The sequence below is a fragment of the Streptosporangium sp. NPDC049046 genome (assembly GCF_040649155.1).
In the GTDB taxonomy this organism is placed as follows: domain Bacteria; phylum Actinomycetota; class Actinomycetes; order Streptosporangiales; family Streptosporangiaceae; genus Streptosporangium.
The window spans coordinates 1-55,607 of record NZ_JBEZEZ010000038.1 but is presented as its reverse complement, the minus strand read 5'-3'; the positions used below and the strand labels follow the sequence as shown (position 1 = coordinate 55,607).

Sequence of the window (55,607 nt, the reverse complement as noted above, 5' to 3'; positions counted from 1 at the left end):
GATGGCCTCGGGGGAGCCGAGGCTGGGGACCGCGCCACCGCTCAGCGGCAGGTGTGCCGCCTTCGCGAGGGAGACCAGCTCCGCGGTGAGCCGGTTGGACAGGATCGCGCCGAAGGCCGCGACGCCCACCGCGCCACCGAGTGAGCGGAAGAACGCCACCCCGGAGGTCGCCGAGGCGAGGTTCGCGCGGCTCACCGCGTTCTGGGCGGCGAGGATCAGGATCTGCATGGAGGCACCGAGCCCGATGCCGAGCACCGCGTTGTCGATGCCGACGATCACCAGCGAGCTGTCGACGTGCAGGCGCGAGAGCAGGAACAGCCCGAGCGCGACCAGCAGCATGCCCACCACGGGGAAGATCTTCCAGCGGCCCGTCCTGCTGACGAGCCGGCCGGTGAGGATCGAGGCGGTGAGCAGGCCGAGCACCAGGGGGAGGGTCATCAGGCCCGAGCCCGTGGGGCTCATGCCCTTGACGATCTGCAGATACTGCGGCAGGAACATCAGCGCGCCGAACATCGCCGCGCCGACCAGCAGGGAGGCGACGGCGGTGAGCACGAAGGTGCGGTCGCGGAACAGGTGCGGGGGCAGGATCGGGTCGGCGGCCCTGCGCTCGGCGACGACGGCGAGAGCGAACATCACCAGGCTGAGCGCGCCCAGGCCGTAGGTCCACGCGGAGTTCCAGCCGAACTCCTTGCCCCCGAGGGAGAGCAGCAGCATCAGCGCGGTGGTGCCGCCGGTGATGAGGGTCGCGCCCCACCAGTCGACCTTCGTGTCGCGGCGGACGAGCGGCAGCCTCAGCACCCTCTGGATGACGACGAAGGCGACCACGGCGAGCGGTACGCAGATCCAGAAGGTCCAGCGCCAGGACATGTTGTCCACGATGAACCCGCCGAGCAGCGGGCCGGCCACGGTCGAGACACCGAAGACCGCGCCGATGTAGCCGGAGTAGCGTCCGCGCTCGCGGGGCTCGACCACGTCGCCGAGGATGATCTGCGGCAGCGCGGCGAGGCCGCCGGCGCCGATGCCCTGCAGCGCCCTGGCGGCGATGAGCTGGGCCATGTCCTGGGAGAACCCGGCGGCGATGGAGGCCACCACGAAGACGACCAGCGAGACCTGGAACATGAGCTTGCGGCCGTAGAGGTCGGAGAGCTTGCCCCAGATCGGGGTGGAGGCGGTCATGGTGAGCAGGGTCGCGCTGGCGACCCACGCGAGCTGGTCCTGGCCGCCGAGCGTGCCGACGATCGTCGGCAGCGCGGTGCCCACCACGGACGTCGAGATCATCGATGTCAGCATGGCGAGCATCAGTCCGGCCAGGATCTCCAGCACCTGCCTGTGGGTGAAGGACGGTGCGGCCTCGGCCTGGATCTGTTGTTCGGTCAGCATGAACCGCCCCCAATGTATGTACGGTACATGCGAAGTTAGTAGACGCTTGTTTACTCGTCAAATCTGGAAGGATCCCGTAAGTGGATGAGACACGGCATCGCGACAGGGAGGGCACCAGGCGGCGCATCCTCGACGCCGCCCGCCTGCTGTTCGCCGAGCTCGGGTACGACCAGGTGACGATGCGGATGATTGCCGCCGAGGCGGACGCCAACATCGCGCTGATCAACCGCTACTTCGGCAGCAAGCGGGACCTGTTCGCCGAGGTGCTCGCGATGCAGGGACGTTTCCCCGGCGTCCTGGAGGGCCCCGAGGAGGAGCTGCCCCGCCGGCTGGCCGAGTACGTCGCCGAACGGCTTCGCTCCGACCAGGGGAGCGTGGTGCTGGCCGCGCTCATCCGGTCGTCCAGCGCCCCGGAGATCCACGAGATCATCCGCGACCGGGTCAGGACGGCGATCCTGGAACCCCTCTCGGCGCGGCTTCCCGGCCCCGACGCGGCCTTCCGGGCGATGATCGCCACCGCGCTCGTCACCGGCACCGGCACGATGCGCCAGCTCTACGGCCCCGACGCGGCCGGCGCCCCCGACCGCGAGACCGTGATCGCCCGCCTCACCGCCGTCTTCGAGGTCTGCCTCAGGGCATGAGGTCCGTCGGAGGACATGAGCCCGCCCCGGGACACCGGGGCCTGCCGCAAGACATGAGGTCCGCCTCAGGGCATGAGGCGCCGGGCCCACGCCATGGGATCATGGTCACATGACCTGGTTGCGCTGTGCCTTTCCCCGCCCGGGGGCGACCACGCGGTTGTTCTGCCTCACGCACGCGGGCGGATCGGCCAACGCCTACCGCGCGTGGTCCGAGCTGCTGCCCCTGTCCGTCGAGCTGCACGCGACGCAGCTGCCCGGCAGGGCCGACCGGTTCGCCGAGCCGCTGCCCGGCGACATGGACGCGCTCGCCGACGAGGTGACCGGGTCGATGCTGCCGCTGCTCGACCGGCGTTTCGCGCTGTTCGGGCACAGCATGGGGGCGACGCTCGCCTACGAGGTCACGCGCCGCCTCGAGGCGAGGGGGATCGCCCCGGCGCGGTTGTTCGTCTCCGGCGCGAGAGCGCCGCACGATCCCCGCGACAGGCCCGCGATCTCGGGGTACGCCGACGACGACTTCGTGGCCGAGCTGGCGAAACTCGGCGGCACCGAGGCGGAGGTGCTGTCCCATCGGACGATGCGCGAGGTCGTCCTGCCCTACGTCCGCGCCGACTTCCGCCTGGCCGAGGCCTACCGGCACCGTCCCGGCCCCCCGCTGCACACCCCGATCTCCGTCCTCGTCGGCGACGCCGACCCGGTGGTCACCCCGGCCCAGGCCAAGGCGTGGGAGACCCGTACGAGCTCCGGCTTCTCCCTCACGGTCTTTCCCGGCGACCACTTCTACCTGCAGCCGCGGCGCGTGCCGGTGGTCGAGGAGATCACCCGTACGCTCATGGGGTGAGAGATTGGCCGGTTGTGCCGAAGGACGGGCGCCCCTTGGGCAATGAGTGCCCATGAGGCGAGACGGGCAGGCCGTTAACGTCGGCCAGGTGGGTGAACGAATACTGATCGCGCTCGGCGGCAACGCCATGACCGGGCCCGACGGAGGCGCCTCGCCAGGCGACCAGCACCGCGCGGTCGAGCAGGCGATGCGCCACGTCGTCGCGCTCATCCAGGAGGGTCACCAGGTGACCCTCACCCACGGCAACGGCCCCCAGGTCGGCAACCTGATCCTGAAGAACCAGCTCGCCGCCCACGTCGTGCCCCCGGTGCCGCTCGACTGGTGCGGGGCGCAGACCCAGGCCACCATCGGCACCCTCGTACTCAACGCGCTCGACGGCCGCGCCGCGGTCGTGGTCACCCGTACGCTCGTCGACCCCGACGACCCAGCCTTCGCCGACCCGGTCAAGCCGATCGGCCGCTACTTCAGCGAGGCCGAGGCACGCCGGTTCGAGGAACTCGGCCAGACCTGGCGCCACTTCGAGCGGGGCTGGCGCCGCGTGGTGGCCTCCCCCGAGCCGCTGGAGATCCTCGACGCGCCCGCGGTGGCCGCGCTGGTGGCCGCGGGCTTCACCGTCGTGGCCGCGGGGGGCGGCGGCGTGCCCGTGACCCGCGACGCGCAGGGGCGGCTCGCCGGGGTCGAGGCCGTGATCGACAAGGACCTCGCCGCCGCGGTGCTCGCCCGGGCCGTGCGGGCGACGGTCCTGATCATCGCGACCGACGTCCCCCAGGCCGTCGTCGGGTTCGGCACGCCCCGGGCCAGGCCCCTGGGTCACATCACCGCGGCCGAGCTGCGCGTACTGCACGCCGCGGGCCATTTCGCCGGGGGCAGTATGGGGCCGAAGGTCGAGGCCGCGCTGCGCTTCGTCGAGCAGGGCGGCGACCGGTCGGTGATCACCTCCCTGCAGGACATGGGAGCGGCGCTCACCGGGGAGACCGGCACCGTGGTGCGAAAGTGAACAGGACGCGATCGAAAGGCGGCAGAGATGCCCGAACCCATTGAAGTGCGCAAGGTGCCCATCGAGAGTGTGACCGACGCCTCCGGGCTGGCCAGGCTCATCGACGACGGGGTGATCGAGGCGCACCGGGTGCTCGCGGTGATCGGCAAGACCGAGGGCAACGGCGGCGTGAACGACTACACCCGCATCCTGGCCGACCGGGCGTTTCGCGAGGTGCTCCAGGCCAAGGGGCACCCGTCCCCGGAGAGCGTGCCCCTGGTGTGGTCGGGCGGCACCGACGGCGTGCTCAGCCCGCACGCCACCGTCTTCGCCACCACCGCGAACGCCGAGCCGAGCGACGAGCCGAGGGTGAGCGTCGGCATCGCGATGAGCGAGGTGATCCTGCCCGAGGACATCGGCCGCCCCGCGATGGTGGAGAAGGTCGCCGCCGGAGTCCGCGAGGCGATGAAGATCGCCGGGATCGACGACCCCGCCGACGTCCACTACGTCCAGACCAAGACCCCGCTGCTCACCCTGTCCACGATCAACGACGCCAAGTCGCGCGGCAAGGACGTGGTGATCGAGGACACCGGCCCGTCGATGGACATCTCCAACTCCACCACCGCCCTCGGCATCGCCGTCGCCCTCGGCGAGATCGAGATGCCCTCCGCCGACCAGATCCACCGCGACCTGTCGCTCTACTCCTCCGTCGCGTCGTGCTCCTCGGGCGTCGAGCTGGACCGCGCCCAGATCGTGGTCGTCGGCAACGTACGGGGGATCGGCGGCCGGTACCGGATCGGCCACTCGGTCATGAAGGACGCGCTGGACGCCGACGGCATCTGGGAGGCGATCCGCTCCAGCGGCATCGAGCTGCCCGAGCGCCCGCACCCGTCCGACCTCGGCGACCGGCTCGTCAACGTCTTCATGAAGTGCGAGGCCGACCCGTCGGGCAGCGTGCGGGGGCGCCGCAACATCATGCTCGACGACTCCGACGTGCACTGGCACCGCCAGATCAAGGCCACCGTCGGCGGTGTCGCGGCGAGCGTCACCGGAGACCCGGCCGTGTTCGTCTCGGTCGCGGCGGTCCACCAGGGGCCCAGCGGCGGTGGCCCGGTGGCCGCCATCGCCGACCTCGGCTGACAGACGGCACACGCCCCGGCGCACCGGGCCGGGACTCCATCCGTGGGACGGCTTAGCCGCCCCAACGAACACGCCCCCCGGCGCACCGGGCCGGGACACCCCGCCCCCGGTGCCGGGATGCCCCGGCCCGGTGCGCCGCTCCGGTGTACGCGTCACGTCCGAGCCGAGGTCGGGCCGGGGCGGGCCGGGTGGGGCGATCGTCCCCCCTGGCCCGGCCGAGGGTAGGCTCCCGGTTCGTGCCGAGCATTCCGCGACCCCTGGTCCCCGGCGACGACGGTGCCGCCGACGCCGCCGTGACATCCGCGCTCGCCGCCTTCGCCGAGGGAGAGGCGCAGGCCGGCGAGGTCGTCGCCGCGCTGAGCGGGGCCCGGCTGCTCGTGCCGGTGGTCGCCCTGCTCAAGGAGTCGGAGATCGGCGAGCACGGGCTGCGGCAGGAGAAGGAGAGCGAGATGGCCCTCCCGAAGCTCGTCGGAGCCGACGGCCGCGAGGCGGTGCTCGCCTTCACCGGGACGGAGGCGCTGCGGCGGTGGCGCCCCGACGCCAGGCCCATCCAGGCCACGATCCTTCAGGTCTGCCAGGCCGCGGTGCACGAGGGCAGCGCGGCGGCGGTGGTCGACGTCGCGGGCCCGGTGCCCTTCGTGATCGAGGGCGGCCTCCTGCGGGCGCTCGCCGCGGTCGAGTCGGGCACCCTGGACCGGCTGGCATCCGAGGCCCCCGACGTCACAGTGGCGCGGATGGAAGAGATCGCCGAGCCTCCCAGGCGTCGGCGGTTCGGTTGGCCGCCGCGTGGACGAGGTTGACCGTGAGGATCGCCGGGGCGATCACGGCGACAAACCCCCCGAAGTCGCGTTCGAAGACCAGGGCGAGGATCACCGCCGTCACCCCGTTCTGCTGGGCCAGCCCCAGATGCACCCGGTCGATCATCGGCAGGCCGTGGGTGAGGACCAGCGCGGCGACCATCTGCGCGGCGTACGCGGCCAGCCCGAGCAGCACGCCCATCCCCATGTTCGTCCCGCCGACGAGCAGCAGGCCCGTCAGGAAGGCCGACAGCGCGAACGCCGCGCTCACCGCTCGGCCCAGCCAGCGCGCGTCGGGCAGGCGCAGGTAGAGCCCGACGGTCGCGATGCCGAGCATGAGGGAGGTCCAGGCGGCCGAGGCGACCGCTCCGGCTGCCGTCACGTAGGTCAGCACCGGCGGGGCCTTCCTGATCAGCCGCCACAGCAGATAGACCACGACCGCGAACAGCACGTTCAACCCCAGGTCGGCGAAGTACGAGGCCGACTGCCCGCTGCCGCCGGAACCGCTCACCAGCGCCGCCGCGTAGACGGCGAGGATGATCGTCACGGGGTCGTCGAAGGAGGACCACGCCCCGAGGATCGTCTTCGCCCGGTTCGACAGACGGCTGTCCCGCATCACGCCGGCGACCGAGAGCGGGTCGATCTGGGCGACCACCACCGCCATGATCAGAGCCCGGGGGTCGCCGGAGACGAGGTAGACGACCCCGGCGATGAACGCGGTCTTGAGCAGCACCCCGACGGTGACCGCGAGCACGATCAGCCGCGAGTGCTCTCTGGCCTCGGCGCGGTCGATCCCGTGCGTGCTGCCGTACAGGCCGATCGCGAGCAACAGGCTGCTGAGCAGCACGTACGCACTGGAGTGTTCCAGATCACGCAGGCCGCCCAGGTCGGCGGCGAGCCAGCCGAAGCCGACGACGACGATCAAGAGCCCGATTCGGGCCAACGTTCGCTCCTTGGGATGGATCGCAGGTGCCCCTGGGTTTTCGGGGCGCGTTCTCGCTGGTTGATCGGGGGCAGGGTGAAGTGCCCGCGGATGGTGTCCACGAGCCGTGCCATCTTGTCGTCGGCGATGTCGACCTTGCGCTGGTCCAGGGTCACCCCGATGAGATAGCGGGTCTCGTCGACCCAGTAGAAGAACATGGCCCCGCGCTCCACGTCGAGGACCGTGCGGATGAGGATGCCGCCCTCCAGCCTGTGCAGCTGCTGGTTGAGCCGCTGGGTCAGCCAGTTGAGCTGGTTGCCCGCTCTGAGATAGATCTTCCTGCGCTCCTCCTGGTCGGTCTCGTGGAAGAAGTGGGCCAGGTCGCCGTCCTCCAGCACGTCGGTGTAGAAGCGGCACCTCTGGTCGCCGAAGTAGGCCACGAAGTGCAGGTCGTCCTGGTCGACCATGGCCACGCAGCTGGCCAGTGCCTTCTCCACCGAGGGGCCGATGTCCGGCATGGTGCGGATCAGGATCTCCGACTCGCCGATCACCCTGCGCTTGGTGGCCGTGGGCAGCGGGCCCATCCCGGCCTCCAGGTAGGGGAGGTAAAGGCCCCGGCGATACTGGACGAGCAGGTAGACGCCGGTGGCCACGGCGAACGCGCTCACCCCCGCGGTCACCAGGCCGTGCAGCTCGCCGGGCACCCCGCCCCGCCAGAGCACGGGGCCGAACGCGGCCACGAACCCCAGGACCGCCTCGCCCGCCGCGGTGACCGTGAGCGCGACCACCATCAGCACCGGCAGCCGCGCCCTGATCCGGCCGAGCACGGTGGCGATGAGGGCGAGCGCGACGATCACCGTGATCACGGTGGCCGCGCGGGCCACGTCGTACTCCTCGCCCTCGATGTACCACGCGAGGAGTTCGAGCAGCACGGGCAGGAGAACGAGTGACGCGATGACCGCGGGCAGCTTGCTGAAGCGATCCGTGTCCACGCGTTCCTGACCTCCGGGGGTAGGTAGGGATGCCTACAGCCTCCGTGATCATCGCCGTCATCGTCAATGACCTCCGAGGTCACTTCGATCCTTCGGTGTGGACGAGGCTCGGCGTGCGGGGTGACCACCGGATGCGCGCCGCTCGGGGCTCTTTCCGCGGAGCTGGAGACCGGTGCGGGGTGGCCACCGAATGCGGGTCTTCTCGGCCACTCCGGTGGGGGCGGGGCTCGGCGTGCGGGGTGACCACCGGGTCCCTCCGGCGGGGAGGGAGGTCGGTGCGCGGCGCGGTCGCCGGGCGCGGGCCGTTTCGGCACACCCGGCGTGGGAGAGGAGGAGTGCCCGGATTCCCGGCGCGGGCAGAGGAGCGCCGATTATGGTCGGCTTCATGAGCCCCCCGGTGACCCTTCTGCCCCTCTCCGCGACGGCGGTCCTGGCGGCTCTGGCCGGACTCGCGATCGGGCGCGGGACGCGGCGCCTGGTGGCCCGTTTCTCGGGGGCCGAGTTGTCAGGGGCCGAGTTGTCAGGGGTCGAGGGGGAGCGGCGGGGCGCCCGGCCCGTGGCCGGGGCGGTGGAGGGGGTCACCGCGGTGGTGCTGGCCGCCCTCGCGCTGCGGGCCCTGTGGCCGGACGCGGCGGCGGGAGCGGCCGCCTGGCCGGGAGTGCCGGAAGGGGCGGAGGTCACGCCGGTAGGGAGGGCGACGGAACTGCTCGCCTTCGGCTGGCTCGCGGTGGTCGCCGTCGTCCTGTCCTTCGTCGACGCCGCCGTCCACCGGCTGCCCGACAGGCTCACCCTCGCCGCCTACCTGGGGACCGCCGCCCCGCTCGTCGTCTCGGCCCTCGCCGACGGCCGCCTCGGGGACCTGCTCGGCGCCGGGCTGGGCGGCCTCGCTCTGGCGGGCTTCTACCTGCTGCTGTTCCTGGTCAACCCGGCGGGCATGGGGTTCGGCGATGTCAAGTTCGCGGCGAGCCTGGGCACGGCCCTCGGCTGGCTGGGCTGGAACACCCTGGTCACCGGGGCCTTCCTCGGTCTGCTGGCCGGAGGGCTCTACGGAGCCGCCCTGATGGCCGCGCGCCGCGCGGGCCGCAAGAGCGAGATCCCCTTCGGCCCCTTCATGGCCGTCGGCGCGCTCGCCGCCGTCCTCACCGCCCTGTGACCGGACCGTCCTGGTGACCGGCGGATGTCTCAACCGGTGAACAAAGGCCATTCCAGTGGGCGGCACGTGGAAGACTTGTCACCATGTTGCGCTGGTTGACCGCAGGGGAGTCCCACGGCCCCGAGCTCGTCGCGATCCTGGAAGGACTGCCCGCCGGGGTGGAGGTGACCACGGCACAGCTGGACGAGGCGCTGCGCCGTCGCCGCCTTGGCTACGGGCGCGGGGCGCGGATGAAGTTCGAGCAGGACGTCGTGACCATCGTGGGCGGAGTCCGCCACGGCCGGACGCTCGGCAGTCCCGTCGCCATCCGGGTGGGCAACACCGAGTGGCCCAAGTGGGAGACGGTGATGGCCGCCGACCCCGTCGACCCGGCCGTGCTGGAGGGCCAGGCGCGCAACGCGCCGCGTTCCCGCCCCCGTCCCGGCCACGCGGACCTCGCCGGGATGCAGAAGTACGGCTTCGACGACGCCCGCCCGGTGCTCGACCGGGCCAGCGCCCGCGAGACCGCCGCCCGTGTCGCGCTCGGCCAGGTGGCGCGGAGCTTCCTCAAGCAGGCGCTCGGCGTCGACATCGTCAGCCACGTCGTCTCGATCGGCGGGGCCGCCACCACCCCGGGCGTCGTCCCCGGCCCCGGCGACCTGGAGGCGATCGACGCCGACCCGGTGCGCTGCGCCGACCCTGCGGGCAGCGCGGCCATGGTCGCCGAGATCGACAAGGCGCACAAGGACGGCGACACCCTCGGCGGCGTCGTCGAGGTGATCGCCTACGGCCTGCCGCCGGGCCTGGGCAGCTACACCCACTGGGACCGCCGCCTCGACGCCCGCCTCGCCGCCGGTCTGATGGGCATCCAGGCGATCAAGGGCGTCGGTGTCGGCGACGGGTTCGAGACGGCCCGCCGCCCCGGCTCCCTGGCCCACGACGAGATCGAGAACACCGCCGACGGCGTACGCCGGATGACCAACCGGGCCGGTGGCGTCGAGGGCGGCATGACCAACGGCGAGCCGCTGCGCGTCAGCGCGGCGATGAAGCCGATCTCCACCGTCCCCCGGGCGCTCGCCACCGTCGACGTGCTGACCGGCGAGGCCGCCAAGGCCCACCACGAGCGCTCCGACGTGTGCGCGGTCCCGGCGGCCGCGATCGTCGCCGAGGCGATGGTCGCGCTGATCCTGGCCGACGCCGCGATCGAGAAGTTCGGTGGCGACTCCGTCGAGGAGGTCGCCCGCAACCTGTCCGGCTACCTCTCCTCGTTGGTGATCAAGTGAGCGGGCGTCCCGGCGAGGCCGCTCTCGGTTCCCCGACGGGCGGGCCGGCGTCGAAGGAGATCGCATGAGTCCCCGAGCAGTGCTGATCGGTCCTCCAGGATCGGGCAAGTCGACCGTCGGGCAGCTTCTCGCCGAACGGCTCGGAGTCGCCTTCCGCGACACCGACACCGACGTGGAGCAGGTGGCGGGCAAGCCGGTGAGCGACATCTTCGTCGAGGACGGCGAGGAGGTCTTCCGCGAGCTGGAGGCCGACGCCGTACGGCGGGCGCTGGCCGAGCACGAGGGGGTGCTCTCCCTGGGCGGCGGCGCGATCCTCGCCGAGGGCACCCGCGTGCTGCTGGCCGGGCAGCCGGTGGTCTACCTGGAGGTCGGTCTTTCCAACGCCGTCCAGCGGGTGGGCCTGGGCTCGGCGCGACCGCTGCTCGTGCTGAACCCGCGCAGTCAGCTGAAGAAGCTGATGGACGCCCGGCGTCCCGTCTACGAGGAGCTCGCCACGATCGTGGTGGCGACCGACGAGCGCGAACCCGGCCAGATCGTCGACCAGATCGTGGAGGACCTGAAGCCGTGACGATCTCCAGGATCGGTGTGCCCGGCGAGAGCCCGTACGAGGTGGTGGTCGGCACCGGGGTGCTCGGCGAGCTGCCCGGCCTGCTGGGGGCGGGGGTGAACACCGTCGCCGTGATCCATCCGGGGAGCCTGCCGGAGATCGCCCGTCCCGTCTGCGGCGCGATCGAGGCGGCCGGGTACGAGGTCGTCGCGCTGCCGGTGCCCGACGCCGAGCGCGCGAAGACGGTCGAGGTGGTCGCGGAGCTGTGGTCCGCCTTCGGCCGCGCGGGCGTCACCCGCTCGGACGCCGTGGTCGGCGTCGGCGGGGGAGCCACCACCGACCTGGCGGGGTTCGCCGCCGCCACCTGGCTGCGCGGTGTCAAGGTCGTGCAGGTGCCGACCACCCTGCTCGGCATGGTCGACGCGGCGGTGGGCGGCAAGACCGGCATCAACACCCCCGAGGGCAAGAACCTCGTCGGGTCCTTCCACACGCCCGCCGGGGTGCTGTGCGACCTGGCGACGCTGGTCTCGGTGCCCCGCGACGACTACGTGGGCGGTCTGGCGGAGATCATCAAGGGTGGTTTCATCGCCGACCCCCGGATCCTCGAGCTCATCGAGGACGACCCGGACGGCGCCAGGCGCCCCGAGGGACGCCACACCCGCGAGCTGATCGAGCGGAAGATCCGGATCAAGGCCGAGGTCGTCGGAGCCGACCTGCGCGAGAGCGGTCTGCGGGAGATCCTCAACTACGGCCACACACTGGCGCACGCGATCGAGCGCGTCGAGGAATACCGGATGCGCCACGGCGAGGCCGTCGCGATCGGCATGGTCTACGCGGCCGAGTTGTCCCGGCTGGACGGCAGGATCGGCGCCGACGTCGTGGAGCGGACCAGGTCCATCCTCACCTCGGTCGGGCTGCCCACCGCCTACCGCCGCGAGGCCTGGCCCGAGCTGCGCGACCACATGCGCCTCGACAAGAAGAGCCGCGGAGCCAAGTTGCGCTTCGTCCTCCTGGACGACCTGGCGAAGGTGTCTCCGCTGGTCGACCCGCCGGAGGAGCTCCTGGAGGCCGCCTACCACGAGGTCGCCCGGTAAGTCTGCTGAGTCACGTCGGCCGCCGCGGCAGGCGCGCGGCCATCAAGGAGCGGTGAGTGACCCGATGAGACCCGTCTACGTGCTCAACGGCCCCAACCTGGGGCGGCTCGGCACCCGCGAGCCGGATGTCTACGGCGCGGAGACCTTCGCCGACCTGGCCGCGCTCTGCCGGGACACCGGCAGGGAGCTCGGCCTGTCGGTCGACGTCCGGCAGACCGACGACGAGGCCGAGATGCTGGGCTGGCTGCACGAGGCGGCCGACGGCAGGATCCCCGTGGTGCTGAACCCCGCCGCGTTCACCCACTACTCCTACGCGCTGCGCGACGCCATCGCCCAGCGCACCGCGCCCCTGGTCGAGGTGCACATCAGCAACCCGGCCGCCCGCGAGGAGTTCCGGCACAACTCGGTGGTCGCCGCCGTGGCGACCGGCACCATCGCGGGCTTCGGCCTGCGGTCGTACGTGCTGGCGTTGCAGGCCATCGCCGAGACGGCCACCTGATCCCGGGCCGGTAAGGGGCCTCGGCCTGCCGCACCGGCCGTTTTCTGATCCGCGGATCCCTCGGCGACGAGGGACCCGCGAATCCGGCGGCCGATGGTCTCAGGAGGAGCTGAGGCGCTTGAGGGCGCTGCGGACCTTCGCCGGATCGTTGGTGGGCCAGAAGGGCGGCAGCGAGTCGCGCAGGAACCCCGCGTAGCGTGCCGTCGCGAGCCGGGGGTCGAGCACCGCGACCACACCCTTGTCGTGCTGGCTGCGCAGCAGACGGCCCGCGCCCTGGGCCAGCAGCAGCGCGGCGTGGGTGGCGGCGACGGACATGAACCCGTTGCCGCCCTTGGCCGCGACGTGGCGCTGGCGGGCGGAGCTGAGCGGGTCGTCGGGGCGGGGGAAGGGGATGCGGTCGATGATGACCAGGCGCAGCGAGGGGCCGGGGACGTCGACACCCTGCCAGAGCGACAGCGTGCCGAACAGGCAGGTCGGCTCGTCCTCCGCGAACTGCTTGACCAGCAGCATCGTGGAGTCGTCGCCCTGGCAGAGCAGCGGCACGCTCAGCCGGTCGCGCAGGGCCTCGGTGGCCGCCTTGGCGGCGCGCATCGAGGAGAACAGGCCGAGGGTGCGGCCTCCCGCCGCCTCGATCAGCTCGGTGATCTCCTCAAGGTATGCCTCGGGCAGACCGTCGCGCCCCGGCTGGGGCAGGTGCTTGGCGACGTAGAGGATGCCGCTGCGCGGGTGGTCGAAGGGGGAACCGACGTCGATGCCGGTCCAACCGGCTCCGCCCTTGTCGCGTTTCTTCCGCTTCCTGTCCCCGCCTTCCCCGCCTTCCCGCGTCTCCTCTTCCACGGTTTCCGCGGCGTCCTTCCCGCCGCCCAGGCCCCACTGGCGGGCCAGGCCGTCGAAGGCGCCGCCCAGGGCGAGCGTGGCGGAGGTCAGGATGACCGTACGGTCACCGAAGAGCTTGTCGCGCAGCATGCCCGCCACCGTGAGCGGCGCCACCCGCAGCAGGGGAGGACGCCGGTCGGTGCCCGCCTCCAGCCAGACCACCTCGGCCCGGTCGATCTCCTCGGCGTGGCCGAAGGCGTCGAGCATGCGCTGCGCGGTGTCGTGGACCTCGTCCAGCGAGGTGAAGGCCGCCCTGCGCAGCCCCGCGCCCTCCGGGTCGTCCTTGTCGCCACCTCGTGGGCCGAGGGCGGTGATGCACGCCCACGCCGCGTCGCGGATCAGGGCGAGGGTCATCCCGAGCACCTGGGGGAGCTCGTCGAGGCGCCCGGCGGGGGCCGCGGCGAGCAGGGCCTTGAGGTCCTCGCCGGCCTCCATGAGCCGGTCGGCGAGGTGCTGCTCGATGAGCTTGCCGACCCGCCGCGCGGCGACCGCGACCATGGTCTCCGACAGCTCGCCGCTCACCACCGAGGTGACGCGGTCGACGAGCTCGTGGGCCTCGTCGACCACGACCACCTCGTGCTCGGGCAGGAGAGGGAAGTCCTCCATCGCGTCGATCGCGAGCAGCGCGTGGTTGGTCACGACCACGTCGGACTCACCGGCGCGGGCGCGGGCCAGCTCGGCGAAGCACTCCATGCCGCTCGGGCAGCGGGTGGCCCCCAGGCACTCCCTGGCACTGACCGAGAACTGGCGCCAGGCCTGCTCGTTGACACCGGGGACGAGCTCGTCGCGGTCGCCGGTCTCCGTCTCGTTCGCCCACTCCTGGATGCGCTGGACCATCCGGCCCGTCGCGTTGACCTCCCGGGGGTCGAAGAGCTGGTCCTGCTCCTCGTCCGGCCATCCCGCGCTCGCCTTGTAGCGGCACAGGTAGTTGCGGCGGCCCTTGAGGATCGCGAACGCGGGCTCGTGCGGCAGCTTCGGGGCGAGGGCCTTGGCGAGGCGGGGCAGGTCGCGGTCGACGAGCTGGCGCTGGAGCGCGATGGTGGCGGTGGAGACCACCACGGCGCCCTTGGAGGTCATCGCGTGCCTGATCGAGGGGATCAGGTAGGCGAGTGACTTGCCGGTGCCCGTGCCGGCCTGGACGGCGAGGTGGTCGCCCGACTCGATCGCGTGCTGCACCGCCCTCGTCATCGTGATCTGCCCGGGGCGCTCGACCCCGCCGACCGCCTCGACGGCGGTGCTCAGCAAATCCTCAACCGGGGGAATATCCACCTTTGAGGAGACGTCTTCGGATGGGGCGATGGAGTCGGTCGGCACGACAGCCAACCGTACCCGTTCGCCCCGACAGTCGCGGCTGCTCCGGCGAGTCGCGGCGTGGACGCATACCCGTATTCCGGAACCCGAGGTTCACGTCACATGGCAAACTGGCTGGATCACCCGGCTCATCAATCCTCGTAAGGTCAAGGGAAGGGCTACCGTTTTGGTGCCGCTGAGGCGGAAGATAGGGACGTAAAGACCGGTTCGGTAGGGTTTCCCGAGGTCGAGTGGACGAATAAAGGCTGGTTAGAGAACTATGTCTTCCATGTCGGAAGTGGTCCCGTTGCCGTCGTTCGGCGAGGTGTTCTTTGACGAGCGTGGCCAGGAGCGGGTGCTCCGGGTCACCTGGCACGAAGGCACGCTGGTGCTGAGCCTGTGGCGCGGCGAGATGTGCACCGCGAGTTTCCGCATGCCCATGAGCGATGTGGGACGCCTGGTCGACACACTTGACGAGGGTTTCGTCGAGGCCGGTGGGCAGTACCCCGACGAGGTGGGCGAGCCCGTTCACGCCGAGCAGCCCTCCCAGGACCAGCCGCAGCCCTACGGCGAGTATCCCGGCACCGGTCAGTACGCCCGGCCCCGCCCGGAGGACTACGCCCAGGCGCAGCAGTACTCCGACCCGGCGGGTCACGTCCCCTCGCCGCTGGACGAACCCCGCCAGGCCGCCACCCTCGGTCCGAACGACGTGCTCGTCGCGCGAGGCGCGGTGCCGCCGCCCCCCCTCGACCGCCCCCAGGAGCGGATGCCCCAGGGGTACGGCTCCCCGGACGTCGTGCCGCGCGAGAACATGATCGTGAACGACTCCCTGCCCTACGGGCAGCCGCAGCCGGTCGAGCCGCTCGGCTCGGGGCCCGCCACCGGCGAGGCCGCCTACCAGTTGTCCGGCGACCGCTACCCGCCCGCGCCGCCCGCCCCGTACGGTGCCCAGCAGCCGGACCCCTACGGCGCCCCGCCCGCCCAGCCCGACCCGTACGGCGCCCCGCCCGCGCCGGACCCCTATGCCGCTCCGCCCGGCCGGCAGGCCGCCTACGGCGCCGCCCAGCCCGACCCCTACGGCGCTCAGCGGCCCGATCCGTACGGCGTGCCGCCCCAGTCCCCGTCCCAGTCCGCCCAGCCCGCCGACCCGTTCACGGCCCCGGCGGGCCGCAGGAAGCCGGCCACCTCGTTCACGCCGCGCCTCGACCAGTTCGCCGGACAGTTCGCCGAGTCCGCCCAGCGGCCGGAGCCCGACCCCTACGGGCAGGGACAGCAGAACTCGACCGACCCCTTCGGATTCGCCGCCCAGCAGCAGGCCGCCTACGACGTCTCCCAGGGCGACTCCTACGGCGGCTACCCGGCCCCCGCGCAGCCCGATCCCTACGCCTACGGCGCCCAGCAGCACCAGGCCGGTCATCCCGCCGACCTGCGCGACCTGTACGGCGCGCCGCCCTCGTACGCCCAGCAGGACGTCGACCCGTCCGATCCGCTGGGCCTGCGAGGTCAGGCCGCGCCCGACCAGAGACTGCCCCGCCCCTACGTCCAGGATCAGCCACCGCACTCCACCGGTGAGAGGCTCCGCCCCGAGCAGCGCTACGACGAGCGGTACGACGATCATCGCCGAGACGAGCGCCAGTACGACGACAGGCGCCGCGAGGGCCGGCGCCGCAGCGACCGGGACGAGCAGCGCGACTGGTGACCTCTCCCCGGGACACGGCGGGGCCATGCGAGCAGGGGGCCGCGTCCCGTCGTGAGGTCTGAGCCGTTCCGTCCGTCCACTCCGCCACGCCCTGTCGCGGAGCTCTTCGTCCGGACGGACGGCGTGTGGCGTCCGCCGGGGGCGCGACTCGCGTCATATGGTGGTCTCGGCCCGCCGGGGAGGGCGGTTCGCGAGGCGTGCCGGGGCACGTAGGCTGCTTCGGTGGCCGCTCAGCGGCCGTGCGGTGGCTGCCCGGTGACCGCCGGGTGACCGACCGATCCCTACCTGACGGGGTGGCGTGGAAGAGTCGACGGTACTGCAGATGCTGGCGGTGTCGGCCGTCGGGATCGCGGTGGCCGCGGTGGCCAGGCGCAGGGGATGGCCGGCGCCGCTGCTGCTCGTGCTCGCCGGTGTGGTGCTGTCGCCGTTCGTACCCGAGTACGACCTCGACCCCCAGCTGGTCCTGCTGGTCTTCCTGCCCCCGCTGCTCTACTCGGCGGCGATCGACAGCTCCTACCTGAGGCTGAAGGACCTGCGCAGGCCGATCGCGCTGCTCTCGGTCGGCCTGGTGCTGTTCACCACGCTGGTCGTCGGGTGGGTCACCCATCTGCTCCTGCCCCAGCTGCCGGTGGCCGCCGCGTTCGCGCTGGGCGCGATCGTGGCCCCGCCCGACGCGGTCGCCGCCGTCGCCGTGGCCCGCAGGCTCGGGCTGCCCCGCAAGGTGGTCACCATCCTGGTGGGGGAGAGCCTGTTCAACGACGCCACCGCGCTCACCGCCTACCGGGTGGCGATCGCGGCGGCGGTCGGGCACGGCATCACCTGGCAGGACGCCGCCCTGGACTTCGCGCGTTCCGCGGCGGGCGGCGTGGCGATGGGCCTCGCGCTCGCCTGGATCCTGACCCGGGTGCTGGTCCGGCTGCGTGACGCGCTCGTCGAGAACACCGTCATGCTGCTCATCCCGTTCGCCGTCTACCTCGCGGCCGAGATCCTGAACGTCTCCGGCGTGATCGTCGTGGTGATCGTCGGCCTCTACATCGGCCACCACATGCCCAGGGCGGGCTTCGGCACCCGGTTGCTCTCGGAAGCGGTCTGGCGGGTCTTCGGCTTCTTCCTGGAGACGATCGTCTTCGCGCTGATCGGCCTGCAGATGTGGCCGATCATGAGGGAGCTGGAGTGGGGCGACGGGTGGAGGCTCGCCGGGATGGCGCTCGCCGTCTTCGGCGCCGCGGTGGTCGCGAGGGTGGTCTGGGTCGTGCCCAGCATCTACCTGCCCCGGATGCTGTCCAAGAAGGTCCGGCAGGCCGAGACCCACGCGCCGACCTGGCAGAACGTGACGATCGTGAGCTGGGCGGGCATGCGCGGAGTGGTCTCCCTGGCCGCGGCCTTCGCCATACCCGCGACCTTTCCCGGCCGCGACCTGCTCCTGTTCCTCACCTTCTCGGTGGTGATCGGCACACTCCTGGTCCAGGGCCTGACGTTCCCGGCGCTGATCCGCAGGTTGAAGGTCTCCAACGAGCGGGAGATCTACGCCGACAACCTGGCCGAGGCGGCCGCGCAGCAGGCGGCCGCCACGGCCGCGCTGGCCCGGCTGGACGAACTGGTGGCCGAGGGCGTCGACGAACTCCACAGGGAGGTCGTCGACCAGCTGAGAACCCGCGCCGAGCGCCGTACCCTCACCGCCTGGGAGCGCCTGGGCGGCGGTACGGGACCCGAGGGGGAGGAGACGCCGAGCGGCGTCTACCGGCGGCTCCGCAGGGAGATGCTGATGGTCGAGCGCGAGGTGTTCGTCGGACTCCGCGACGAGCGGCGCATCGACGACGAGGTGCTCCGCAGGGTCCTCCACGAGATCGACTTCGAAGAGGCCACCCTGGAGCGTGACTAGCCGACCCCGAGCAGGTCGGCACCGGAGCGGATCGGGCCGCCACCACCGTGTTCCGCGGTCGGCGGCCCGGCCACCTCAGGGCCGTCGACCGGTGGCGGACTCCCTCCGGGCGGCGTAGCGCTCGGTGAGTTCCGAGCCGAGCCGGGCGAGTTCGGCACGGACGGGATCCGGTTCCTCGACCTCGACGGCGGCGCCCCAACCGGCGAGCTGCTGAGCGATCATCAGTGGCGTCGGGGCGCTGAGGCGGACACGGACACGCCCGTCGCCGGCGGGGCCGTCGACGACGCAGTGGCGCCCGAACTGGTCGCGCAGGACCGGCAGGTGGCGGGCGTCGGCGAGCACGGTCGCCGAGACGCGCGAGCGTCGCCTCTCCATCTCGTCGACGACCCGCTGCCACGCCTGTGACAGTTCGAAATCGTCGGGTCGCTGAGAGGGGAGGTCCGTCACGACCGCTTCGACGATCCGATCGACCCGGAAGGTTCGTTGCCCGTCGTCGGTTCCGGCCATGAGGTACCAGATGTCGTCCTTGTCGATCAAACCCCAGGGGGCGACGAGCCGTCGCCTCTGTTCACCGGCCCGGTTGGTGTAGGTGAGATCGACCTTGAGGTGGCGGACGGTGGCGTTCTGCAGGACTTCGACCAGTTGGGGACGCCGGCGTTCCCGCGCACCCCAGCCGGCAGGGTCGACCACGATGGCTCTCGCCGCGGCCTCGGCGTCGGCGCGGAATGTGCCGGGCAGGGCCCTCAGAAGCTTGCGCAGCGCGGATTTGGCCTCGGGGACGACGGACGTCGCCGGGCCGAGGAGCAGGAACAGGGCCTGGGCCTCGGTCGCCGACAGGCCGCTGAGGTCGGTGCGGGCGCCGCCGACGAGGGACCATCCGCCGCCGCGTCCCGGTTGAGGGTAGACCGGGACGCCGGCCGCCGACAGCGCCTCGAGGTCGCGGCGGGCGGTGGCCACGGACACCTCCAGCTCCTCGGCCAGCTCGGACGCGGTCACCCGGCCTCGGGCCTGCATGAGCAGGAGGACGGCGACAAGACGGTCGGCGCGCATGCTTCCGGTTCTCCAGAAAAGTGATCAGTTGGTGAGCACTTTAGAGCCGAAAATGGTTGGTACCACTGATCGAACGAAGGAAACACCCATGTTGCGAGGACCGGCCACCATCAACCTCTGGGCCGATGACATGGAGGCCGCCAAGAAGTGGTACGCCGACCTGCTGGACGTCGAACCGTACTTCGAGGCCCCCGGTGACGGGCAACCGGCCGCCTACTACGAGTTCCGGATCGGCGACCACCTGTCGGAACTCGGTCTCATCGACCGGCGGTACGCCCCGTCGGAGGCGGCCGCCACCCCGGGAGGCGCGGTCGTCCACTGGCACGTCGACGACGTGCGGGCCGCGTTGGACCGGTTGCTGGCGATGGGGGCCACGCCGTACATGCCGATCACCGAGCACGGCCCCGGTTTCGTCACCGCGTCCGTGGTCGATCCGTTCGGCAACGTGCTGGGGATCATGTACAACGAGCACTACCTGGAAATGCTGGACCGTTGACGCACGGCGTGACCGTCGCCGAGCCTTCGAAGTGGAGGGCTCGCTCGTGAGCCGGGACCGGAGGCCGCCGGACGGCCGCGAGGCGGTGTTCGTCCGGGCCGGGCCGTCATCCGCCGGCCCGGCCCGGTCGGTTGTGGGCGTGGGGCCGACGGGTCAGCCGATGATGTTGTCCACGTAGCACCAGCGCCAGTCCTCGCCCGGCTCGAACGAGGCCATGACCGGGTCGGAGGTCTCCCGGAAGTGGGCGCTGGCGTGCTTGTTGGGCGAGGAGTCGCAGCAGCCGATGTGCCCGCAGGACAGGCACTTGCGCAGGTGGACCCAGCGACTGCCCATCGCCAGACATTCCTCGCACCCCTGAGGCGTGCGCGGCGGCGGGTCCTGGGCTTTCAGGATGTGCTCACAGGTCGGCATGGTCTCCCCCTCGCTCGTGTGACTACCGATCGATCGTACGGCCAGCGCGGCGTCCCGGATCCGGAGCCTCCCCGCGTCCCGGCTCCGCGGTCTTCCCGCGCCTGGTTCCCGGGCCCTCCCGCGTCCCGCATCCCGCCTCCACGGGTGGATCCGGCGGGTAACGAGCCGGTACGGCGGCGCCTGTCGCGGCGGCCCGTTGGGTAGGGTCGGGGCATGCGACCCCTTCCGCGACGAATTCCCGTCCTCGCCGCCTCCGTGCTGGCCGCAGTCCTCGTCACCACCGGCTGTTCGGAGCTTCAGGAGGTGAGCCAGGGCATCGACAAGGCGCAGGAGTGCGTGCAGGCGACGGGCATCGTCACCGAGACCGTCGCCAAGGTCTCCGGGCTGCTCAACGACCCCGCCGCGATGGAGCAGGCGCTGAACGAGGGCGGCGCCAAGCTGGGCGACCTCGCCGACAAGGCGGCCAACACCTCGCTGAAGGAGGCCGCCGAGGGCGTCTCCAACACCCTGGAGGGCATCAACGTCACCGACGCCAACAGCGCCGTCGACGCCGCCCAGAAGGTGGCCACCGACTCGGCACGCTGGGTTCAGCAGCTGACGGAAGCCTGCGGATAGTCCTCGCCGCCTGAGTGCGGAGATCACCCGCCGCCGGAGCCTTCGTCCCGGCGGCCGGGCGGGTGAGACCCGGAGGTGTCGGAGCGCACCTCCGGAAATCCCGGGTTCTCTAGGGGGAATGTCGCTGAAATAGCGTCGTTCCTATGAAGACCCAGGAAAGTTCATGAACTCTCCGGACAACGAGCCGGACCCCCGGTTCACCCTCGCCAACGAACGCACGTACCTGACCTGGTTGAGTACGTCGCTCGCGCTGAGCGCGGGCGGCGTGGCGATGGCCGCCGTCTCCGCCGACGTCTTCGTCCCGTGGATGCGCACCCTGCTCGCCGTGATCCTGGTGTCGCTCTCGGCCCTGGCGGCCGCGATGGCCTACCCTCGCTGGCGCCGCGTCCAGAACGCCCTGCGCAGCTCCGCCCCGCTCCCGCCGCCGGCCCTCGCGCCCCTGTTCGGATACGGTGTGGCGGCGGTCGCCGTGCTCGCCCTCGTCCTCATCCTGCTGTCCAGGTGATCCCGCGGTGAACAGGCTCTGGGACGAAGGGCTGCAGAACGAACGGACCCGTCTCGCCTGGGTCCGCACCACCGCGGTGCTGGCCGTCACCAGCCTGGCCGGCGCGGGCGTCGCCCTGCGCGAGGGAACGCCCGTCCTCGCCGTCGTCCCCTTCGTCCCCGCGGTGTTCTGCGCCGTCCTGCTGCTGACCCACACGGGCGTCCGCTACCGGCGCACCCAGGAGGCCCTGCACGGGGGCCACCCCCTCGACAACCGGGCCGACGCCCTCATCGTCTGGATCGGCACCCTCGCGGCCGTGGCCGGGGCCGTCGTCTTCGTGCTGGGAAGGTTCGGAAGGTAAGGGGAGCGGGTCAGGAGGGCGACTCCCCGCCTTCGCCCCGGAGAGGCTCATCCAGGCGATGGCGGTGCGTCCCGACCGGTGAGCGGCCGCGCGTCCCGGCCGGCCGGTGACGATCGTGCGTCTCGGCCGTACCGCTCGGCAGGTGGCGAGGTCGCGCGGTGAGCCGGTGAAGCGGCCGCATGGCTCGAAAGACTCGAAAAGGGTGACGTCCGGGGCCTGGGGCCCCAGGCCCCGGACGTCAGGAGAGTTGTCCCTTCCCCTGGAAACTCTCCTGGGTCAGTACCAGTTGCTCGACCGGAAGTGACCCCACGCGCCGCACGGTGACCCGTAGCGGCTCTTGATGTATCGCAGACCCCAGTGGATCTGCGTGGCCGGGTTGTGGCGCCAGTCCTTGCCACTGCCGGCCATCTTGCCCGCGGGCAGCGCCTGCGGGATGCCGTACGCGCCCGACGAGCGGTTGTACGCGCGGTGGTTCCAGTTGCTCTCCCTGGTCCAGAGACTGTCCAGGCAGCGGAACTGGCTGTGCGGCCACGCTCGACGGGACACCAGACGATAGGCGATCGTCTTGTTCCTGCCCTTGGCGGTTCTCGCGACCGCTTTCACCCTCGGCTTCACCTGGGTGGCCCAGGTGAGCCTGTGCACCGTCCTCATCGTCCCTTTCCTGGACGTCTCGGAGGTGCTTTCAGCCTTCCCCGTCGCCGATGGGCCGACCATCGTCGATGCTGCCAGAACGGTCGCGACGGTGTTGCGCAGAACGCGGTAGCTGTTCACGTGGATCCTTGTCCTCGGGCCGCGTGCGGAAGGCGAGGGAGTGACACGGAGTGTCCTGCCTCGTCCGACGATCCGGCGTCCGTGGCTCGGACGGGGACGTCCGCGCGGTCTCTCCGGCCTGTTTCCGGCATGAGACGCCGCGGCGATCTCTCTAGGCGGCTTTCTATTACGTGAGAGAGCGCCGAACGGTGGATAGGGACACGCGAAGGGGAGGTTTTTGCCCGATCTTCGTGATTTACGGGTGGTTCGAGGAAGGGCCGGTTACGACCGGTGAATCACCCATACCGGGAGACGGGGTGAAAATCACCCTGTCATGGGGTTTCAAAGCACCGCTTCCTGATCAGTACCAGCCCCGCGCCACGGAGTGGTTCCATGCCTGGCACGGTGAGCCGTAGCGCTGCTTGATGTAGCCGAGTCCCCACTTGATCTGCGTCCTGGGGTTGGTGCGCCAGTCGCGCCCCGCGGTGGCCATCTTGCCCGCGGGCAGCGCCTGCGGGATGCCGTACGCACCCGACGAGCGGTTGAGTGCGCGGTGGTTCCAGTTGCTCTCCTTGCTCCAGAGCTTGCGAAGGCAGGTGAACTGGCTCTTGTTCCAGCCGTGCGCGGACACCAGCGGCTTGGCGACGGCCTGGTTGCCCGCTCGTGCCGAGGACGCCTGGGCGACCGTGGTGGTGCCGAGGGCGAGCACGGAGGTGATCACCAGCACACCGGTACGGCGTAGCGTCGACATGGGACTCCCTTGTGCGTTGAGTACGGGGGAACGGCCGACACGATGCCCCGCCGTTCGGCGGCGGGCCAGTCGACATCGCCTGTCAGGAGTCCTGTCAAAGATCGGTAAGAGAATGATCAAAGCCTTGGTGAGGGGGGCGTCGTCTCACCTGTGGCCTCAGTCACATTTCACTTTATGGACGGCATAACTCTCAAATGTGACAGGGAGATTAGGCTGCGACTCATGGGAATCCGTGATATCGCCATCGACACTCTCGCCGACACGCCGACCACTCTGGCCGAGCTGGCCGGAGACAAGACCGTTCTCGTGGTGAACGTCGCCTCCAGGTGCGGCCTCACCCCTCAGTACGCCGGTCTCGTCGACCTGCAGCGGACCTACGGCGAGCGGGGCTTCACCGTCGTCGGAGTGCCGTGCAACCAGTTCTACGGCCAGGAGCCGGGCACCGCCGAGGAGATCCAGGAGTTCTGCTCCACCACCTACGGCGTCGACTTCCCGCTGCTGGCCAAGACCGAGGTCAACGGTGACGGCAGGCACCCCCTCTACGACGTGCTGACCGCCACCCCCGACGCCGAGGGCAAGGCCGGTGACGTCGAGTGGAACTTCGAGAAGTTTCTCGTCGCCCGGGACGGGGAGGTGCTGGCGAGGTTCCGGCCCAAGGTCCAGCCCGACGACCCCGCCGTCATCGCGGCGATCGAGAAGTCCCTCTAGCCGCGCAGCTGCCCCTCACGATCAGCTCGGTGGGCAGCAGCACACCCCGCGGCCTCCTGGTGCCGCCGCGCAGCACCAGCTCGGCGGCGCGGTAGCCGATGTCCCTGGCGGGCTGGGCGATCACCGTCAGCGGCGGTGAGCACAGCTCCGCCCAGGGCACGTCATCGAACATGATCAGAGACAGGTCCCTGGGGATGCGCAGGTCCAGCTCCCGCGCCGCCAGCACCGCCGCCTCGCCCAGCAGGTTGCCCCCGGCCAGCACGGCGGTCAGGTCCGGCCGGTGCTGGAACAGCCCGGCCGCGGCGGCGTACGCGGAGTCGCGGCTGCCCCGGGCGACGACGATGAGGTCCTCGTCGACGAGAGGGCCCAGCGCCTGCCTGAAGGCCGACAGGCGCTGCTGCTGTCCCGGGCCGCCCAGATAGGCGATGCGCCGGTGCCCCAGCCCCGTCAGGTAGTCGACCGCGGTCCCGACTCCCGCGCGGTCGTCGGCCACCACCGCGGGGATGTCGTCACGCCCGGCCGAGAGCCGGTGCGCGAACACCGTGATCACCCCCGCCCGCAGGGTCGGCGCCCAGCCGTCGCCGTCGCCGGAGGGGATCGCGATCACCCGGTCCACCCCCTGCTCGAGCAGCATGCCGATCAGCTCGGCCTCGCGCTCCGGGTCGTCCCCGGTCGTGCCCACGATCACCGGCTCGCCCGCCGAGCGCGCGCAGGCGAGCACGCCGTCGGCCACGCGGCCGTAGAAGGTGTCGGTGATGTCGGGCAGCAGCAGCCCGATGCCGCCCGAGCGCCGCTGGCGCAGGTTGCGCCCGAGCGCGCTGGGCCGGTAGTCGAGCTGGGCGGCGACGGTCAGCACCCGCTCCCTGGTCTCCGGGCTGGCCGACCCGCCCGACAGCACCCGCGACACCGTGGCGACCCCCACGCCGGCCGCCCCGGCGACATCCTTGATCGTCGTACGACGCATGTTCATGGAAACGATTCCATCATGTTTTCCGTGTTCGTTCCAGTGCGGAGCGAGAACGACCGTCGTGCTGACAGGCCAGAACCGGGCAAACCCTTGACAGGGTTATCCGTTTCCGGTGAGATGCATGAAAACGTATCCAATATCGGGTGAACGCGGGGTTGGCCCGAGGCGACAAGGACATCCATGGCATCCATCGTTCTCAGCAAAGTCGACAAGATCTACGCGGGCGGCGTCAAAGCAGTGAACGGCCTTGATCTTGAGATCAAGGACGGGGAGTTCATGGTGCTGGTGGGGCCGTCCGGATGTGGCAAGTCCACCGCCCTGCGGATGATCGCCGGCCTTGAGGACATCAGCGGCGGCGAGATCGCGATCGGCGACCGGGTGGTCAACCACCTGCCCCCGAAGGACCGTGACATCGCCATGGTCTTCCAGAACTACGCGCTCTACCCGCACATGACCGTCGAGGAGAACCTCGCCTTCGGTCTGAAGCTCCGCAAGATGCCCAAGGCGGAGATCTCCAAGCGCGTCGGCGAGGCCGCCAAGATGCTCGGCCTCGACCAGTACCTCAAGCGCAAGCCCGCCGCCCTCTCCGGCGGTCAGCGTCAGCGTGTCGCCATGGGCCGCGCCATCGTGCGCGAGCCGCAGGCCTTCCTCATGGACGAGCCGCTGTCCAACCTGGACGCCAAGCTCCGCGTCTCCATGCGGGCCTCCCTCAACACCCTGCACGAGCGCCTGGGCGTGACGACCGTCTACGTCACCCACGACCAGGTCGAGGCGATGACCCTCGGTGACCGCGTCTGCGTGCTGCGCGACGGCCTGCTCCAGCAGGTCGACACCCCGCAGAACCTCTTCGACAAGCCGGTCAACCTGTTCGTCGCCGGCTTCATGGGCTCGCCGTCGATGAACTTCGTCAACGCCGAGCTGGTGCGCGGCGACGGCGGCCTCGCCGTCGCGTTCGCGGGCTTCAGGCTGCCGGTGCCGAACGAGACCGTCGCCGAGAAGCGCGGCCTTGAGCAGTACGTCGGCAAGAAGATCATCCTGGGCATCCGCCCCTCCGACTTCGACGACTCGGTCGCCGCCAACGCCTCCTCCTCCGGATGGGTGCGCCTGCCGGTCCGCGCCGAGGTCACCGAGGAGCTGGGCTCCGAGATCAACGTGCTCTTCCTCATCGACGCCCCGCCGGTCCAGCACCAGGACACCGTGGCCGCCGCCGCCGACGACGGCGACGAGGACGCGACGCTGCCGCTGGTGGGCGACAAGTCGCTGTGGACCGCCCGCGTCAACTCCCGCAGCCACGTCCGTCCCGGCCAGAACATCGAGCTGATCGTCGACACCCACAACCTGCACTTCTTCGACCCGGTCTCGGGTCTGGCGATCGGCCACGAGGCCGGCGTCCGCGTCTGATCCACCGAACGGGCCGCCTGTGAAGGAAGGCCCGTCCACGACCATCACCGCAGGCCGGAAGGGCCCGCGCCACGACCCCCTCCCGTGGCGCGGGCCCTTCCGTCGTGCCGGGGCTCGCTACCGGTGGCGGCCGAAGCCGCGCGAGAGCCTGTCGACCAGGGAGACGGGGAGCACCCTGCCGAGGCCGGCGATGACCTTGTAGCGCGGGTCGGGGACGCTCACCCACACGCCGCGGGCCAGATCACGCATGGCGTCGCGGACGACGTTGTCCGCCGACAGCCAGAGGAACCCGGGGATCCCCGACTTGTCGATCGCGGCACGCTCGTGGAACTCGGTGTGCACGAACCCCGGGCACAGCGCCATGACCCGCACGCGCCTCCCGGTCAGCTCGGCGGCCGTGGACTGGCTGAAACCGACCACCCACGCCTTGGACGCGCTGTAGGAACCCCGCACGAAGAACGCCGCCACCGACGCGACATTGATCACCGCACCCCGGTCGCGCTCCCTCATCCCCGGCAACGCCGCCAGTGTGAGCCGCAACACCGCCTCGCAGTGCAGCTTGAGCATCTTGCGCTCCTCCTCCACGGGCACGTCGAGAAAGTGCCCCTGGTGGCCGAAGCCGGCATTGTTGACCAGCAGATCGACCCCCTCGTGAAGCCGCCGCTCCACCGCCTCCAGCCCTTCTTCGGTCACCAGGTCGGCGGCGAGCACCTCACTGCTCACCCCGTACCGCAGGCGTAGCTCCTCTGCGGTGGAGACGAGACGTTTCTCGTCGCGGGCGACCAGGACGAGCGAGAATCCGTCGGCGGCGAGGCGGCGGGCGAAGGCGGCACCGATGCCGGCCGTCGCCCCCGTGATCAGTGCGGTTGGCATACCTGCAGTCTAGGGACGGGTGCGGACGACCCCGGCGAGGCGGCCAACGTGGATGGGGTTGTGCCCCCTGACCGCTTCCCACCCTCGCGGGGGTGAAGAGGGAAGGTGGTGTGGGGTCTCACCTTGCGGTCAGGGGGCTTTGCCCCCGGTAGGGCGCGGTCAGGGGGACTGACCAGGGAAGAATCGCGCCCTCCCGGGGGAGTTTCAGGAGGTGCGCCATGAGTCCCGTTGCCGTGGTCGCCACCCGTTGAGCCAGTCCTCCACAGAGAAGGCGGCGACGGTGATGGAGTCGGAGGCTTTCCTGACCGCTTCAGTGATCATGTTTTTCCGTAGCCGGCAGGGGGGGAGGGAATATCGCTCAGAAGCCCGTGGCGGAAGACGATCCGATGTGCGGCGCGGTCATGGCCGGCACCTCTTTGCGATGGGGTCGGCGGCACACTACCTGTTGTGCGCTCCTCTTCGTTGATCTCCGTGACCGTTCTCCTGCCGGTGGTCTTGGCCGCCCTCGTCGTGTTGGGTGCGTTGGTGACCTGGCTCGGCCGGCTCGGACATGGACGAGCGGTCCTTTCCGCCTGCCTGCGGGCGGCAGTCCAACTCGGCGCGGTCTCTGTGCTGATCGCCTGGGTGATCGCCTCCTCCGCGGCCACGGCGGGGTTCGTCCTGCTCATGTACGGTGTGGCCGCCTTCACCGCGGGCCGGCGCATCGCTCGCGGCCGAAAGGCATGGTGGGCGGCGGTGCCGATCGCGGCGGGCGCCGCGCCGGTGCTGGCGATGCTGGCCGTGAGCGGGACGATTTCCCTGGACGGGATCGTCGTGATCCCGATCGCGGGGATCCTGCTGGGTGGCTGCCTGACCGCTACCTCCCTGGCCGGACGGCGGGCCGTTGAGGAGTTGGTCCAGCGACGGGGAGAGGTGGAGGCGGCTCTGGCGTTGGGCTTCCTGCCCAGGGAGGCGGCGCTGGAGATCTGCCGCCCAGCGGCGGCCCAGGCTCTGGTCCCCGCGCTGGACCAGACCTGGACGGTAGGGCTCGTCACCCTACCTGGCGCCTTCGTCGGGATGCTGCTCGGCGGGGCGAGCCCGACCGAGGCCGGAGTCGTACAACTCGTCGTCCTGGTGGCTCTGCTGGCCGCCGAGGCGGTCGCGATCCTGGTGACGACCGAGATGGTCGCGCGTGGTTGCTTCACGTGAACCGCCTGGCCTGGCGCGTCCCAGCTCGGCGGGTCGGCGGGGGTTGGGAGATGCTTCACGCTCAGCCTTCGGCCAAGGCGGCAAAAGCGATCTGGGCCGGTTGAAGAGACCGTCGCGCCGGGCGAGCCGGTCGAAGTTCAAAGATCAAACCGCGCACCTGGCGTAGCTGGTCGACGATATGCGTCACCGAGACGGCGAGGGAGGGCTCATGACAGCGCCGCAGGCTGGGCGGGCGGCCGGGTTCCGAACACACTGGCGGCGAGCTTCTGCAGCAGGCTATAGGCCAGGATCGGCAGGAGGACCTGCGGACGGTGCGCGAACCAGCTTGCGGCCAGGACCGCCGCCGCGCTGGTGTTGTTCATGCCGGTGGCGAAGGTGAGCGAGATGCCGTCCGGAGTGTCGCATCGGGTCCATCGGGACATCCACCTGCCGACGAGGAAGGACAGGCAGCAGACCGCGGCGGCCATGCCGGTGGCCAGGACCAGGAAGTCGGGGTCGGGGTGTGACAGCGCCTGCCCGAGCGCGCCGGAGGCGTTGACATAGCACAGCAGGAGGATGTTCACGATGTTGACCAGCTTGATGACCGGGGCGCTGCGTGCTGCTCGCCGCTCCCCGAGCATGGCCCGCACGATGACTCCGGCCAGGCACGGCAGCACGATCAAGGCCAAGGCGAACGCGCCCGCGCCCGCCGTCCCGGCCAGCCCGTCGAGCCGCGCCGTGTCATCAAGGCTGCCTGCGCCCGCCGGGCCGACCAGGGCGGTGGACACGGCCAGCCCCAGCGGAACCGTGACAGGACTGAGCAGCGTCGAACCCACGACCATGGCGACCACCAATGCGACGTTGCCACCCGCGTGCTGCCCCCAAGATGCAGCTCCGCCGGCGATCGGCATCGCCAGCACCAGCAGCAATCCGACCGCGAGGCACTCCGCCTCCGCGGCGTCGGGCCAGGCCCGCAGGCATATCGCAGCGACCGGCAACAGCACCACCGGCAGGAGCGCGTTCACCGCCACGCCCGACGCCAGCCGCAGGGGCCTGCCCGCCACAGCGCACAGATCACGCACCCGCACCCCAAGACCTGCGGTCGACAACATCACAGCCAGCAAAACCATGGGCACCGTGACCGAACCACCCGATCCAAGCACCATCGCCCGCAAAGCCTCGCCCGGCCTTGGCACGACCGCAGCCAGCAGATAACAGGCGATCATCAATGCGAGCAGCCGCTGCTGCACCATGCCCACCACCCGGATAATCATCTATCGGAGGCGTCGCCCTTGCCCTCCTGCTCGTGCTGGTCACCCGGCTGGTCCTGCTTGCCCTCCTGGGCCTCGGAGTCGGCCTCCTGCCCCTTGTCGTCCTGGCCGTCCTCGGCTTTCTCACCGGCCGTGTCGTCCCGGCCGTCTTCGGCCTCTGCCTTCTGGTCCTGCTCGTCCTCCGTGGTGCCCTCGTTGGGCTCCGCGCTCTCCGCAGGCGTGGCGGCCTCGTTGTCGGGGGCCTGCTCGGAGGGGTCAGCGGAGGACTGGGAGGAGGAGGGGGCGGGGCTCTGGTCGAGGGAGGAGGCGTACGCGGCAGCTCCGCCGCCCGCCACGAGGACGGCCACGGTGGCGAGCCCGGGGATGATCATAGACCTGCGCATTGAAGTATCTCCGATGCATTGACGTCGTACTGATGCCCTCAGCCTGCGGAAACGCGGGATAGCGGCAGGTTCGGCCAACCGTAACGTGAGGTTAATACTGGCCCGAAACCCGGATACGCACGCTGTCACGCGCGCAAAGGTAAGCGCCGCGCCAACCGAGTACTGAGCGGGCGTCGCTGACGAGCAGCCTGCCGTCGCCCGGCCATGACCAGGGCGATGACGCTTCGCCGTACTTTCATGTCTCCCACGCTAGGAACAGACCGGCAAGCGCCCGCTCAGCGACGGGTTAGCGGGACATTTACCTTCCTTCTGTCACCCTGGAAGGGTGACAGCGCTGGGCGTGCCGCTGCGGCGGCGGGTGCTGGCGGTGATCGTCAGCGTGACCGCCGTGGCCGTCGCGCTCTTCCTGGCGCCCCTGGCGATCGCGGTGAACATCCTCTACCACGCCCAGACAGTGGCCGCCCTGCAACGCGACGCGGCCTGGGTCGCCGCCGCCGTCCCCGACGAACCGCGGGCGCCGTTGAAGCTGCCGACGGGCCTGCCGGGCGACTTGGCCATCGGCGGCTACACTCTGGCCGGCGCCCGCCTGTTCGGCAACGGCCCTGCCTACTCCCGCCTGGCCACCTCCAGCAAGGACGGCCGTGTCCACGACACGGTGGAGGGCGGCTTCCTGGCCGTGTCCACTCCCGTCCCCTCCGACGAGGGCCCCGCGCTGATCATCCGGGTGGCGACGCCGAACTCGCAGGTCGAGCAGCGCATCCACCAGGCGTGGCTGCTCATGGGCGGGCTGGCGCCGATCGTGGTCGCACTGGCCGCAGGTGCGGCCGTACGCCAGTCGGCCCGGCTCGCCGCCCCCCTGGAGCGGCTGACCGCCGCAGCGCAGGCACTCGGCGGCGGCGACTTCAGCGTCCGCGCCGCACCCTCCGGGCTACGCGAGGCCGACCAGGCCGCACAAGCGCTGGAGTCGACGGCGCGCCGCCTCGGTGACGTGCTCGCCCGCGAGCGGGCCTTCAGCGCCGACGTCTCCCACCAGTTGCGCACCGGACTGACCGGTCTGTTGCTCGGCCTGGAATCGGCGCTGTCCCGGCCCGGCGCAGATCCGGCCCCGGCGGTTCAGGCGGCACTGACCAGAGGGGAGCGGCTGCAGGAAATCCTCGACGATCTCGTACGGCTCAGCCGCGACAGCCGCGCGCCCGCCGAGCGCCTCGACGTGGACGCGCTTACGGAGGAGATCCGGCAAGAATGGCACGGTCCGCTGGCCCGCCAAGGCCGCCGCCTGACCATCACCGTGGAACCCGCACTGCCGCCGGTGGCCGCCCAGCCTGCCGCCGTCCGGCAGATCCTGCGTGTCCTGCTCGACAACGCCCTGCGCCACGGCCAGGGAGAGGTCGCCGTCACCGTCTCCGATGTGGGCCCTGGCATGGCCGTCGAGGTAAGCGATCATGGGCCCGGCGTGGCCCCCGAGAGCGACCCGTTCGTCAGGTCCAGCGGACACAGCCACGGCATCGGCCTGGCCCTGGCTCGGTCACTGGCCGAAGCGGAAGGCGGCAGGCTGGTACTCAGCCGCGCCAGGCCCCCGCTGTTCAGTCTGCTGCTCCCCGGACACGACACCTAGCAGCGGGACATGGGCGGCCGGGGGCGGGTCATGGCTCGTAGCGGTAGCCGCGCCCCCGCACCGTAACGATCCGCTCCATCGGTTCGCCGTGCTCGGCCAGCTTGCGGCGCAGCGCGAACACGTGCACATCCAGCGTCTTGGTGGGGCCGAACCAGTTCTTGTCCCACACCTCGTCCATCAGCTGCTCGCGCGTCACCACCTCGCCCGCCCGGCTGACCAGCGCCGCCAGTAGGTCGAATTCCTTGGGCCGCAACACCACCTCGGCCTGCCCGACATAGGCGCGCCGCGCGGGCAGATCGAGGCGCAACCGCCCAGCGGTCAGTATGCGCTCTCCCGGTACCGGGCCGCGCCGCCGCAGGTGTGCGCGGATCCTGGCCATCAGCTCCGTCAGCCGGAACGGCTTGGTCAGATAGTCATCAGCCCCTGCGTCCAGCGCCACCACGACCTCGAACTCCTGCGTACGGGCCGTCAACACGACGATCACCGTGTCCGGCGCCCTCATGCGCAACCGCCTGCACAGAGCCACCCCATCCACATCAGGCAGCCCCAGATCCAGCAGCACAAGATCTGGCTGATGCCGCTCGGCCGCCTGCACCGCCTCGGCCCCATCCGCAGCCGACTCCGCCTCATAGCCCTGGGCGGCCAGCGCCTCGACCAGCTCGGACCGGATGACCAGATCGTCCTCCACGATCAGCACACATGCCATGCGGCCGATGTTACGAGTTGCGCTGCCAAGGCGAGGAAAACCGTCAGTGGTCAGCCCGGTCGCCCCACACTGGCGGGGACGCCGGCCCGCAACGGACCACGCAACGGCGCCACCATGCTGATCAGGAACACGGCGCCGCCGACGGTGGCCGCGATGCCGGACCAGCGGGCGAAGGTGATCGAGAACTGAGCCGTGGTCAGCTTCATGACGTCATCATGCGTCCCGGCCCGCAGTCCGGGAAGGCCACCGGAACCAGGCAGCGTGGTTGAAACGAGCTAGGGACGGCGCGGCCAGGGGGCAGGCTGGAGGTCGCTCACCTGAACGATGAGCTGGGTGGCCAGCACTCGGGGGAGCAGGTGAGACTCGTCCAGGCCGACGGCGATCTGATGGTGAGTCTCCACCACCCGGCCGCTGTCGTCCTCGCCGTACAGGTTGGCCAGGACTCCGATCGGGGAGTAGTCGCCGACGGTGCAGACGACCGGCGCTTCTCTGCGCAGGTACGGGCAGGAGGCGAGTGCCTCGCCGACGTGTGCTTCGCACGTGGGCGGGTGAACCGTGGGCCAGGGCGAGCGGAAGTCGCCGGCCAACGCGGAGGGCAGGATCCAGCGGACGCGCCCGGTGTCGGGGTCGGTGGCCGTCCTGCCGCACACACGGCACAGCCGTTTCAGCATGCACCGTCGTTGCCGCAGCGTGTGAACCATGTTCCACAGGATCTTCCCCTCCCGTACGGTGCCGCAGCGAGCCCACAGCGCCCCGAACATCCACTCCTGCGGGAGCGCGTCCCGATAGGTCAGCCGGGGCACTCCGTCACCCCACTCGAAGGCGAGCGGCAGATCCAGGCTCTCCTCGGCGTACGGCGTGAGGTAGGGCTTCTCGCGGAGAGCGGTCCCCGCTGCCGCGAGGCCGGTCACTTCGCCTCCTTTGAAAGCGCCGCGAGGATCAGGTCCATGACCGCGTGAGGTTGATCGGCGTTCACCAACTGGGGCATGAGCTCCACCGGGGGCAGAGAGACCAGATAGCAGCCGGAACGCGAACCCACGGTCACCTTCGCCACCTCCCGGCCGTCGAGGTCGTGCGCGACCAGGTGGGGGGTGCGTCGCGTCTGCCGGCCGAGCGGCCACCGGTCGCCGGTCTCGCCCAGCTTCAGGGTGACCGCGTGAACGACGTAGGAACGAACACCCTTCTCCCTCAGTAGTCGCTGTACGACGGCGAGCACCTTGTCATGGCGCTCCGCTGTCGCATCGGTCGTGGGTGCGCCTCGCGCTTCGGTTTCCCCTGCGATGAATACCGCTTTTTCCCGCTTGATTGTCACTTTCCCTGTCCTTCCCGGCCTCCATGCTGAGCTGGCGAATAGCGGTCTTTCACCTATGTTTTGATGGCAAAAAATGAAAGTCGCCATGCTTATAGCAATGTGTCCGATAAGCGGCGTACACGTCCTACGTCAGGGTTGGATGCCCTGTCGGATGAGACCTGTTGTGCTTACCGACTCCCTGCTTCCGCTTCATAGATTGCCGCCCGAGATGTATTTTGTGGGCAGTGTTGGAAGGGCAATCGTCCGGCGAGTTGTCGGTTCATTGTTTGACGGACACGTGGGATGTTGTCGAATGCGACACCGGGAGGTAGGAATGCCCGCGGCACGTGATCTGGACCCAACGGCGGGAAGAAACCAGGCGTTCGGCGCTGAAGTACGGCGATTGCGTTTGGAAGCAGGTTTAACTCAGGAGGAGTTGGGGCGTCGGATCGGATACTCATCGAGTCAGATCGGTTCGGTTGAAATCGGGAAACGCCCTCCCACAACGCAATTCCTGGCGAGATCCGAAGAGGTATTCGGGCCAGGGCTGGGGAAGCTGTGGGCCTCGCTCTCACAGCACAAGGAGCAGGCTCCTATTTGGTTCGTTCCTTGGCTCGAAGTGGAGGAGCAGGCGCTGTCGATCACGACGTCCCAGCCGCTGGTTGTGCCAGGTCTCCTCCAAACTGCGGCTTACGCGCATGCGTTACTCGTGTGCGAGCGTCGCTACAGCCACGATCAGATCGAAACCCTCGTTGCGGCGCGGCTGTCTCGACAGGAGATCCTCACCCGCACCAACCCGCCTCGCTACCTCGTACTGCTCGATGAGGGTGTTCTGAGTCGCCCCATCGGAGGGCCGGAGATCATGGGTGAGCAACTGAGGCGACTCCTGGAAGTCTCGCAACTTCCCCACGTCACCATTCAGATCACACCGCTGGGAGCCGGCCCGGCTTTGAGTGGCGGTATCGTCATCGCCCAAGTACCCAATGGCCACCGCCACACGGTCTACCTGGAAACGGCTGCGGAGCCCGTCGTCACGAGCAATCCTGAGGTGGTCGCTGCGGTTACCATGAAGATGGACATCATTAGGGCGGAGTCTCTCCCTAACAGCGCGTCGGTCGAGATCATCGGGAAGATGGTGGAGAAGTGGACCTCACGGCTGAACTAGAGACGGCGGTCTGGCGCAAGGCTACGCGATCTACCGGTAATGGCGGCGACTGCATCGAGATCGCTCCGCTCTCTCGGGGGCATGTAGCCATTCGTGACACCGAGGCTCCTGACCAGGCTCCTTATGTGGTGCGGAGTGAGGTCTGGGCAGCGTTCATCGATGGCGCAAAGAAGGGCGAGTTCGACTTCTAGCCCTCTTCGTGCCGAAAGGGTCCCAGCTTCATAGCCGGGGGTCTTCTTGTTGGATCACACAGCTTGTTTGTCATACGACAAACATGGCAGACATCTGGCCTGTCCTGCTGCCCGCACATAACGTCGGTGGAGATCCGTTTCCCAATGGAGTCCGTTCACCGGCGCCTCGGGCGCCGCTTGCCGAAGGAGCGCCTGACATGTCGAACTCTCAGACCATGCGGCCTTGGGGTTTGTCACGGATGACCGAACGTCTTCCCGAGGCCCCGGCGTCGTACGAGACCTTCAAGTTCGACCCCGACACCCAGCTCACGAACTTCTACGACGCGAGCGGCGCGATCGTGGACATGGGCAAGGACTCCACCAACCGGAACTTCGTCACCGTCACCGTGTCGAGGGGTGGTGGCGGAGATGGCTCAGGTGGTGCCTCTCAGACGGCAGACGACTCCCAAAACGACAGTGCGTCGGATTGACCGGTGCATGACTCGCCACGGGTAGTGCTGGTGATCACGTCGGCGGAGGACGTCACCGCCGACCTGGTGATTTCAGTTTTGAGCGAGCGCCGAGTGCATGTCGCTCGCGTCGACCCCGCTGACATCGGCCCCGAACTGATGTTCTATTCCTGTATCGGCGATCACAGTCCGACCTGGGGCGGCCGATTGCGGACGCCCAGTCGTGACATCGTGCTGGAAAACGTTTGGGCGGTGTACTACCGGCGCCCCAGCCCTTGGCGTTTCGAGGGCTTGGAGAAGCAGGCCCGGGAGTTCGCAGTGGCAGAAGCCAGACACGGGCTGAGTGGGTTGTTGTACAACCTGCCGAACTGCCGCTACGTCAACCACCCCACCGATATCGGAAGGGCTGACTTCAAGATCGCGCAACTCCAGGTGGCAGCCCGATTCGGTTTGAAGATACCTCGGAGCCTGGTGACCAACGATGTGACCCAAGCGCGTAAGTTCGTCTCTGAGCCCGCCATCTACAAGTCGTTTCGAGGCGCCCCGACCGCTCCGGAGGGCAACGTCGCCGCGATATGGACGCAGCGGATCACTCCGCGAGACCTTGACGACTCCTTGTCGGTGACCGCTCAACTGTTCCAGGAGGAAGTGCATAAAATTGCGGACGCCAGGGTCACCGTGATCGGGCGGGCCGTGTTCGCGAGCAGCATCATCACACCTGACGGCGCGCTTGATTGGCGCAGTGGCGACTGGGATGAACTGCTTTACGAACCCATCGCCGTACCTGAGCCGATCAGAGACAGTTTGTATGAATACCTCGATCATTTCGGGCTGGTCTTCGGCTGCTTCGACTTCGCCATAGGAGCGGGCAACGGAAGTGGGCAGAGCCCGGACAGCTGGACGTTCATCGAGTGCAACCCCAATGGACAGTGGGGGTGGCTGCCCGACTCCAACGCGATGGCGGAAGCCTTCGCCGATGTGCTGCTGGAAGGATGGGACCATGAGTGAGGTGGCCGCGAAGCTTCGCCTCGTCATGGCGGACCAGATAGGTTCCCCTGGCTGGCGTCGAGCGCTGGAAGTCGTACCGCGTGAGCTGTTTCTGGGTGATGCCGTCTACCTCGCAGAAGAGGGTCGTGCCGATCGGTGGAATCCCGTGCGCCGGGCCGAAATGGAGGAAGAGGGCTGGCTCGCCCTGGCCTACACCGACGCGACATGGGTCACCCAGGTCGAAGGGGTTCTCGCCGAGAACGCGACCGACGTCATCGTCGGGCAGCCAAGCTCGTCCTCCACTTTTCCGAGTCTGGTCGTGCTCATGTTGGAGGCCGCCCAGATCAGCGAGGGTGACACGGTTTTGGAAATCGGCACGGGTACCGGTTACTCGACGTCGTTGATGTGCGAACGGCTCGGGCAGGAGGCCGTCACCTCGGTCGAGTACGACCCGGAGGTTGCCGTTCGGGCCAGAAAAGCGATCACCGAGGCCGGATACACGCCGACCCTCGCAGTGCAGGACGGGCTGTTCGGATACGGCTCGGACGATGAGTACGACCGACTGATCGCCACCTGCTCGGTGCGTACCATCCCGGCAGCCTGGATGCGGCAGGTCCGCAGCGGAGGGACCATCACCGCGCCCATGTGGGGTTGGATGGGCGGGGTCGCCTTCGCGCACCTGACCCTGGCCGATGACGGCAGCGCGAGCGGTCGTTTCCTCAAAGACGATCTGTACTTCATGACCGCCCGCTCCCACCTGCCGCCGCCACGGCCCCCGGTGACAACCGGTTTCGGAGAGGCCCGCAGGTGCAGAATCGACCCCTCGATTCTCAGAAGCGACGATACGGCCGTGTGGATCGCCCAGCTCGCCACCCCGCAAGCGCAGCTGTCTTGGAGCGAGGAGTCCACACTTCTGCTGGATGTCGGTACCGGCTCGCGGGCCGACACCGCACCGGATCCCGCGGGAGGATGGACGGTGTACCAGCACGGGCCGATCAAGCTGTGGGACAAGGCCGAAGAGGCCGTTCTCATCTGGCAGGAGGCTGGATCTCCGCATCAGTCCGGGTTCGGGCTCACCGTCACGAGGGAGCGCCAGCGCGTCTGGCTCGGTGACCCCGCCGGGCCGAGCTGGGACCTTCCGGCGTAGGCGGTCGCGAGAGGTGAAGCCCTGAGGTTTTCGCCGTCTTGAGCCATCGTGGATGTGGAGGCGACACGGTCTTGCACCCGAGATGCGAGACCGCATCGCCGATCGTGGCTCAGGGGATGCACTTCATGCCGGTGATGCCGTTGGAGATTTCCGCGTCCGACCGGGATTTCACCGAGATCGCGTTGATGTCCCCGGTGTACGCGACCTCGCCCGCGCGCTCGCACAGCTGCCGTGCGGCGGCGGTGTCGTCGTCGCCGAGCGTGGTCTCCACCACGACCAGGGTGCACTGGCCCACGACGGTGACCGAGGTGACGTCAGGGCTGTTCAGGTGGTTCTTGACCGTGTCCGCGGCCTGGTCGCAGGTGGCGCCGGAGGGTTCGGGCGCCTGTGTCGCCGCGCCGGTCGGCGGAGCCGGATCGTCCGCATCGCCACCGCCGCAGCCGGACAGGAGCAGCGCGCAGCCCAGCATCGTCGCCGTCAGAAGCGACTTCGTTCTTCCTGTCAACACATTGACGCCGTTCTGAAAGGTTGATGGTCGTCGAGGTTCGGTCGGTCTGGCTTCACGGTGCCCGCAGTGCCGTGACGAGCCAGATGCAGGCCGGGATCCGGTATCCGCCGGGTTGTTCGCGGAACCGCTCAAGCAGTCTGGCCGTCGCCGCGCGCGCGGCCGCCTGTTTTTCGGCGGAGGTGGCCCGGTAGGCGGCGCCGGCGGGGCCGATCTCGATGAGCCACTCGGCCACCGGTTCGGGTTCGTCGGGTGTGGACATCACCACATCGTGTGGCGTGAGATCGATCTCCGTGAAACCGGCGGCGGCGAGAATCCGGGTGGCGCGGGCCGGTTCGGCGAAGGAGAACGGGCCCGGCTCGTTGCCTATCGGCAGCGGCGGTAGCGAGCCCACGTGCGGTGCGGTGCCGAGTACCGCGAGCGTCAGCCACGGGTTGGCGCCGCCGTCGCGGAATACGGTCGCGGCCAACCGGCCGCCGGGGCGCAGTGCCCGCCGGATCGTGGTGCAGCCGGCCACCGGGTCTGCCAGCAGCATCAACGTCATACGGGAGAAAACCGCGTCGAACGGTGCTCCCGGGATGTGCGCGACGGTCTCGATGTCGGCGGTCACGAAGTTCAGGCCCGGATGCCGATCTGCGGGAAAGCGCGCGGAGGCGGCGCTCACCATCGACTCCGCGAGGTCCACGCCGACGGCCGTGCCCGCCGGGCCGACGGCGAGCGCCATCTCGGCGGTGGTGCCGCCGCACCCGCACCCGATGTCAAGGACACTCTCCCCGGGGCGGGGCGCGAGCCGGTCCATCGCCACGGCGCCGAGCGGTTTGCCGTACTCGTCCTGACGTCGCGCATGGCGGACCCATCCCGGCGCGGCCTGTCTCCAGAACGCGACGTTGCGGGCGCGTAGCGTGCCGACATCGCTCATCGGAACGGCATTTCGGTGCCGTCGACCGTCATGGACCTGAATCCGGCGCTCTTGCCGGCGTCGAACCCTTCCGCCTGAGCGGCCAGCCCCGCCGCCCGCATCAGCCGCTCTGACTGAAAGCGCCGGAACGCCGCCTCGTCCTGCCAGACGTTGATGATCCGCCAGCCGCCCTCGACCGGCCCCGCCACGTGGGCGAGCAGGCCCGGCGGGCGGTCCGGGCCGAGATGCTGCTCGACCAGGCGGTATTCCGACTCGCTGACACCGGGCATCTCCTGGAGCACGCCGAACGGCATATGATCACATCCTTTGAATAAAGTTCAACTCTATCCAATAGAGCACTACAGTGAGGCGATGGTTGTCAAGAGGCGGTACGAGTCGAAGCGGCGGCAGGAGCAGGCACGCCAGACCAGGCGCGCGATCCTGGACGCGGCCGGTCGGCTGTTCGTTCGATCGGGCTACGCAGCCACCACGCTGGCCGCCGTCGCCGCCGAGGCGGGCGTCGCGGTTCAGACCGTCTACGCCGTGTTCGGCAGCAAACGGCAACTGCTGTCGCAGCTCGTCGACGTGTCCATCGCCGGCGACGACGAGCCCGTGGACATGCCCAGCCGGTCCTTCGTCGTCGAGATCCAGGCGTTGACCGACCCGCGTGCCAAGCTGGCCCGCTATGCCCGGCACCTTTCCGAGGTCCACGCCCGGCACGCCGCCATAATGATCATCCTGGCCGGTGCGGCCACCGCCGACTCCGACGCCGCCGAAATCTGGCGCAAGAACGTCGAGGAACGCCGCCGTGGCATGAGCATGTTCGCCGCCGAGCTGGTCGAGACCGGTGCCGTGCGCGCCGGCCACGACACCGACAGCGTCGCCGACGTGCTCTGGCTCGCCATGGACTTCCGCAACTACGACTGGCTGGTCCGCGAACGCGGCTGGCCGGTGCAACGCTTCGAACGCTGGTACGTCGACACGGTCGCCGGCGCGGTGTTCGACTGAGTCCTGTCGTCCGGCCTCGCAGCCGGCTGTCCGCCGGATGCCATCTCACTGAGCGAGCGCGCGGGGTGAAGCCTCCGGCCGGGGCTTTCGCCGTCTTGAGCCATCGTGCTCGTGGACGGCATCCAGAGCACCGTGATCTCGCAGACCAGGCTCGCCACCCAGCGGACAGGCCGGGGAAGGCGGCCCGGAAGAATGGATGGATCTGGATGGGGGAGGGCCAGGTGTGCGGGAATCGCGAGGTATGGCCGGAACCTTTGCTGCGGCCGGTGCGTAGACCCGTACAGACGATCATTCGAGCAGGCGAAGAACACAGGAGGCTGAAACCGTGCCGATCTCCCGCCGGACAGGACTGGGCCTGGCCCTGCTGAGTGCGGCGCTGGTCGCCTGCTCCTCCACCGGGACCACCGGGGCCGCCGACTCCGCGTCCGTTCCACCCGCCTCCTCGCCCACCGCCACGGCCTCCCAGACGCAGTCCACGGGGCAGGCGGCACCGAAGGTCCGCTTCACCGAGTTCGCGCAGCTCGACATGCCGGTGGCGATGGCCCTGCGCAAGGACGACCAGACGCTCTACATCGCCGAGCAGACGGGGCGGCTGCGCGCGGTGAAGGACGGGAAGGTCGCCGAGGCGCCCGTCGTCGACCTCTCCGGGGAGATCAGCAAGGGCAACGAGCAGGGACTGCTCGGGGTGGCCTTCCACCCGGAGGGGGACTTCCTCTATCTCAACTGGACCGACCGCGAAGGGACCACCCACGTCACCGAATGGGCCTTCGCCGACGGCAAGGCGACCGGCCGCAGGGACGTGCTGACCCAGCGGCAGCCGTACGCCAACCACAACGGCGGGCAGCTCGCCTTCGGACCCGACGGATACCTCTACATCGCCCTCGGCGACGGCGGCAGCGGGGGAGACCCGCAGGGCAACGGCCAGAAACTGGACACCTGGCTCGGCAAGATCCTCAGGATCGACCCGCGCGGCACCCCGTACACGGTTCCCGACGACAACCCGTTCGTCGGCAGGCAGGGTGCCAAGCCGGAGATCTGGTCGTACGGCCTGCGCAACCCCTGGCGGTTCACCTTCGACGCGGAGACCGGCGACATGTGGATCGGGGACGTCGGCCAGAACGCCTGGGAGGAGGTCGACTTCGAGCCGAAGGGCGAGGGAGGCCGCAACTACGGCTGGAACCTCAAGGAGGGCACCCACCCCTTCGACGGAGGTGGCGGCGGCGACACCGCCGGCCTGGTGGACCCGATCATCGAGTATCCGCTGCGCGAGGACGGCAACTGCTCGGTCATCGCCGGATACGTCTACCGGGGTGAGAAGATCCCCGGCCTGGAGGGACGATTCGTCTACGGCGACTTCTGCGCGGGCTGGGTCAAGGCCGCGCCCCCCGGAGGGGAGGGGAGCGGCGACGACCTCGGCAGGGTGGAGCAGCTGTCGTCCTTCGGCCAGGGCCACGACGGGGAGCTGTACGCGCTCAGCCTGTCGGGACCCGTCTACCGCCTGGAGCCGGGCGCCGGTTAGAACCCGCCCCCCGGACGTTCACCTCGGGAGGGGCGGGTGAGCGATCCCGGCACGACCGCCGCACCCCCGGCCGCCCGCCGCGGCGGGCGGAGCCGGAGGTCGTTTCGGCCCGTCACGGGGGGGAGAAAAATAGGTGATTGTTCGGCAAGTGTGGCGAGGCGGCGCCCTCGTTTCCGGCGATGGTGCATATAACGGATTCCGTGGACATGTTGCCCGAATTACGGGTGCTGTTTCCATAGCCTGAAATGCTGCCGCCGGGAGTTTTAAATGGTAAAAAATTATCTAATATCTATTGTTTTGGCGGTGAGCGCCGGGGCCGCCTTGCCCCTCGGGGCCTCCGCGACGGCCTTCGCCGCGACCGTTCAGCCGACGCCGGCGGCCGAGGAGGTGCTGTACCCGCCGGGTCCCAACGAGAGCGTCAACAGCATCAAGCAGGAGAGCGACAACGCCAACAACATCAATCTGAGAGACAGGGAGAACAACCACCAGAGGGACAGGGAGGGCAACGGCGGCTTCTCGGACGACTGTGAGGGGAACGACTGCTCCGACGGCTGCGGAGCAGAGGGCTGCCGGTCGTCGGACCCGGTGGCGGAACTGCCGTTCACGGGAACGCCCGTGGCGACGGTGGTCCTGCTCGGTGGTGGGCTGCTGGCCGCCGGAGTCGTGGTCACGCTGATCTCGGTACGGCGCCGCCGATCCGCCAGTGTCGAATAGGAGACGACGCCGAGTAGTCGTAGTGGGCCTGCCGGTCTCCGCAGCACTGGTGCTGGCGGGGGGCTGGTCGGCCCATCTCGGTATGCGCGTCCGCGACCACCTGGAGGCCACCGGGACCGCACTGGTCCGGCTGCGCGCGGTGGTGGGTGCGGGTGACCCGCACCCGGCGGTCACCGCGCTGGCCGAGGCCCGGTGGCACGCGGCCGAGGCCCGGCGGCTCACCGGAGGCCCGGAGTGGTGGACGATCGCCCACGCTCCGATCGTGGGGAACGCCGCGACGACCGTGCGCGGGCTCGCCGACGCCGCCGCGGAGCTGACCGACGTTCTCGCCGGCGTGCGGGAGGTCGCCGCCCCCCTCCTGATGAGCGGGTCGCGCTCCCCGGATGACCCGCGCCACCGGCTGGCCGCGCTCGACGCCGCGGCACCGGTCCTGGACGACGGCGTCTCCCGCCTCGGGCGGGCGCTCTCACGCCTGGCGGCCACCCCCGGCGATACCGGCCTGGACCGGCTGGACGAGGCGCGCGGCACGGCACTGGCCGAGATCGGCCGGCTGCGCGGCCTGCTCGGTGACGCCGCGGACGTCGCCACCCTGCTGCCCCCGATGCTCGGTCGCGACGGCCCCCGCCACTACTTCCTGGCCTTCCAGACCAACGCCGAGGCCCGAGGCACCGGAGGGCTGGTCGGAGCCTTCGGCATCCTGAAGGCCGACCGCGGCAGGCTCACCGTCGAGCACCTCTCCGCCAACAAGGGACTGGCCACGAGTCCCGTCCCCGTCGCCGAGCACGGCCCGGACTTCCTCGGGCGTTATGGAACGGGTGCGACCAGGATGCTCTCCGTCTCGAACCTCTCCCCGCACTTTCCGTACGCCGCGGCCACCTGGACGGGGTTGTGGGAGCGACAGGGCCGAAGGCGGCTGGACGGCGCCGTCGCCACCGACCCGGTGGGCCTCGCCCACCTGCTGAGGTTGATCGGGCCGGTGCCCCTCCCCGAAGGAGGGAGGGTCACCGCGGGGAACGTCGTCGACCTCACCGAGCGGAAGGCCTACGCCCGCTACCCCGACCCCGCGGCGCGCAAGCGGTTCCTCATCGAGATCGCCGGTGCCGTCGGCGAGGCGCTGCCCGCTTCGCTCGCCGCCCCCGCCAGGCTGCTGCCCGTGCTGTCCGACATGGTGGGCGAGCGGCGGATCCAGGTGTGGAGCCGCCACGAGGCGGAGCAGCGGCGCCTGTCGGGCACACCGGTCAGCGGCGTGCTGCCGTCGCGGCCTGGACCGTTCGCGGGCCTGGTGGTCAACAACTCCGCCGGTGGCAAGCTCGACTACTACCTGGAGCGCGCCCTCGACTACGAGCTTGGCCCCTGCCGGGGCGGGCTGCGTTCCTCGACGGTGCGGATCGGGCTCACCAACGATGTCCCGCGGCGGACACTGCCCTCCTACGTCACCGGACGGCTCGACGATCCGGGGCACCGCCACGTCCCCGGTTCCAACCTGCTCTGGGTGTCGCTGTACGGCGGACTCGGCGCGAGGATGACCGCGGCCCGCCTCGACGGCGACCGGGTGGCGGTCATCAGGGAGACCGAACGCTCCCACCCCGTCTACTCGGTCCTTCTGGAGTTCGCACCCGGACAGTCCAGGACGCTGGAGTTCGATTTCACCGAACTCGCCTCCGGCGAGCCGCCGCGGGTTCCGGTGCAGCCGCTCGTTCGTCCCCAGCGGACTCGCGTCACCCAGGACCCGCGGGGTTGCCCACCCTGAGGCCGAACTTCCGGTGGGGGCAGGGGTCGCCACCAGATGCGCTTCCGTGCCGCATCGCCCTGTTCGTATCGGCAGAAAAGAGCAAAGAACCGCGCGTCACGGGCGGCGGCGCACGGGGGGCGATCTACTCTCGCGCCATGAAGGCTTCACCGCGGACCGGTGGGACCGCACAGGACGCCGCGATCCCGGGCGAGAGCGTCCCACCCGGGCACGAGGGCTGCGGGCAGCGCTGCTGGCGGGATGTCCGGGAGGTACGGGAGGGTGTCCGCTTTCGTATCCTCTTCGTGTGCACCGGCAATGTCTGCCGCTCCCCGCTGGCCGAGCGGCTGACCCGCTCGGCCCTCGGGCCGTGCCCGGCGGTCCAGGTGATCAGCGCGGGCACCCGCGCCGAGCCGGGACGGGAGATGACCGAACGCGCCCGGCGGGTTCTGGTACGGCTCGGCGGCGATCCCGCCGGCTTCGGCTCCCGTCCGCTCGTTCCCGACCTGGTGGCCGCCGCCGATCTCGTACTCACGGCCACCCTCGGGCACCGCGCGGAATCGGTGGCCATGCACCTCTCGGCGGTCACGCGGGCCTTCACCATCGCCGAGTTCGGCGCGCTGGTGCGGGCCGTGCCGCCGGAGGAGATCACTCGTCACCGGGATCCCGTGCGGCGGGCCCGCGCGCTGGTCGACCAGGCGCGGGCGCTGCGCGGGCTGGTCCGGATCGACCGGTTCGACATCGCCGACCCGTACGGGCGCTCCCGGCTGGCCTACCGGACGGCGGGACGGGACATCGCGAGGTCGCTCGCCGTCCCGCTCCGGCTGCTCACACACTCACCGGATTCTTGACCTCGGACTCGTAACCGTAGTACGTGCCGCTACCGACAGGGACGAAGTTCAGGACGCCTCCCACCACGCGGGCGTTGATCGACGCCAGCAGTTCCGAGGCGCGGGCCATGTGCTCCCGGCGGGTCTTGCCGTACCGGGCGACGAGCAGCGCGCCGTCGCAGAGCGCGGTGATCGTCGCGGCGTCGGTGACGGGCAGCAGCGGCGGCGCGTCGATGATCACCATGTCGTACGTCCCGGTGAGCTGGGCGAGCACCTGACGCATTCCGTTCGAGCCGAGCAGCTCACTCGGGTTCGGCGGAATCTGACCGCTCGGCAGGACGGACAGGCCGGCATCGCCCCAGACCTGGATGACCTCGTTCAGGCGCGCCTTGTCGATCAGCACGTCCGTCAGGCCCGTCGCCCCCTCGATACCGAGGTAGGAGGGAATGCTGGGGCGGCGCAGGTCGCCGTCGACCAGGATGACCCGCCAGCCCGCCTGGGCCAGCGTGATCGCGAGGTTGGCGGAGGTCGAGGACTTCCCCTCGCCGGGCAGGCAGCTGGTGACCACGAGTGACTTCGGCTGCCGGTCGACACCGATGAACTGCAGGTTGGTCCGGAGTGCGCGGAACGCCTCGGATCGGGACGACCGGCCACGGTCGCGCAGGATCAGGGGGTGGTGCCGCGCGTCCCGCTCGTAGCCGATGACCCCGAGCACCGAGCTGCCCGACGCCTCCCGTAGCGCCTCGGGGGACGTGAGGGTCGTGTCCAGGCGGTCACGGAGGATGATCACGGCCATGGTGGCGAGCAGCGCGATCAGTACGGCGACCGCCAGGTTGACCAGTGGCCTGGGGCTGACCGGTTCCCGGGGGACATCCGCCTTGTCCACTATCGTGATCTTGATGGTGGGGCGGCTGCCCGGAGTGGGTCGCTCGATCTGGTCGATCAGCTTCGAGAAGCGGTCCCCCAGGGCGTTGGCCAGCAGGGAGGCTCGCGCGGGGTCGGTGTCGGTGACCGTGGCACGCAGGAGTACGGTGCCGGGGACGGCCTCGGCGCTGATGTTCCCCTGGACGCGCGCGATGTCCTCGCCCTCGACGATCTGGCCGACCACCCGGCGGCTGGACAGCAGGTTGGCGTAGGACTGCACCCGCTGGGCCGACAGCATGCCCGCCTGGTAGGCGGTGGAGAGGCTGCCCTCCTTGTCGTGGCCCGACACCAGCATGGAGATCGTCGAGACGTATTTCGGCGGCATGTTCGCCGTGACGGCGAGCGCCGCCCCCACCGCCAGGATCAGTGAGAGGAGGATGATCAGCCAGTTCCTGCGCACCAGCCGTGCGTAGTAGAGCAGATCCACGGGATCAACGCCGCCTTTCGTGGGTTTTCTGAGGGATCCGAGGGGGGTGGGCCGGCGGATGGGCGTTCGTGTCCCGTAGCAGGCCGGCGAGAGTGACGGCGATCGCGCCCGCCACGACCATCGCGACGAGCGGTGACAGCTGGCCCGAGACCGTCGTCAGGCAGAGGGCGCCGGTGAACGCCGTGATCGCGCCCAGCGTCGTGGCGACCGCACGGGTTCCCAGGCCCATACGGCGCAGCCGGTGCGACACGTGGTCGGTACCACCCCGCAACGGCGGGCGGTTCGCCAGCAGGCGGGAGAGGAGGACCATGCAGGTGTCGACGGTCGCCATGAACGTCGGCAGGAACAGTCCGGCGATCACCCCGTCCGGGGACCGTCCCATGACCAGGACGGTCGCCGAGCAGGCCACCGTGAATCCGAGGAACAGCGACCCGGAGTCCCCCATGAACATTCTCGCGGGCGCCCAGTTGTGCGGCAGGAAGCCCAGGCACGCGCAGGCGAGCGCGCACAGGAGCACCGCGAGCGAGGTGTGGCCCTGGAGCAGGGCCGTGGCCGCGAGGAGGCCGGCGGTCACGGTGGTGACGGTTCCCAGCGCGCCGTCCATGTTGTCCAGCAGGTTGAAGGAGTTCGTCATCACGATGATCCACACCACGGTGAGGACGCTGTCCAGCCACGTCCCGGTGACGGTCGCCTGGACGCCGGAGAACACCACCCCGATCGCCACCGCGGTCTCCACGATCAACCTGGTGACCGCGGGCAGGGGGGTGATGTCGTCGATCAGGCCGAGGAGGGACACCGTGGCGGCGGCGAGGAGGATCGCGATGATCTGCAGATCGGCGAGGCCGAGCGCGATCACGGTGGGCACGACCGTGCCCACCGTGATCGCGACACCGCCGAGGTACGGGGTCGGGCGGCTGTGGGCCTTGTGCCCGCCGGGGCGGTCGGTGAGATCCCACCGCAGCGCCAGACGCCCCAGCGGCACGGCGGCCGTCGCGCTGAGCAGGAAGGCCGCTCCCGCGACGAGGGCGATCGTCCCGCTCACCGCGGGAACGCCGCCGGATCGCCGGAGGCCTCGCTGATGATCTCGGTGAGGATCTGGTCGAGAGAGCGCCGCGGAGTCCAGCCGGTGAGCGCGCGGAGCTTCGCGGTGTCCGGAACCCTACGGGTCATGTCCTCGAACCCCTGCTCGTAGGCCTGGGAGTAGGGGATGAGATCGACCCCGGAGGTGGATCCGGTGAACTCGATGATGAGTTTCGCCAGTTCCATGATGCTCACCTCGTCGCTGGAGCCGATGTTGAAGGTCTCACCGACGGCCCTGTCCTCGTCGAGCAAGCGCAGCAGCGCGTCGACGATGTCCGAGACGTGTGCGAAGCAGCGGGTCTGGGTCCCGTCGCCGAAGACCGTCAGGGGCGTGGCCGACAGGGCCTGCCGGACGAGGCTCGGGATCACCATGCCGTAGGTCGGGCTCTGCCGCGGTCCCACGGTGTTGAACAGCCGGACGACGATCGTCGGCAGGCCGCGCTCCTTGTGATAGGCGTTGGCGAGGATCTCGTCGACGGCCTTGGCGGTGCTGTAGGCCCATCGGACCACCGCGGGGCTGCCGAGGATGCGGTCGGCGTCCTCGCGCAGCGCGCCGGAGGAGTTCTTGCCGTAGATTTCGCTCGTGCTGGTGACCAGGATCTTCTTCCGGTATCGGTGCGCGGCCTCGATGACGATCTCCGAACCCCGGATGTTGGTCGTCAGCGACCGCAGCGGTTGCTCGACGATCAGCTTGACGCCGACCGCGGCCGCCAGGTGGACGACGACGTCGCACCGATGGACCAACTCGTCGACCATGAGTTCGTCCAGCACCGAACCGTGCACGAAACGCAGGCCCGGATGGGGGCGCAGGTTCTCCAGCCGTCCCGTCGAGAGATTGTCCAAGGCGATGACGGAGTCACCGCGCGCGAGCAGCGCGTCGGCCAGATGCGATCCGATGAATCCGCTTCCGCCTGTTATTAGATATTTAGTGCTTGATGTCGTGCTCACGGGGTTCTCCTCGTCACGTTCTTGGAGGGAGATCTCTGTTGGCGGGAAGGATGCGGTGGATCACGCGTAGCCGGCGACCTGCGCCCCGATGGCCGGGGCCTGAGTCCTCTCGAACCAGGCCACCGTCGTGCGGAGCCCGTCCTCAAGCGGGACGGGACACACACCGGGGAACAGTTCGCGCAGCAGACGGGGAGAGGCCTGGGATTGCCGGATGTCGCCCGGCCGGGGTGGCAGGCAGGTCTCCTCGACGGGGCGGCCGAGGATCTCGGCGAGGACGCCCATCAGGTGCCGGAGGGAGACGAGGGTCCCGAACGCCAGGTTCACCGGCTTCGTGCTGGTCATCCGGCGCGCGGCCGCGTCGGCGAGGACCTGGGTCACCGAGCCCACGTAGGTGAAGTCCCGAGACTGGAGGCCGTCGCCGTGCAGCGGGACCGGCTCGCCCCGCAGCGCGGCGGAGACGAACGCCGGGATCACGGCCGCGTACGCGTGCCCGGCGCTCTGCAGCGGGCCGTAGACGTTGAAGAAGCGGAACGGCAGGACCGGCAGGCCGTAACTGTGCGCGTAGGCCAGTGCGTACGCCTCCGCGGCGAGCTTGCCTGCCCCGTACGGGCTGAGCGGTCTGGTGGGCAGCTCCTCGTGCTTGTGGGATTCGGGACTGTCGCCGTACACCGAGGACGAGGAGGCGAGGATCACGTGCGGTCTGCTCGCGCGGCACGCCTCCAGCACGTGCAGGGTGCCGGTCGCGTTGACGGCGTGCGAGGCCAGCGGGTCGGCCAGGGAGCGGGGCACCGACGGCCGGGCGGCGAGGTGGATCACGTGCGTGGCACCGGCCACCAGGTCCGTCAGCAGGTCTCGGTCCAGAATGCTGCCCGTCACCACCGTCGCCTCGACGCCGTCGAGGTTGGCGAGATCCCCGCTGCTCAGATCGTCCAGCACCGTGATGTGCCCGACCTCGGGCCTGGCGGCCAGCGCCCGGCACATGTGCGCGCCGATGAAACCGGCGCCGCCCGTCACCAGCACTCTCATCGTGCGTTCCCCTCCGCCACGAGCCGCCGGCCGCCCTTCCCGCACAGTGACCGGTAGAGGTGCTCGGTATCGGAGACAAGGCGATCCACGCCGAACGCGTATCGTGTCCACTCCTGGGCCGCCTCGCCCATCTGGCGGGCCAGGCCCGGGTCGCGGAGCAGATGGACGGTGTGCGCCGCCAGTTCGGCCGGGTCGGTCGAGGCCAGCAGACCGGTGTGGCCGTCCCTGACGACCTCGGCGACGCTTCCCACCCGGGTGGAGACGACCGGCGTGCCCGCCATGCCGGCCTCGATGAGGCTGAGCGGGGTCCCCTCGTTGTCGGAGGTGAGCACGACCACGTCGGCGGCGGCGTAGACGGTCTCCACGTCCTTCCTCCAGCCGAGCAGGTGAAAGGAGTCGCGGACGGGCTCGACGTCCCGGGTGACCTGCCGCTCCAGGTCGCCGCCCCCGCATACGACGAAGCGGCAGCCGGGGATCTGCCTGGACACGGCGTCGGCCACGGCGAGGAACCGGTCGGGCCGCTTCACCGCGGTGAGGCGGCCCACGTACGCCACGATGGGCGCGTCCGGAGGCAGTCCCAGTGCGGCGCGTGCCGTCCCGCGGTCGGGGATCGGTTTCAGCCCGACACCGGGAGGGATCACCACGTACTGCGAGGGGCGCCCGATCCCGGCCTGGAGCAGATCATCCCTGACCTGGGACCCCACCGTCACGAGCCGGTCCGACACGGAGGCCAGGAGCCGTTCCGACCGCACGTAGAGCTCGCGCCTGAGCGGGGAGAAGTAGCCGTGCAGGAGATGCCCGTGGAAGACGTGCACCCGGGCCGAGCCGACGCCGGCCAGACGGGAGGCCACCCTGCCCAGGGCGCCCGCCTTGGCCGTGCGGGTGTGGACGATGTGCGGACGGAACGCCCGCATGGCGCCGATCAGCCAGAAGAGCGCGCGGTAGTCGTCTCCGGGTCTGACCGACCGGCCGAGGCCGGGGACCCGGTGGACCTGTGTCTCCGTCCCGTGCAGCCGGAGGTGGTCGCACTCCTGGCCGTCGACGTAGCCGGTGTAGAGGCGGTGGTCGAATTCCTTCGCGTCCAACCCCTCCGACAGCCCCGACACCTGCGTGGCGGGGCCGCCGACGTTCATTCGGGCGATGATTTCCATGACACGAATCCGGCCGTCCGGCTTCATGCGGGCTCCTCGGTGACAGGCCTGGTTCACGTTGGAGAAACTAGTTCGCCCTTTGGGCTGTTCGCCGACACCATCACGGTGATGGCGCGATGTTTTTCCTATTCCCTACCTAGGCATGATCTAGCTGGGTCGTCCCAAGTGTTCGCAGTCCGCCCGATGATCCCTATCGGATCCGATGGCTTTGCGAGTGGCCGCGCGGGAAATATGGCGAATTAGCCTTTTATATATCTGTGTTTCGATGCCGGCAGATCACTCGCGCTCTGGACAACCGAGGTCGGTGATACGCCGCAACGACCCGATCCAGAAAGCCGTGCCGAGCGTGGCGACGGCGAGCGTTCCCCATGCGAAACAGAGCGACGCCTGGAACGGGCCCGAGGTGGTCCGGCTGCCGACGAGGAGCACGCCCAGGAGCATGGCCCCCTCCGCCAGGAGGTACGCGAGCCGCCGGCCGGGCCTGCCGAGGGCGAGGGGGAGCACGTTGGACCAGCAGACCGCTCCCTTCACGCAGGCGGCGCCCAGGAGCACCACGGCGACCACGCCGAGGTGGGCGTAGCCGGGGCCGTAGGCCATGCCGATGACGGCGTCGGTCACCGGGAGCGCGACGGCGATGGTCGCCGCTCCGGCCGCGGCGAGCAGCAGGGTGGTGCGCGTGATGTCCCGGATGATGGCTGCCCTTCCCGCTCCCGCCGTGGCACTCCGGATGATCCGGGGATAGAGCATCGCGGCCACCGGGATCGCCAGGTTGGCGTAGAAGCGGCCGGGGGCCGATGCGATCTTGAGGATGGTCACCAGGGTCGGCCCGCCCAGCAGGCCGGCCAGAGTGAGGATGCCCGAGTCGGAGATCCCGGCCACGCTGGTGCCCATGGATGTCTTCACGGTGAAGGCGACCATGCCCGAGGGCAGCCGGACCCGTGCGACGGCCGGTCCCATTCGTGCGAGGAGCCCTCGGGTCGCCAACAGGTAGAACACCACCGCCATCACCAGCGCACCCGCGGCCTGCCCCCCCAGGTAGAGAAGGGGCCCGCCAAGGAACAACCCGCCAAGGGACAGCCCGAACGACAGGACCGCGCATCGCGTCCTGAGCGTGCCCAGAGCGCGCAGCCGGTCTGTCAGCGCGAAGGCCGCGCCCGCCGTGCCGTACGACGCCATGGACCCGCGTGTGATGATCGCGAGAGCGAACATGAGCGCGAACTCGTCCGACAGTGAACCCAGCAGGCGCGCGGCCAGCACCGCCACGAGACCGACACAGGCCGCGGCCACGCCGATCGCCACATCCCAGTGCATCAGGCGCATGAACAGCGAGGAGCCCTGCCCGCTCCGCTGCTGTTCGATGGGCACGAATCGCTGGGCGGCGTTCTCCAGGCAGGGATCGCACAGGAGGAACCAGACGGTCGCCACAGACTGGGCGAAGATGACCTGACCCGATGTCTCAGCCCCCGTCAGGCGTACCAGGGCGATCAGGCTGAGAGTGGGAAGAACCGCCTCGCCAAGGCCGGCGGCGGTCAGCGATGTGAAGGTCCGCAGATGGCGCCCGCCGGGTGGGCGCATCCGCTGGACGGCACGTCCGAGAGTGGTGACCATGTCCTACGAGCAGACCTCGTCATAGAGCCGGTCGAACCAGGCGGCCGCCCGGCTGATGTCCACGAGCTCCGCGCTTTCCCGCGCTCCTTCGCGAAGGCGGGCGTGGATCTCCGGTCGCATCGCCCGCAGGATGCCCTCGGCGAGGGCGGCGGGGTCCTCCGGCCTGACGAGGAGGCCGTTCCTCCGGTCCTCGATCAGATGGGGCACCCCGCCCACGGCGGTGGACACGACGGGCACGCCCGCGGCGAGAGCCTCCATGACGACCACCGGCAACCCCTCGTAGGAGGAGCTGAGCACGAGCAGGTCGGAGGAGGCGATGAGCCGGTCGGCGTCGGGCACGTGACCGAGCAGGCGCACGTTGCCCAGGCCGAGATCCTCGACCCGGCGAGCCACCCGCGCGTGCAGGGGACCGGATCCGGCGAGCAGGAACACGGGACGGGGGTCTCGCTCCCCGACCCTCGCCGCGGCTTCGACGAGTAGCTCGTGGTTCTTCTGCGCGCGGAAGTTGGCGACGTGCACGACCAGGAAGGAGTCCGGGGAGACGTTCCACTCTCGCCTCGTCTGTTCCGATCGAGCCGCCCAACGGCGTTGTTCGGCGACGTGGACGCCGTGCACGCGAACGGACAGGCCCCGCGAGCGCCTGCCGGTGCGAGCGCGGGCGACCTCGGGGGAGACGGCCACGGTCCGGATGTCCAGCCATCCCGTCGCCCGGTCGAGCAACATCGTCGGCAGGCGGTAGCGCACGTTGTGCACCGTCGAGACCAGGGCCGGGCGAGGACTCAACAGCTGGGACACGGGCCGCAGGAGCGACGCGGGAAGGGGGGAGTGGATGTTGAGAACGTCGGGTTCGAGCCTTCGCACCACGCACGCGAGGCGGGCCAGGCGGAGCCAACGCGGGCACGAGGTGAGGTCGACGACCCGGATGCCCGCCGATCGCAGCCGCCCGCTCAGTTCGTGGGTGGAGGCCCGCAGGCATACGACGGTGTAGCGCTTGCCCGTCGGGGGCGCGGAGAGCAGCCTCTCGACGAGCAGGACCTCCGCGCCGCCCACGTCCAGCGTCTTGATCACTTCACAGACGTGCAGGCCGCTCATGACGCGCTCACCGGGGCGAGGGACCGGTCGGCGATGAGCGTCTCGTACCACTCCCCGATGCGGTCGCCCACCGTCCGCCAGTCGAGGTTCGACACGGCCCGCACACCGCGTTCGATCATCTCAAGGCACAGCGCCTCGTCGTCGAGGACCGACCGCAGGTGCGTCACCAGGTCGTGCACGGATCCCGACCGGAAGACGCGGTAGGCGGAGCCGTCCGCCACGGCCGTGCCGAGCGAGGCGTCGGACGAGACGATGACGGCGGTACCCAGCGCGAGGGCCTCCAGGAGGGCGAAGGGAATGCCCTCGCCGATGGAGGGAAGCCGCTGGGAGGCGTGCACGACCACCTGGGCACGGCTCACCAGCGAGTACACGTCGTCGGCGGGGATGTGCCCGGTGAACTCGATCCCCCGCCCTGTCCCGGCGAGCCGCTCAAGCCGGGCGCGTTCCGGGCCGTCACCCGCGATGACGAGGCGCGCGCCGGGATGGTCGGTCCGTAGCCGGTGGAAGGCCTCAATGGTCAGCGCGTGGTTCTTCACCTCCACCAGCGAGCCCACACTGACGATCAGTCCTGGTTCGACCGGATGTCTCTCCCGGAATCCGGCGAGGTGATCGAGGTTCAGGCCGCCGGGTATGACCCGCATCCGCCGCTCCGGCACGCCGGCCGCCAGCAGGTCCTCCCGCGGCCGTTCTCCGGCCACGATGAATCCGTCGGTGTGGCGGAAGGCCCAGGGCATGATCCGCCGGTGACGCACGGTGAGGGCACCGTGGACATGGATCAGGAGGGGGATCCCCGCCCGCCGTGCGGCGGAGCCGAGACCGAGCGCCTCGCGGTGGTCGCCGTGCGCGTGCACGATGTCGATCCGGTGCGCCCGGCGGAGCGTCCGCGCGCACTCCATGGCGAAGGCGATCACATCCGACCTCCTGGAGACGGCACGGCTGGCAGCTGTCCGTGCCAGCGGAAGCACCCTCGCGCCGCCGGGGACGTCGCCGCGCCGGTGGGCGACGACCACCTCGTGCCCGCGCAGCATCTGCTCGTGGCTGAGGCGCTCGATATAGCGCTCCTTTCCTCCCGGCTCGGGTGGAAGTCGGTATCCGATGTGCAGAATCCTCATGTCAACCTCCCTGATGGGCTCGGTGTCCTTCCGGCCCGGCTCGCCGGGCCGACGCGTCGTCACCCGGTGGGTCGTCGGCGGCGCCTGGGGAGACCTCGTGCTCCGGGATCCGGTAGACGGCGCAGTCGCCGGAGCGGAACCGGAGTTCGGCGAAGTCCCCGATCCTGGAGGTCCGGCCGGTGCGGCGTTCGTCGGCGAAGAGCCAGCGCACCCCGTAGCGCTCGCGCAGCCGCCCGATCGTGGCCGCCGAGGGGGCCTGGAAGGCGGCGTCGTTGAGGGCGAGCCGCTCGCCGTCCCAGAACGGCAGGCGTTCCGGAGGGGACCCCGGTCGCCAGCGACTCGTGTTCGCCGCGGTGTAGGTCCATCCCTCGACCAGCACCCGCCGCTCCGACAGGGCGGCCACCCAGGCCTGGCGGCTGTCGCACGGGTTTTCGTACCCCCAGCGGCAGTGCGCGTTCGTGGCGACCAGGTCGTCGGGGTCCGAGTGGGCGCGCAGCCACCGGCCGGCCTCCAGGGCACCCAGGGGTACGGGTGAGGCCACCGGCCTGACCGGGGGAGAGCCGTTTCCGATGAGGCGGTCCATGACGGAAAGGACACGCGCGTGCCCGTAGGCGGGCAGGCCGATGGCCGCGAGCATGATGGTCACGAGGGCACATCCGCGAAGGCCACCGCACCTGACGACCAGGACGGCGGACACCAGGACGACGGCCACCGCCAGCACGATGTACGGGCGGTAGAGGACGGTGTCCCCCTCACCGGGACCGAGAGGGATCCTGACGCCGCACAGGGCGGGAATCGCATAGGCGGCGACCGCTCCGGCGCCGGCCGAGCACATCGCCGCTCGGGGCGAGACCCGTGCGCGCCGCAGGAGGACGAGGATCCCGTAGACCGCGACGATCACCAGGTAGGGATAGGCGCCCCAGAGGAAGAAGAGCTGGCTCCGGCCCGGGTGCCCGAGCAGGAGCGCCGCGCCCATGCCCGCCGCGCCCATGCCGAGCAGGAGGACCACCGCCGGTCGCAGGAGCAGTCTCGGCCTGCACAACAGCCCGAGGATCCCGCACCACGCGACGGCCCAGCACAACAGGTAGAGCGACGCGACGGCGAGCACCGAGGCCGACGGAGGGCTCACCTGCTCGCCCAGGCCGGTCAACTCGCCCCACGCGGCTCGCGCGAACGAGAAGGGGTCGACGACCAGCCCTTGCCGCACCCGGCCGAACAGCGTCACCTGCGCGATGAGGAAGCACGCCGCGGTCATCCCGAGCGCGACGAGCGCGGGCCACGGCACCCGGCGCCGCCTGATCACCTCGACCGCGACCACCGCCAGCAGGCCCGCCGCGAGCAGGGGCAGGTAGACGGCCTTGGCTCCCATGACCGCCACCATGAACACGCCGAGCAGGAGCCATCTGCCGACGTCACGTCTGCGTCCTTCGTCACGCCTGCGTCCTTCGAGGAGGTCGACGAGCAGCAGGACGACCGGGGCGAACAGCAGAGCTCCGAACGCCTGGGTGGGGCTCGTCCATGAGGCGTCGGGAATGCCTCCCCAGGTGAACAGATCGCTGCTGCCCAGGTAGAGGCTCGCCGCTCCGACCGAGATCGAGCCCGTGATGGCGAGGAGTGTGGCGGGGTGGGAGCGGGTGAGGCGGTGGGCGATCATGGCCAGGAGGATCGTCAGGGTGAACATCATGGGGAGCATGCCCAGGCGGAAGAGCAGGAGGAGGGGTTCGATGCCGGTGAGGTGGCTCGCGGTGGCGAAGTGGGTGTAGACGAACCAGTGGTAGAGCAGGGGTTGGCCGTCGACCATGGGGACGG

General features: G+C 70.1%; 58 protein-coding genes (1 of these 58 running past the window's edge). 30 read left to right on the top strand and 28 right to left on the bottom strand.

The genetic code is table 11. The annotated features are described in order from the left end of the window. Window positions 1-1,380 carry the 5' portion of an MDR family MFS transporter gene (locus tag AB0B96_RS35950; protein WP_362906092.1) on the bottom strand. Its footprint begins 207 nt before the window's first position, so 1,380 of the gene's 1,587 nt are visible here — the first part of the coding sequence; it begins with the start codon at window positions 1,378-1,380; its stop codon lies off the left edge, out of view. An 80-nt stretch (window positions 1,381-1,460) separates the two neighbouring features. On the opposite strand from AB0B96_RS35950, the gene AB0B96_RS35945 reads away from it, so the two are divergent. The 5 genes from AB0B96_RS35945 (at window position 1,461) to AB0B96_RS35925 (ending at window position 5,775) form a co-directional block, all read left to right on the top strand. Further along, window positions 1,461-2,021, top strand: a complete 561-nt coding sequence (locus AB0B96_RS35945; RefSeq protein ID WP_362906090.1) for a TetR family transcriptional regulator — start codon at window positions 1,461-1,463, stop codon at window positions 2,019-2,021. A gap of 109 nt (window positions 2,022-2,130) precedes the next feature. Further along, a complete protein-coding gene (locus tag AB0B96_RS35940; RefSeq protein WP_362906088.1) occupies window positions 2,131-2,859 on the top strand; it encodes an alpha/beta fold hydrolase in 729 nt (242 codons plus the stop codon). 88 nt (window positions 2,860-2,947) lie between these two features. Continuing rightward, window positions 2,948-3,856, top strand: a complete 909-nt coding sequence (arcC, locus tag AB0B96_RS35935; protein WP_362906086.1) for a carbamate kinase — start codon at window positions 2,948-2,950, stop codon at window positions 3,854-3,856. Window positions 3,857-3,883: 27 nt separating this feature from the next. Further along, complete coding sequence (locus AB0B96_RS35930; protein WP_350946798.1) at window positions 3,884-4,975, top strand: ring-opening amidohydrolase; 1,092 nt, start codon at window positions 3,884-3,886, stop codon at window positions 4,973-4,975. A 236-nt stretch (window positions 4,976-5,211) separates the two neighbouring features. Continuing rightward, window positions 5,212-5,775 carry an SseB family protein gene (locus AB0B96_RS35925; protein WP_350946799.1) on the top strand — a complete coding sequence of 188 codons (564 nt, stop codon included), beginning with the start codon at window positions 5,212-5,214 and terminating at the stop codon, window positions 5,773-5,775. Here the strand turns inward: AB0B96_RS35925 and AB0B96_RS35920 are convergent. Beyond that, window positions 5,696-6,715 (bottom strand): cation:proton antiporter, encoded by a 1,020-nt coding sequence (locus tag AB0B96_RS35920; RefSeq protein WP_362906083.1) that lies wholly within the window; start codon window positions 6,713-6,715, stop codon window positions 5,696-5,698. The genes AB0B96_RS35925 and AB0B96_RS35920 overlap by 80 nt on opposite strands. Beyond that, a complete protein-coding gene (locus AB0B96_RS35915; protein ID WP_362906081.1) occupies window positions 6,694-7,686 on the bottom strand; it encodes a hypothetical protein in 993 nt (330 codons plus the stop codon). The genes AB0B96_RS35920 and AB0B96_RS35915 overlap by 22 nt, the downstream gene beginning before the upstream one ends. Window positions 7,687-8,071: 385 nt before the next feature. Here AB0B96_RS35915 and AB0B96_RS35910 point away from each other — a divergent pair, with 385 nt between their 5' ends. From AB0B96_RS35910 to aroQ, 5 genes are all read left to right on the top strand, one after another. Then, window positions 8,072-8,839: an A24 family peptidase gene (locus AB0B96_RS35910; RefSeq protein ID WP_362906079.1), complete on the top strand. Its 768-nt coding sequence runs from the start codon at window positions 8,072-8,074 to the stop codon at window positions 8,837-8,839. An 83-nt stretch (window positions 8,840-8,922) separates the two neighbouring features. After that, the gene (gene aroC, locus AB0B96_RS35905; RefSeq protein ID WP_350946803.1) at window positions 8,923-10,101 is read left to right on the top strand and encodes a chorismate synthase; all 1,179 of its coding nucleotides are present in this window, start codon (window positions 8,923-8,925) and stop codon (window positions 10,099-10,101) included. A 64-nt stretch (window positions 10,102-10,165) separates the two neighbouring features. After that, on the top strand, window positions 10,166-10,669 hold the full coding sequence (locus AB0B96_RS35900; protein WP_362906077.1) for a shikimate kinase: 504 nt from the start codon (window positions 10,166-10,168) through the stop codon (window positions 10,667-10,669). After that, entirely contained in the window at window positions 10,666-11,742 is a 1,077-nt protein-coding gene (gene aroB, locus AB0B96_RS35895; RefSeq protein WP_362906075.1) for a 3-dehydroquinate synthase, read from the top strand. Before AB0B96_RS35900 ends, aroB begins: the two co-directional genes overlap by 4 nt. 64 nt (window positions 11,743-11,806) lie before the next feature. Next, window positions 11,807-12,241 (top strand): type II 3-dehydroquinate dehydratase, encoded by a 435-nt coding sequence (aroQ, locus tag AB0B96_RS35890; RefSeq protein ID WP_350946856.1) that lies wholly within the window; start codon window positions 11,807-11,809, stop codon window positions 12,239-12,241. Between the two features lie 99 nt (window positions 12,242-12,340). Here aroQ and AB0B96_RS35885 read toward each other — a convergent pair whose 3' ends face one another. After that, entirely contained in the window at window positions 12,341-14,431 is a 2,091-nt protein-coding gene (locus AB0B96_RS35885; RefSeq protein ID WP_362906073.1) for an ATP-dependent DNA helicase, read from the bottom strand. A 265-nt stretch (window positions 14,432-14,696) separates the two neighbouring features. Here AB0B96_RS35885 and AB0B96_RS35880 point away from each other — a divergent pair, with 265 nt between their 5' ends. Continuing rightward, window positions 14,697-16,106, top strand: a complete 1,410-nt coding sequence (locus tag AB0B96_RS35880; protein ID WP_362906071.1) for a hypothetical protein — start codon at window positions 14,697-14,699, stop codon at window positions 16,104-16,106. Between the two features lie 298 nt (window positions 16,107-16,404). Then, the gene (locus AB0B96_RS35875) at window positions 16,405-17,988 is read left to right on the top strand and encodes a Na+/H+ antiporter (protein ID WP_362906069.1); all 1,584 of its coding nucleotides are present in this window, start codon (window positions 16,405-16,407) and stop codon (window positions 17,986-17,988) included. 75 nt (window positions 17,989-18,063) lie between these two features. Here the strand turns inward: AB0B96_RS35875 and AB0B96_RS35870 are convergent, their stop codons facing one another. Next, window positions 18,064-19,038 (bottom strand): YafY family protein, encoded by a 975-nt coding sequence (locus tag AB0B96_RS35870; RefSeq protein WP_362906067.1) that lies wholly within the window; start codon window positions 19,036-19,038, stop codon window positions 18,064-18,066. Between the two features lie 88 nt (window positions 19,039-19,126). Here AB0B96_RS35870 and AB0B96_RS35865 point away from each other — a divergent pair, with 88 nt between their 5' ends. Continuing rightward, on the top strand, window positions 19,127-19,534 hold the full coding sequence (locus AB0B96_RS35865) for a VOC family protein (protein ID WP_362906065.1): 408 nt from the start codon (window positions 19,127-19,129) through the stop codon (window positions 19,532-19,534). Between the two features lie 153 nt (window positions 19,535-19,687). Here the strand turns inward: AB0B96_RS35865 and AB0B96_RS35860 are convergent, their stop codons facing one another. Beyond that, window positions 19,688-19,945 (bottom strand): UBP-type zinc finger domain-containing protein, encoded by a 258-nt coding sequence (locus tag AB0B96_RS35860; RefSeq protein ID WP_362906063.1) that lies wholly within the window; start codon window positions 19,943-19,945, stop codon window positions 19,688-19,690. A gap of 213 nt (window positions 19,946-20,158) precedes the next feature. Here AB0B96_RS35860 and AB0B96_RS35855 point away from each other — a divergent pair, with 213 nt between their 5' ends. The 3 genes from AB0B96_RS35855 to AB0B96_RS35845 all read left to right on the top strand — a co-directional run bounded on the left by AB0B96_RS35855 (window position 20,159) and on the right by AB0B96_RS35845 (window position 21,405). Beyond that, on the top strand, window positions 20,159-20,560 hold the full coding sequence (locus AB0B96_RS35855) for a hypothetical protein (RefSeq protein ID WP_362906061.1): 402 nt from the start codon (window positions 20,159-20,161) through the stop codon (window positions 20,558-20,560). Between the two features lie 163 nt (window positions 20,561-20,723). Next, window positions 20,724-21,065: a DUF202 domain-containing protein gene (locus AB0B96_RS35850; RefSeq protein WP_350946813.1), complete on the top strand. Its 342-nt coding sequence runs from the start codon at window positions 20,724-20,726 to the stop codon at window positions 21,063-21,065. Between the two features lie 7 nt (window positions 21,066-21,072). After that, complete coding sequence (locus AB0B96_RS35845; protein ID WP_350946814.1) at window positions 21,073-21,405, top strand: DUF202 domain-containing protein; 333 nt, start codon at window positions 21,073-21,075, stop codon at window positions 21,403-21,405. A gap of 276 nt (window positions 21,406-21,681) precedes the next feature. On the opposite strand, the gene AB0B96_RS35840 is transcribed toward AB0B96_RS35845, so the two are convergent. Together AB0B96_RS35840 and AB0B96_RS35835 are read right to left on the bottom strand one after the other, a co-directional pair. Then, window positions 21,682-22,056 (bottom strand): transglycosylase SLT domain-containing protein, encoded by a 375-nt coding sequence (locus AB0B96_RS35840; RefSeq protein ID WP_350946815.1) that lies wholly within the window; start codon window positions 22,054-22,056, stop codon window positions 21,682-21,684. A gap of 460 nt (window positions 22,057-22,516) precedes the next feature. After that, complete coding sequence (locus tag AB0B96_RS35835; protein WP_362906058.1) at window positions 22,517-22,906, bottom strand: transglycosylase SLT domain-containing protein; 390 nt, start codon at window positions 22,904-22,906, stop codon at window positions 22,517-22,519. A gap of 222 nt (window positions 22,907-23,128) precedes the next feature. Here AB0B96_RS35835 and AB0B96_RS35830 point away from each other — a divergent pair, with 222 nt between their 5' ends. Next, entirely contained in the window at window positions 23,129-23,614 is a 486-nt protein-coding gene (locus AB0B96_RS35830; protein ID WP_362906056.1) for a glutathione peroxidase, read from the top strand. On the opposite strand, the gene AB0B96_RS35825 is transcribed toward AB0B96_RS35830, so the two are convergent. Then, window positions 23,586-24,584, bottom strand: a complete 999-nt coding sequence (locus AB0B96_RS35825) for a substrate-binding domain-containing protein (protein WP_350946818.1) — start codon at window positions 24,582-24,584, stop codon at window positions 23,586-23,588. The two genes, AB0B96_RS35830 and AB0B96_RS35825, sit on opposite strands and share 29 nt — an antisense overlap. A 177-nt stretch (window positions 24,585-24,761) precedes the next feature. Here AB0B96_RS35825 and ugpC point away from each other — a divergent pair, with 177 nt between their 5' ends. Further along, window positions 24,762-25,982 (top strand): sn-glycerol-3-phosphate ABC transporter ATP-binding protein UgpC, encoded by a 1,221-nt coding sequence (gene ugpC, locus AB0B96_RS35820; protein WP_362906053.1) that lies wholly within the window; start codon window positions 24,762-24,764, stop codon window positions 25,980-25,982. A 117-nt stretch (window positions 25,983-26,099) separates the two neighbouring features. On the opposite strand, the gene AB0B96_RS35815 is transcribed toward ugpC, so the two are convergent. Then, window positions 26,100-26,855 (bottom strand): SDR family oxidoreductase, encoded by a 756-nt coding sequence (locus tag AB0B96_RS35815; protein ID WP_362906051.1) that lies wholly within the window; start codon window positions 26,853-26,855, stop codon window positions 26,100-26,102. A 471-nt stretch (window positions 26,856-27,326) separates the two neighbouring features. Between AB0B96_RS35815 and AB0B96_RS35810 the strand changes: the two genes are divergently transcribed. Continuing rightward, window positions 27,327-28,043, top strand: coding sequence for an ABC transporter permease (locus AB0B96_RS35810; RefSeq protein ID WP_362906049.1), 717 nt, complete (start codon window positions 27,327-27,329; stop codon window positions 28,041-28,043). Window positions 28,044-28,249: 206 nt separating this feature from the next. Here AB0B96_RS35810 and AB0B96_RS35805 read toward each other — a convergent pair whose 3' ends face one another. Beyond that, complete coding sequence (locus AB0B96_RS35805) at window positions 28,250-29,275, bottom strand: bile acid:sodium symporter (protein ID WP_362906047.1); 1,026 nt, start codon at window positions 29,273-29,275, stop codon at window positions 28,250-28,252. 17 nt (window positions 29,276-29,292) lie between these two features. Continuing rightward, entirely contained in the window at window positions 29,293-29,676 is a 384-nt protein-coding gene (locus AB0B96_RS35800) for a hypothetical protein (RefSeq protein WP_362906045.1), read from the bottom strand. Between the two features lie 325 nt (window positions 29,677-30,001). Here AB0B96_RS35800 and AB0B96_RS35795 point away from each other — a divergent pair, with 325 nt between their 5' ends. Beyond that, window positions 30,002-31,291, top strand: a complete 1,290-nt coding sequence (locus AB0B96_RS35795; RefSeq protein WP_362906043.1) for a HAMP domain-containing sensor histidine kinase — start codon at window positions 30,002-30,004, stop codon at window positions 31,289-31,291. Between the two features lie 28 nt (window positions 31,292-31,319). Here AB0B96_RS35795 and AB0B96_RS35790 read toward each other — a convergent pair whose 3' ends face one another. The 4 genes from AB0B96_RS35790 to AB0B96_RS35775 form a co-directional block, all read right to left on the bottom strand. After that, complete coding sequence (locus AB0B96_RS35790; RefSeq protein WP_362906041.1) at window positions 31,320-31,997, bottom strand: response regulator transcription factor; 678 nt, start codon at window positions 31,995-31,997, stop codon at window positions 31,320-31,322. A 50-nt stretch (window positions 31,998-32,047) separates the two neighbouring features. Beyond that, the gene (locus AB0B96_RS35785; protein ID WP_362906039.1) at window positions 32,048-32,203 is read right to left on the bottom strand and encodes a hypothetical protein; all 156 of its coding nucleotides are present in this window, start codon (window positions 32,201-32,203) and stop codon (window positions 32,048-32,050) included. Window positions 32,204-32,272: 69 nt separating this feature from the next. After that, window positions 32,273-32,908, bottom strand: coding sequence for a hypothetical protein (locus AB0B96_RS35780; RefSeq protein ID WP_362906037.1), 636 nt, complete (start codon window positions 32,906-32,908; stop codon window positions 32,273-32,275). Then, complete coding sequence (locus tag AB0B96_RS35775; RefSeq protein ID WP_362906035.1) at window positions 32,905-33,309, bottom strand: hypothetical protein; 405 nt, start codon at window positions 33,307-33,309, stop codon at window positions 32,905-32,907. Before AB0B96_RS35775 ends, AB0B96_RS35780 begins: the two co-directional genes overlap by 4 nt. Before the next feature lie 313 nt (window positions 33,310-33,622). Here AB0B96_RS35775 and AB0B96_RS35770 point away from each other — a divergent pair, with 313 nt between their 5' ends. The 5 genes from AB0B96_RS35770 to tgmC all read left to right on the top strand — a co-directional run bounded on the left by AB0B96_RS35770 (window position 33,623) and on the right by tgmC (window position 37,227). Further along, window positions 33,623-34,453 carry a helix-turn-helix transcriptional regulator gene (locus AB0B96_RS35770; RefSeq protein ID WP_362906033.1) on the top strand — a complete coding sequence of 277 codons (831 nt, stop codon included), beginning with the start codon at window positions 33,623-33,625 and terminating at the stop codon, window positions 34,451-34,453. Continuing rightward, window positions 34,432-34,644: a DUF397 domain-containing protein gene (locus AB0B96_RS35765; protein WP_362906031.1), complete on the top strand. Its 213-nt coding sequence runs from the start codon at window positions 34,432-34,434 to the stop codon at window positions 34,642-34,644. The genes AB0B96_RS35770 and AB0B96_RS35765 overlap by 22 nt, the downstream gene beginning before the upstream one ends. 83 nt (window positions 34,645-34,727) lie before the next feature. Further along, a complete protein-coding gene (tgmA, locus tag AB0B96_RS35760) occupies window positions 34,728-35,114 on the top strand; it encodes a putative ATP-grasp-modified RiPP (protein WP_362906029.1) in 387 nt (128 codons plus the stop codon). A gap of 24 nt (window positions 35,115-35,138) precedes the next feature. Next, window positions 35,139-36,101, top strand: a complete 963-nt coding sequence (locus AB0B96_RS35755) for an MvdC/MvdD family ATP grasp protein (protein ID WP_362906027.1) — start codon at window positions 35,139-35,141, stop codon at window positions 36,099-36,101. Beyond that, window positions 36,094-37,227: an ATP-grasp peptide maturase system methyltransferase gene (gene tgmC, locus AB0B96_RS35750; RefSeq protein ID WP_362906025.1), complete on the top strand. Its 1,134-nt coding sequence runs from the start codon at window positions 36,094-36,096 to the stop codon at window positions 37,225-37,227. Before AB0B96_RS35755 ends, tgmC begins: the two co-directional genes overlap by 8 nt. A gap of 109 nt (window positions 37,228-37,336) precedes the next feature. Here the strand turns inward: tgmC and AB0B96_RS35745 are convergent, their stop codons facing one another. Genes AB0B96_RS35745 through AB0B96_RS35735 form a run of 3 tightly spaced genes read right to left on the bottom strand, consistent with a single transcriptional unit; the run spans window position 37,337 to window position 38,944 of the window. Next, entirely contained in the window at window positions 37,337-37,735 is a 399-nt protein-coding gene (locus tag AB0B96_RS35745) for a hypothetical protein (RefSeq protein WP_362906024.1), read from the bottom strand. Window positions 37,736-37,787: 52 nt separating this feature from the next. Beyond that, window positions 37,788-38,651 (bottom strand): methyltransferase domain-containing protein, encoded by an 864-nt coding sequence (locus tag AB0B96_RS35740; RefSeq protein WP_362906022.1) that lies wholly within the window; start codon window positions 38,649-38,651, stop codon window positions 37,788-37,790. Next, complete coding sequence (locus AB0B96_RS35735) at window positions 38,648-38,944, bottom strand: hypothetical protein (RefSeq protein ID WP_350946835.1); 297 nt, start codon at window positions 38,942-38,944, stop codon at window positions 38,648-38,650. Before AB0B96_RS35735 ends, AB0B96_RS35740 begins: the two co-directional genes overlap by 4 nt. Window positions 38,945-39,002: 58 nt before the next feature. Between AB0B96_RS35735 and AB0B96_RS35730 the strand changes: the two genes are divergently transcribed. From AB0B96_RS35730 to AB0B96_RS35710, 5 genes are all read left to right on the top strand, one after another. After that, a complete protein-coding gene (locus tag AB0B96_RS35730) occupies window positions 39,003-39,638 on the top strand; it encodes a TetR/AcrR family transcriptional regulator (RefSeq protein WP_362906020.1) in 636 nt (211 codons plus the stop codon). Between the two features lie 325 nt (window positions 39,639-39,963). Then, the gene (locus tag AB0B96_RS35725) at window positions 39,964-41,157 is read left to right on the top strand and encodes a PQQ-dependent sugar dehydrogenase (protein WP_362906018.1); all 1,194 of its coding nucleotides are present in this window, start codon (window positions 39,964-39,966) and stop codon (window positions 41,155-41,157) included. Window positions 41,158-41,460: 303 nt separating this feature from the next. Further along, window positions 41,461-41,871 carry a hypothetical protein gene (locus AB0B96_RS35720; protein ID WP_350946838.1) on the top strand — a complete coding sequence of 137 codons (411 nt, stop codon included), beginning with the start codon at window positions 41,461-41,463 and terminating at the stop codon, window positions 41,869-41,871. 22 nt (window positions 41,872-41,893) lie between these two features. Then, entirely contained in the window at window positions 41,894-43,621 is a 1,728-nt protein-coding gene (locus AB0B96_RS35715) for a DUF4012 domain-containing protein (RefSeq protein WP_362906016.1), read from the top strand. A 137-nt stretch (window positions 43,622-43,758) separates the two neighbouring features. Continuing rightward, the gene (locus AB0B96_RS35710) at window positions 43,759-44,451 is read left to right on the top strand and encodes a hypothetical protein (RefSeq protein ID WP_362906014.1); all 693 of its coding nucleotides are present in this window, start codon (window positions 43,759-43,761) and stop codon (window positions 44,449-44,451) included. On the opposite strand, the gene AB0B96_RS35705 is transcribed toward AB0B96_RS35710, so the two are convergent. The 9 genes from AB0B96_RS35705 to AB0B96_RS35665 form a co-directional block, all read right to left on the bottom strand. Then, window positions 44,429-45,781, bottom strand: coding sequence for a polysaccharide biosynthesis tyrosine autokinase (locus AB0B96_RS35705; RefSeq protein ID WP_362906012.1), 1,353 nt, complete (start codon window positions 45,779-45,781; stop codon window positions 44,429-44,431). The two genes, AB0B96_RS35710 and AB0B96_RS35705, sit on opposite strands and share 23 nt — an antisense overlap. A 4-nt stretch (window positions 45,782-45,785) precedes the next feature. After that, the gene (locus AB0B96_RS35700) at window positions 45,786-46,823 is read right to left on the bottom strand and encodes an MraY family glycosyltransferase (protein ID WP_362906010.1); all 1,038 of its coding nucleotides are present in this window, start codon (window positions 46,821-46,823) and stop codon (window positions 45,786-45,788) included. Beyond that, window positions 46,820-47,809 carry an NAD-dependent epimerase/dehydratase family protein gene (locus tag AB0B96_RS35695; RefSeq protein ID WP_362906008.1) on the bottom strand — a complete coding sequence of 330 codons (990 nt, stop codon included), beginning with the start codon at window positions 47,807-47,809 and terminating at the stop codon, window positions 46,820-46,822. The genes AB0B96_RS35700 and AB0B96_RS35695 overlap by 4 nt, the downstream gene beginning before the upstream one ends. A 60-nt stretch (window positions 47,810-47,869) precedes the next feature. Further along, on the bottom strand, window positions 47,870-48,835 hold the full coding sequence (locus AB0B96_RS35690; protein WP_362906005.1) for an NAD-dependent epimerase/dehydratase family protein: 966 nt from the start codon (window positions 48,833-48,835) through the stop codon (window positions 47,870-47,872). Further along, on the bottom strand, window positions 48,832-50,013 hold the full coding sequence (locus tag AB0B96_RS35685) for a glycosyltransferase (protein ID WP_362906003.1): 1,182 nt from the start codon (window positions 50,011-50,013) through the stop codon (window positions 48,832-48,834). Before AB0B96_RS35685 ends, AB0B96_RS35690 begins: the two co-directional genes overlap by 4 nt. A gap of 249 nt (window positions 50,014-50,262) precedes the next feature. Continuing rightward, entirely contained in the window at window positions 50,263-51,594 is a 1,332-nt protein-coding gene (locus tag AB0B96_RS35680) for a hypothetical protein (protein ID WP_362906001.1), read from the bottom strand. A 3-nt stretch (window positions 51,595-51,597) separates the two neighbouring features. Further along, the gene (locus AB0B96_RS35675) at window positions 51,598-52,686 is read right to left on the bottom strand and encodes a glycosyltransferase (protein ID WP_362905999.1); all 1,089 of its coding nucleotides are present in this window, start codon (window positions 52,684-52,686) and stop codon (window positions 51,598-51,600) included. Then, entirely contained in the window at window positions 52,683-53,798 is a 1,116-nt protein-coding gene (locus AB0B96_RS35670) for a glycosyltransferase family 4 protein (RefSeq protein WP_362905997.1), read from the bottom strand. The genes AB0B96_RS35675 and AB0B96_RS35670 overlap by 4 nt, the downstream gene beginning before the upstream one ends. 1 nt (window position 53,799) lies before the next feature. Next, a partial coding sequence (locus tag AB0B96_RS35665; RefSeq protein ID WP_362905995.1) for a hypothetical protein occupies window positions 53,800-55,607 on the bottom strand: 1,808 nt, incomplete at its 5' end.

Bases quoted from the DNA above. Each gene is read 5' to 3' on its own strand.
- AB0B96_RS35940 (WP_362906088.1), top strand. From the start codon at position 2,131: ATGACCTGGTTGCGCTGTGCCTTTCCCCGCCCGGGGGCGACCACGCGG.
- AB0B96_RS35930 (WP_350946798.1), top strand. From the start codon at position 3,884: ATGCCCGAACCCATTGAAGTGCGCAAGGTGCCCATCGAGAGTGTGACC.
- AB0B96_RS35910 (WP_362906079.1), top strand. From the start codon at position 8,072: ATGAGCCCCCCGGTGACCCTTCTGCCCCTCTCCGCGACGGCGGTCCTG.
- aroC (WP_350946803.1), top strand. From the start codon at position 8,923: ATGTTGCGCTGGTTGACCGCAGGGGAGTCCCACGGCCCCGAGCTCGTC.
- AB0B96_RS35900 (WP_362906077.1), top strand. From the start codon at position 10,166: ATGAGTCCCCGAGCAGTGCTGATCGGTCCTCCAGGATCGGGCAAGTCG.
- aroQ (WP_350946856.1), top strand. From the start codon at position 11,807: ATGAGACCCGTCTACGTGCTCAACGGCCCCAACCTGGGGCGGCTCGGC.
- AB0B96_RS35880 (WP_362906071.1), top strand. From the start codon at position 14,697: ATGTCGGAAGTGGTCCCGTTGCCGTCGTTCGGCGAGGTGTTCTTTGAC.
- AB0B96_RS35870 (WP_362906067.1), bottom strand. From the start codon at position 19,038: ATGCGCGCCGACCGTCTTGTCGCCGTCCTCCTGCTCATGCAGGCCCGA.
- AB0B96_RS35865 (WP_362906065.1), top strand. From the start codon at position 19,127: ATGTTGCGAGGACCGGCCACCATCAACCTCTGGGCCGATGACATGGAG.
- AB0B96_RS35860 (WP_362906063.1), bottom strand. From the start codon at position 19,945: ATGCCGACCTGTGAGCACATCCTGAAAGCCCAGGACCCGCCGCCGCGC.
- AB0B96_RS35855 (WP_362906061.1), top strand. From the start codon at position 20,159: ATGCGACCCCTTCCGCGACGAATTCCCGTCCTCGCCGCCTCCGTGCTG.
- AB0B96_RS35850 (WP_350946813.1), top strand. From the start codon at position 20,724: ATGAACTCTCCGGACAACGAGCCGGACCCCCGGTTCACCCTCGCCAAC.
- AB0B96_RS35840 (WP_350946815.1), bottom strand. From the start codon at position 22,056: ATGAGGACGGTGCACAGGCTCACCTGGGCCACCCAGGTGAAGCCGAGG.
- AB0B96_RS35835 (WP_362906058.1), bottom strand. From the start codon at position 22,906: ATGTCGACGCTACGCCGTACCGGTGTGCTGGTGATCACCTCCGTGCTC.
- AB0B96_RS35830 (WP_362906056.1), top strand. From the start codon at position 23,129: ATGGGAATCCGTGATATCGCCATCGACACTCTCGCCGACACGCCGACC.
- AB0B96_RS35825 (WP_350946818.1), bottom strand. From the start codon at position 24,584: ATGAACATGCGTCGTACGACGATCAAGGATGTCGCCGGGGCGGCCGGC.
- ugpC (WP_362906053.1), top strand. From the start codon at position 24,762: ATGGCATCCATCGTTCTCAGCAAAGTCGACAAGATCTACGCGGGCGGC.
- AB0B96_RS35815 (WP_362906051.1), bottom strand. From the start codon at position 26,855: ATGCCAACCGCACTGATCACGGGGGCGACGGCCGGCATCGGTGCCGCC.
- AB0B96_RS35805 (WP_362906047.1), bottom strand. From the start codon at position 29,275: ATGGTGCAGCAGCGGCTGCTCGCATTGATGATCGCCTGTTATCTGCTG.
- AB0B96_RS35800 (WP_362906045.1), bottom strand. From the start codon at position 29,676: ATGCGCAGGTCTATGATCATCCCCGGGCTCGCCACCGTGGCCGTCCTC.
- AB0B96_RS35790 (WP_362906041.1), bottom strand. From the start codon at position 31,997: ATGGCATGTGTGCTGATCGTGGAGGACGATCTGGTCATCCGGTCCGAG.
- AB0B96_RS35785 (WP_362906039.1), bottom strand. From the start codon at position 32,203: ATGAAGCTGACCACGGCTCAGTTCTCGATCACCTTCGCCCGCTGGTCC.
- AB0B96_RS35770 (WP_362906033.1), top strand. From the start codon at position 33,623: ATGCCCGCGGCACGTGATCTGGACCCAACGGCGGGAAGAAACCAGGCG.
- tgmA (WP_362906029.1), top strand. From the start codon at position 34,728: ATGGCAGACATCTGGCCTGTCCTGCTGCCCGCACATAACGTCGGTGGA.
- tgmC (WP_362906025.1), top strand. From the start codon at position 36,094: ATGAGTGAGGTGGCCGCGAAGCTTCGCCTCGTCATGGCGGACCAGATA.
- AB0B96_RS35740 (WP_362906022.1), bottom strand. From the start codon at position 38,651: ATGAGCGATGTCGGCACGCTACGCGCCCGCAACGTCGCGTTCTGGAGA.
- AB0B96_RS35735 (WP_350946835.1), bottom strand. From the start codon at position 38,944: ATGCCGTTCGGCGTGCTCCAGGAGATGCCCGGTGTCAGCGAGTCGGAA.
- AB0B96_RS35730 (WP_362906020.1), top strand. From the start codon at position 39,003: ATGGTTGTCAAGAGGCGGTACGAGTCGAAGCGGCGGCAGGAGCAGGCA.
- AB0B96_RS35710 (WP_362906014.1), top strand. From the start codon at position 43,759: ATGAAGGCTTCACCGCGGACCGGTGGGACCGCACAGGACGCCGCGATC.
- AB0B96_RS35690 (WP_362906005.1), bottom strand. From the start codon at position 48,835: ATGAGAGTGCTGGTGACGGGCGGCGCCGGTTTCATCGGCGCGCACATG.
- AB0B96_RS35685 (WP_362906003.1), bottom strand. From the start codon at position 50,013: ATGAAGCCGGACGGCCGGATTCGTGTCATGGAAATCATCGCCCGAATG.
- AB0B96_RS35680 (WP_362906001.1), bottom strand. From the start codon at position 51,594: ATGGTCACCACTCTCGGACGTGCCGTCCAGCGGATGCGCCCACCCGGC.
- AB0B96_RS35675 (WP_362905999.1), bottom strand. From the start codon at position 52,686: ATGAGCGGCCTGCACGTCTGTGAAGTGATCAAGACGCTGGACGTGGGC.
- AB0B96_RS35670 (WP_362905997.1), bottom strand. From the start codon at position 53,798: ATGAGGATTCTGCACATCGGATACCGACTTCCACCCGAGCCGGGAGGA.